The following is a 55,353-nucleotide window of genomic DNA, read 5'->3' as shown; positions in this document are numbered from 1 at the left end:
TGGAAGAGGCCCATGACAGCTGTCAGGCATGGGTCGACGAAGGTGCGCGGTTCCTGCGGCGATGTCTGGCCGCGGCCGACGATACCTCATCCCTGACTGAACGCCGCGCTGACGCCAACGCCAGCCGGCCTGGAGCCAAGCCCGCCGGCTGAGCCGCTCCAGACAACCGCCAGCCGGCTCTGTTTCGGCCAGAGCCAGGACCGCCGCAACACGCAAGCGGTCCTAAGTCCGACCATCAGTTTGGCCATGGTTCCGGTCCGCCCACGCGGACCGGCAGGCGGCGTTCGGCCATTTGCTTTTCCGGTTGAAGAAAACCCGATCCAGGAGTTTGAGAAATGCAGCAGCAGAAACGACGTACTTTGATTGCCCTCGCCATCGTCGTGGTGCTGGGCGCCGGCGTGGCCGGCTCGATCTTGCGCCCATGGCATGGCGGCGAAGCCCATGCCAACACCCCGCCGCCCGCGCCGGCGATTGAAGTGGCCGCCGTGGTCGGCCAGACCATCACCGAGTGGGATGAGTTCTCCGGACGGGTCGAGGCCGTGGAGCGCGTCGAGATCCGCCCGCGCGTCGGCGGCACCATTGACGCCGTGCACTTCCGCGAGGGCGCGCTGGTGAAGAAGGGCGACCCGCTCTTCACCATCGACCCGCGTCCTTATGCCGCGGAAGTCGCCCGTGCCGACGCCGCGCTGGGCGCGGCGCAGGTGCGCGCCGCCCATGCGCAGAGCGAACAGACGCGCGCGCAGCGGCTGCTGGATGACAACGCCATCTCGAAGCGCGAGTTCGACGAGCGCATCAACGCGGCCCGCGAAACCAGCGCCAACGTGCGTGCTGCCCAGGCGCAGCTGGAAACCGCACGCCTGAACCTGGCCTACACCCGCATCACCGCGCCGGTCGCCGGGCGCGTGTCGCGCGCCGAGATCACCGTCGGCAACCTGGTGGCTGCGGGCACGGCCTCGCCGGCCCTGACCACGGTGGTGTCGGTGTCGCCGATCTATGCCAGCTTCGAGATCGACGAGCAGAGCTACCTGCGCTACACCGCGCCGGGTGCCGGCGGTGGCCAGCCCAACCTGCCGGTCTACCTGGGCCTGGCCAACGAGGACGGCAATCCGCATGAGGGCAAGATCCAGTCGGTCGACAACCGCCTGGACCCGCGCAGCGGCACCATCCGCGTGCGCGCGGTGTTCCAGAACGAAGACGGGCGCCTGCTGCCGGGCCTGTACGCCAAGGTCAAGCTGGGCGGCGGCGCGCCGCATGCGGCGGTGCTGGTCAATGACCGCGCCATCGGCACCGACCAGGGCAAGAAGTTCGTGCTGGTGCTGGACAAGACCAACAAGCTGGTCTACCGCGAAGTGGAACTGGGGCCCAACCATGACGGCCTGCGCGTGGTGCGCAAGGGCCTGAAGCCGGGCGAGACCATCGTCGTCAACGGCCTGCAGCGCGTGCGGCCGGGCGATACGGTCCAGCCCAAGCCGGTGGCCATGGCCTTCCGCAGCGAACTGGAACCGCGCGGCAACGCGCCTGATCGCAAGCAGGCTGCGAGCGAGAAAGGCGAAGCCGACGTGAAGCCGGTGAGCTGAGTCATGCGAGCCGATGGTTTGCTCCCCTCTCCCGCTGAGGGGAGAGGGAGCCGGCCTGAGCGATGTTTGATTCCGTCGCTTATGGCAACCACGTGAACCCGCACACCCAGCGCCCCTAGTTTTTTTCGCTCCCAAAGCAGCAGATGGTGCCCGCCATGGCGGACCGCCAGGGGAGCGTTTTTGCAGAGACCAAGATGAATCTCTCTAAATTCTTTATCGACCGCCCCATCTTCGCGGGGGTGTTGTCGGTGCTGATCTTCCTGATTGGCGCCATATCGATGTTCAAGTTACCGATCTCGGAGTACCCGGAAGTGGTGCCGCCGTCGGTGGTGGTGCGCGCGCAGTTTCCGGGCGCCAACCCCAAGGTGATTGCCGAGACCGTGGCTTCGCCGCTGGAAGAGCAGATCAACGGCGTCGAGGACATGCTGTACATGTCTTCGCAGTCCAACAGCGACGGCCTGCTCACGCTGACCGTGACCTTCAAGCTGGGCACCGACCCGGACAAGGCCCAGCAGCTGGTGCAGAACCGCGTCTCGCAGGCCGAGCCGCGCCTGCCGGAAGACGTGCGCCGGCTGGGTATCACCACGGTCAAGAGCTCGCCGGACCTGACCATGGTGGTCCACCTGGTCTCGCCCAACGACCGCTATGACATGACCTACCTGCGCAACTACGCGGTGATCAACGTCAAGGACCGGCTGGCGCGCCTGCAGGGCGTGGGCCAGGTGCAGCTGTTCGGCTCGGGCGATTACGCCATGCGCGTGTGGCTGAACCCCGAGAAGATGGCCGAGCGCCAGCTTGCCACCAGCGACGTGGTCAAGGCCATCCGCGAGCAGAACGTGCAGGTGGCGGCCGGCGTGATCGGCCAGTCGCCGGCGCTGCCGGGCGCGGACCTGCAGCTGTCGGTCAATGCGCAGGGCCGCCTGAGCACGGTGGAGGAGTTCGGCGACATCGTCGTGCGCACTTCCGCAGACGGTGCCGTCACGTACCTGAAGGACGTTGCCCGCATCGAGCTGGGCGCGTCTGAGTACGCACTGCGCTCGCTGCTGGACAACAAGCCGGCGGTGGCCATCCCCATCTTCCAGGCGCCGGGCTCCAACGCCATCCAGATCTCGGATGACGTGCGCAAGACCATGGAAGAGCTCAAGCAGAACTTCCCGGACGGCATCGACTACAGCATCGTCTATGACCCCACGCAGTTCGTGCGCCACTCGATCGAGGCGGTGACGCATACGCTGTTCGAGGCCATCGCGCTGGTGGTGCTGGTGGTGATCCTGTTCCTGCAGACCTGGCGCGCGTCGATCATCCCGCTGCTGGCGGTGCCGGTGTCGATCGTCGGTACCTTCGGGCTGATGCATGCGTTCGGCTTCTCGATCAACGCGCTGTCGCTGTTCGGGCTGGTGCTGGCCATCGGTATCGTGGTCGATGATGCGATCGTGGTGGTGGAAAACGTCGAGCGCAATATCGAAGAGGGGCTGACGCCGAAGGAGGCCACCTACAAGGCCATGCGCGAAGTCAGCGGCCCCATCATCGCGATCGCGCTGACGCTGATCGCCGTGTTCGTGCCGCTGGCCTTCATGACGGGCCTGACCGGCCAGTTCTACAAGCAGTTCGCGCTGACCATCTCGATCTCGACCATCATCTCGGCGTTCAACTCGCTGACGCTGTCGCCGGCGCTGTCGGCACTGCTGCTCAAGAGCCATGACGCGCCCAAGGACTGGCTGTCGCGCTGGATGGATCGCGTGTTCGGCGGTTTCTTCAAGCGCTTCAACCGCTTCTTCGGCCGCAGCGCTGAAAGCTATGGCCGTGGCGTGAAGGGCGTGATCCGCCGCAAGGGCTCGGTATTCGGGGTCTACGCGGTGATGCTGGCGCTGACCTGGGGCGTGTTCCAGCTGGTGCCCAAGGGCTTTGTGCCGGCGCAGGACAAGCAGTACCTGGTTGGCTTTGCCAAGCTGCCGGACGGCGCCACGCTGGACCGCACCGAGGACGTGATCCGCAAGATGAGCGATATCGCGCTCAAGCATCCGGGCGTGGAATCGGCGGTGGCCTTCCCGGGCCTGTCGATCAACGGCTTCACCAACAGCCCGAGCGCCGGCATCGTCTTCGCCACGCTCAAGCCGTTCGAGGAGCGCAAGACCAAGGAGTTGTCCGGCGCGGCGATCGCGGCTGACCTGAACCAGAAGTACGCGGCCGTCCAGGATGCCTTTATCGCGGTGTTCCCGCCGCCGCCCGTGCAGGGCCTGGGCACCATCGGCGGCTTCAAGCTGATGATCGAGGACCGTGCGGCGCTGGGCTATGACGCGCTGTTCGAGGCCACCAACGCGTTTGCCGACAAGGCGCGCGCCACGCCAGAGTTGACCGGCATCTTCAGCAACTACCAGGTCAACGTGCCGCAGCTCGACGTCAAGCTGGACCGCGTCAAGGCCAAGCAGCTGGGCGTGCCGGTGACCGAGGTGTTCGACACGCTGCAGACCTACCTGGGCTCGGCCTATGTCAACGACTTCAACAAGTTCGGCCGGACCTACCAGGTCAAGGTGCAGGCGGACGCGCCGTTCCGCGCCCATGCCGAGGACATCCTGCAGCTGAAGACGCGCAACGCCGCCGGCGACATGGTGCCGCTGTCGTCGCTGGTGCAGGTCAAGCAGGGCTTTGGTCCGGACAGCGTGGTGCGCTACAACGGCTTTACCGCCGCCGACATGAACGGCGGGCCCGCGCCCGGGTTCTCGTCGGGCCAGGCCCAGGCCGCGGCCGAGCGCATTGCCGCCGAGACCCTGCCCAAGGGCATGAAGTTTGAATGGACCGAGCTGACCTACCAGGACATCCTGGCCGGCAATGCGGGGGTGTGGATCTTCCCGCTGTGCGTGCTGCTGGTGTTCCTGGTGCTGGCTGCCCAGTATGAAAGCCTGACGCTGCCGCTGGCGGTGATCCTGATCGTGCCGATGAGCCTGCTGGCGGCGATGACCGGGGTGTGGCTGACGCAGGGCGACAACAACATCTTCACGCAGATCGGCTTCATCGTGCTGGTGGGCTTGTCAGCGAAGAACGCGATCCTGATCGTGGAGTTTGCGCGCGAGCTGGAGCATCACGGCCGCACCGTGGTGCAGGCCGCGATCGAAGCCAGCCGCCTGCGCCTGCGCCCGATCCTGATGACCTCGTTCGCTTTCATCATGGGCGTGGTGCCGCTGGTGATCTCCACCGGCGCCGGCTCCGAGATGCGCCATGCCATGGGCGTGGCGGTGTTCGCGGGCATGCTCGGCGTGACCTTCTTCGGGCTGTTCCTGACGCCGGTGTTCTATGTGGCGCTGCGCCTGCTGGCCACGCGCGGCCAGCGCCGCACGGCCACGCAAGAGCAGGGCGCGCAACTGGCTGCATCGGCTGAATAATGGTGATCAACATGAATGCCCCTGCATTTTCGACAACAAATTGGCTGCCTAAGCTGGCGACCCTGGCTGCAGCGCTGATCCTTGCGGGTTGCTCGCTGGCCCCGACCTACAAGGTGCCCGAAACGGCCACCGTGCCGGCCTTCAAGGAGGCCGAGGCCGCCCAGGCCGAAGGCGCGCAATGGAAGACCGCGACGCCGGCCGAAGGCCAGCATCGCGGCGACTGGTGGAAGATCTTCGGCGATGCCGAGCTGGACCGCCTGATCGACGCGGCTGGCAGCTCCAACCAGGATCTGGCGATTGCCGCTGCCCGCCTGAAGCAGGCACGGGCCTTCACGGGTGCCACTGAGGCGGACCTGTACCCGCAGCTGAGCGTGGGGCTGGACCCGACACGCGCACAGCCGTCGGCGGCCTCGCAAGGCTTGCCTGACGGCACGCGGGTGCCGCCGCAGACGGTGCTGAAGGCGCGCGCCTTCGCCAGCTATGAGCTCGACCTGTTCGGCCGCGTCGCGTCCAGCGTCAACGCCGCCCGCGCTGAAGGCGAGGCCGCGGAGGACCTGTACCGCTCGGTGCAGCTGGCGCTGCAGGCCGACGTGGCGCAGGCGTACTTCGCGCTGCGCACGCTGGACAGCGAGCGCGACCTGCTCAACGCCACCATCAGGCTGCGCGAGGATGCGCTGTCGCTGCTGAAGAAGCGCTATGACGCCGGCGAGACCACCGACCTGGATCCCGCCCGTGCCGAAGCTGAACTCGGCACCGCGCGCGCGGACCTGGCCGGCATCGAGCGCCGCCGCGCCAACCAGGAGCATGCGCTGGCGGTGCTGACCGGCGTGCCGCCGGCGGCATTCTCGCTGCCGGCGCGCCCGTTCGACGCCGCGCCGATCGCGATTCCCGCCGGGCTGCCGTCCGAACTGCTGGAGCGCCGCCCCGACATCGCCGCGGCCGAACGCCAGATGGCCGCGGCCAACGCGCGCATCGGCGTGGCCAAGGCGGCGTTCTTCCCGCGCATCACGCTGACCGGGCTGTTCGGCTTTGAATCGGCGGACCTGTCGAACCTGTTCAAGTGGTCGTCGCGCACCTGGGCGCTGGGGCCGCTGATCGGCTCCACCATCGCACAGACCGTGTTCGATGGCGGCCGCAACAGCGCCAACCTCGCCGGTGCCCGTGCCGCGCACGAGGAATCCGTGGCCGGCTACCGGCAGACCGTGCTGGTGGCGTTCCGCGAGGTGGAAGACAGCCTGGCCGACGTGCGCTGGCTCAGCCAGCAGGCCGGCGCGCTGGACGGCGCACTTGGCGGCGCCCGGCGCGCGGCGCGGATCTCGCGCAGCCGCTATGACGCCGGCGCGGTCGATTATCTGACGGTGATCGATGCCGACCGCACCGTGCTGCAGTCGCAGCGCGAGGCCAACCAGGTGGCCGGCCTGCGCGCTGCGGCAACGGTGTCGCTGATCCGCCGGCTGGGCGGCGGCTGGGGCCCGTTGCCGGAGACGGTGGCGGCCGTGCCGGCGCCGGCGGCCGAGGGCGCGCCGGCATCCCAGGCCCGCTAAGCAGCGCGGGACTGGCGCGATGCTTCCCAGTCACTACACTGGAAGCATCGCGCCATGCGTACAGGATGCACGGGGGCGCCCCGGATGCATCCTGTCCCGCCGCCATGCTTGTTCGACACAGGAAACCGTTCTGGGGACTGATCTTCGCCGCGATCACCGTGGGCATGCTGCTGGCGCCGCTGCCATGGTCCGACCGCACCGCCATCCATGACGAGGTGGTGATTGCGCGCCCGCCAGCGCAGGTGTTCGACTACGTGTCCACGCCGCTGCACTGGCCCAAGTGGCATCCGGCCTCGCTCGGCGTGGCGGGAGCGACCGACCATCCGCTGGGGCAGGGCGAGCGCGTGACCGAGACCTTCATGGTGGCGCAGCGCGGTGGCGCGGTGGTCTGGACTGTCATCGAAAGCCAGCGGCCGCGCACATGGTCGATCGAAGGCGTGGCCGAAGGGCGCAGGGTCGGCACCATCACCTACCGGCTTACGCCCGCCATGACGCCGTCGCTGACCCCGTCGGCCGAACGCACGCGCATTGAGCGGGAATTCCGCTACCGGTCGCCTACGCTGCTCTTCGCCCTGATCAACCGCCTGACGCTGCGCGAGCGCGTCCAGGCCGAGTCCACCGAAGCCGTGCGCCGGCTCAAGGCGCTGCTGGAGACGCAGCCGCCGCCATAGCGCGCGGCGACGCCTTGCGTGGGACACCGATCCGGCCTAAGTTGGAGCCATCCCTCAGTGCGTCCAGCGAGGCCAGTATGCCGTTCCAGCTGCAATCGACCGCATTCGCCCCGGGTGGCGAGATTCCCGCAGAGCACACCTGCGAAGGCGCCGATATTTCCCCGCCGCTTGCCTGGACCGGCCTGCCGCCCGGCACGGCCAGCCTGGCGCTGATCGTCGACGACCCCGACGCACCCGACCCCGCCGCGCCGAAAATGACCTGGGTCCACTGGCTTCTCTACAACCTGCCGTCCCATGCCGAGGCGCTGCCGGCGGACATCGGCAAGGCCGGGCTGCCCGCGGGCACTCGCAACGGGCTGAACGACTGGCACCGCGCCGGTTATGGCGGCCCGTGCCCGCCGATCGGCCGGCACCGCTACTTCTTCAAGCTGTATGCGCTGGACGTGGCGTTGCCGGACCTGGGGATGCCTGACAAGGAGGCGCTGGAGCGGGCGATGCGGGGCCATATCCTGGCCAGCGCAGAGTTGATCGGCACTTACCAGAAGCTGCAGCGCTAGGCGCGGTGCGGCCGGAGGCTACGTCATGTCGCACCGAATGCTCCGCCTCGATCTCCGTGGGCCGTGGTGGCGACTGGCGGCGGCCGGGGCGCTGGCACTGCTGGCCGTGGCGGGCCCGGTGCGCGCCCAGCCACATGAATCCGGCCCGATCACCATCGGCGGTTCGGCGCAGGTGCAGGGGCCGCTGACGGTGCACGGCAAGCTGGTTGTCGCCGGCCACGTCTATGCCAGCGGCCCACTCACCGCCGCGTATTTCACCGGGCCAGCCACCGCGCGGGGGCTGCCGTACGGCGGCGGCTATCTCAAGGTCTTCAACGGCCCGGTGACGGTGCATGGCGACATGCTGGTCAGGGGCGACCTGAGCGTGGCCGGCCCGCTGACCGTGGACGGCCCCATTGCCGCCAGCGGCGGCATCGATGCCGACGGGCCCATGCGCGAGCGCGAATACGGGCGCTGACAGCGCGCACCGGGCGCAATGCCGGCATTGCCTGCCGGTGTTGCACAATACCGGCTTTGCAATTCTTGCATCGACCGGGGACACCGCATGGCAAAGCAGGGCGCACTGGGCCTGAAGGGCATCGCATTGTTCGAGGCAGGCAAGGGCTTGATCGTGATCGTTGCCGGCCTGGGCCTGGCCGCACTGCTGCACCGCGACGCCCAGGCGCTCGCGGAAGCCATCATCCAGCGCCTGCATGTCAATCCGGCCAGCCGCTATCCCACCATCTTCCTGTCCTTGCTTGCGCATCCCGACAACGCCCGCCTGTGGGCCATCGGCGGCTCTGCCACGGTCTATGCGCTGATGCGCTTTGCCGAAGCGTACGGGCTCTGGCGCGGGCTTGCATGGGGCAACTGGATCGGGGTGTGGTCCGGCGGCATCTACATTCCGCTGGAACTGTACGAGGCCCTGGTCCACCCCAGCTGGCTGCATGGCACGCTGGCGGCAGCCAACCTGCTGGTGGTGCTTTACCTGGCGCGGGGGCTGCTGGCGAAGTCGACCACCAGGGGGTCGTGATCCGATGAACGGTAGGGGCCGGGCGCGTAGTGGCCCGACACCGCAGGCGCACCCGGCGCCGGGGCGTAGGAGAAGGCCGGAGGCTCGTCGGCATTGATATGCCAGGCATGCACGGCCAGGATATGCCGGGCCGCGGCGGCATCGGCAAGCACATGATCGAGATAGCCGGCCTGGCCGTTGTAGACGTAGCTGTACGCCGGCTTCCCGGCGAATTCCGCAACCATGTCGGCATAGCCGCGGCGCGCCAGCACGCGCACGGGGTCTTCCATGGCATAGCTGTTCAGGTCGCCAATCACCAGCACGCCCGCGCCGGATACGCCCGTCGGCGTCGCGCCCAGCCATTCGGCCAGCGCCTGGGCAGCCTGCGCGCGCGCGGGATTCCAGCAACCCTGGCCATCGCCCTGGTCGGCCTGCGCGCCGGTGGCCTCGGTGCAGGTCTTGGATTTGAAATGATTGACCACGACCGTGACCGGCGTGCCGCCAGCCGCCGCGCGGAAGGTGCCGGCCAGCGGCTGGCGGCTGCGCTCGCCCAGCCAGGTGGTGGCCGCGCGCCCGGCCGGCACGGCGGTGCGGGCGTGGTACAGCAGGCCGACCGCGATGGCATCGCTGCCAAGCGCCGGCGTGCCGGGATCGAGCACGCGCCAGTCCGGCCCCAGCCGGCTGGCCAGCTGGCGGATCGCGCTGTACTGGCCGTAGCCGTCGTTTTCTACCTCCATCACGCCGATCACGTCCGCATCCAGCCCCCGCAGCGCGGCGAGCAGCCTGGCTTCCTGGCGTGCCAGCGCCTCGGTGTCCTGCGCGCCGCGGTTGCCGGGAGCATCGAAACCACCGCCCTGGCCGTCACCGTTGAAGTAGTTCTGCAGGTTGAAGGCGGCCACGCGCAGCGTGGTGGCCGGATGCCGTGGCGGGGCGCCGCGGCGCGGGTTGGTGGCATGGAATACCGGCGCGCTCGCTCCGGGCACCGGTCGCAGGCGCCACTGCCCGTGGCGTTTTTCCAGCACCCCCTGCACGCCGCTGACCGTGTCTCCGGCACGCACCGGGTGGTCGGCGGCCAGGCGCGGTGGCGGGTAGGGCACCACGGCGGGATACTGCCGCGTCGAGCCATCGTCAAGCAACAGCCGGTTGCGGGCGTTGGCGGCGGCGGCTTGCCGCGCGGCCGTTCCCGGCAGGGCCTGTTGCGTCGGCGCGATGGGCCGGCCGTCGCTCAGCGCCAGAGTGCCATAGCGACCAAGCTCATGGGTATCGGCAACCGTCAGCGTCTGGGGCAGGCGCACCAGCATGCCTTCACGCGCGGCAAGATCGGATTCGCCCGCGACCGGCAAGGTCAGCGTCTGCGGCGTCACCGCCATGCTGCGTGCGCACACCGCCAGCGCGCCGGACAGCACCAGCTGCGTCTGCCCGAATTTCTCTTCGACCCTTCCGGACACGCGCACCATGTCGCCGGCGCGTGCCGTGGTGCGTGGCGCATAGACGAACAGACCTTCCGACACGCCGGGCCGGTGCAGGCGTTGCGCGTCCGCGGCCTGCAGGAAGAAGCCGCGCAGGCCGCCATCACCGCTGAAGTCCGCGGTGACGACGGCCTCTACCTCCACCACGCTGCCCGCGAGCGGCGACGCCGCCGCGGCACCCTGGATCTCGGCGATCGGCGTCGCCGGCGTGCCGCATGGTTGCGATGCAGCATGCGCGCCCGCCAGGCAGGTCAAGGCTAGGGCGGGCAAGACGGCCCGGGCGAGGTGGCGCTTGCGCAGGGACGATCGCATGGCGTTATCGGCAGGTAGTGGCAGGGTGGACGATGCTAACCGCCGCATGTAACGGAATGCTTGCAGCAGGCATGTGGCCCCGCGATCGTGCTAAGGTAGCAGACACCCGCCGGTGCCCCGGCATCTACTCCATTGGTAAAACCGTCATGATCAAGGAAATCGCACAACTCACCATCAAGCCCGGCATGGACAAGCAACTGGAGCAGGGCGTGAGCCAGGCCACGCCGCTGTTCCTGCGCTCGCGCGGCTGCCACGGCGTGCAGCTGTTCCGCTCGATCGAGCAGCCGGAACAATACACGCTGGTGGTGGAATGGGAGACGGTGGACGACCATATGGTCCATTTCCGCGAATCGCCCGAGTTCCAGCAATGGCGCGCCCTGGTCGGTGAAACCTTTGCCGCGCCGCCTAATGTGCACCATGTGGCCAAGGTCCTGTAAGCGCACGCCATGAGCACCCGGCCGGAACGTCCCCGCCATTTCTCGATGCTGCGCGAGCTGCAGCTGGCCGATGTCTTTACGCTGGGCAATGCGGCCTGCGGCATGGGGTCGGTGTTCTTCGCCATGTTCTACGTGGCCGACCAGCAGTTGTCGCATTTCTACACGGCGGCGGCATTGGCGCCGCTGGCCTTTATCTTCGACGTGCTGGACGGCCGCATCGCGCGCTGGCGTCATGCGCATTCGGCGCTGGGCCGCGAACTGGATTCGCTGGCCGACGTGATCTCGTTCGGCGTCGGGCCGGCCACGCTGGCCTTTGCCGCCGGCATGCGCGGCGGCTGGGACCTGGCCGTGCTGATCTACTTTGTCTGCTGCGGCGTCAGCCGGCTGGCGCGCTTCAACGTCACCGCTGAATCGCTGGCAGAGGGCAGCGACAGCGGCAAGGTCGCCTACTTCGAAGGCACGCCGATCCCGACCAGCGTGCTGCTGACCGCGGTGCTGGCATGGTGCGCCTGGCAAGGCCAGCTTGGCGGCGAACTGCCGGGCGGCGCGTGGGTGCTGGGCCCGGCGGTGCTGCATCCGCTGGTGCTGCTGTTCGCGCTGTCGGGCACGCTGATGGTCAGCAAGACGCTGCGCATTCCCAAGTTCTGAGCCGCCGGCGGCTTCGCTTCCGGCGGCCCCTTGCTGCGGGCCTCAGGCAGGCGCCGCATTTCCCGCCTCAGGGCCTGCTGGCCGCGTGATGACCTGCCCGTTGCGCGCCCCGCTGTGCGCGCCGTGCTGCCAGGTAATGGCGCCGTTGACGATCACGGTGTCGATGCCTTCGGCTGGCCGGGTGGGGGTTTCGTAACTGGCGGCATCGCGCACGTTGGCCGCATCAAAAACGACGATGTCGGCATGATTGCCCACGGCGAGCGTGCCGCGCCGGTGCAGGCCGAAGTTGCGCGCCGTCAGCCCGGTCATTTTCCAGACCGCCGTCTCCAGCGGGAACAGGCCGACCTCGCGGCAGTAGTGCCCCAGTACGCGCGGGAAGGTGCCCCACAGGCGCGGATGCGGACTGGCGCCGACGGGGATGCCGTCGGAGCCGATCATGGTTTCGTCGAAGGCAAGGATGCGCTGGACGTCGTCCTCGTCCATCTGGAAGTAGATCGCGGTGCCCGGCTGCAGGCGGCGCGCGGCTTCGTCCTTGGGCACGCCCCATTCCCTGGCGATGTCGTCGAGATCGCGGCCCGCGCATTCGGGGTATGGCTCGCTGGCGGCGATCAGCACCCGGCCGTCGAGCATGCCGCTGTCGGTCCGGATCATGGTGGAGCCGGCCGTGTATGGGTAGCAGTCGAGCGACACGCACTGGTGCTTCATGGCCTCGCGGATAAAGGGCAGGGTCACCTGGCTTTTGCCGAAGTTGGCCTGCCTCTGCACCTTGTGGTGCGACACCACCACCGGTACGTCGAGCTCGCGGCCGATGCGGAAGGTCTCGTCGAGCGAGGCCATGACGTGGTCGGACTCGTCGCGCATATGCGTGACATAGAGCGCCTTGCGGGCACTGAGCGGCCGGCAGACTTCGATGATCTCCACGGTCGTCGCCATGGCGGCGGGCGGGTAGAAGGTGCCGGTCGACACGCCGATCGCGCCGGCCTGCATGGCCTCCTCGACCAGCGCCTGCATGGCGGCGATCTCCTTGGCATCGGCTGGCCGGTCCAGCGCCGCCATGGTGACCGCGCGCAAGGTCGAATGCCCGACCATGGCGGCTACATTGACCGAGCTCGGCATGGTGCGCAGCGCGTCCAGGTAAGCGGCGAAGGTGGTGAAGCGGCCTTGCGCCGGTGTGTCGATCAGGCTCAGCGGCATCGGCAGATCCATATCGGCACGCAGCGGCGCGGCGCTGATGCCGCAGTTGCCGGCGATCACGGTGGTGACGCCCTGCGAGACCTTGAACGGCATGGTGGGTTGCGACAGCACCGCCTGGTCATCATGCGTGTGCGCGTCGATGAAGCCTGGGGCGACGATCAGGTCCGTTGCATCCAGCACGCGCTCGGCCGTGTGCCCGGCGAGGTCGCCGATCGCAGCGATGCAGCCGTCGCGCACGCCGATATCGGCGCTGAAGCGGGGTGCCTTGCTGCCATCGATCACCGTGCCGCCAGTGATCAGCAGGTCATAGTGCGGGGCGTGTGCAGAGGTGGGGTCGGACATGGGATTCCTTTCCTTGGCTGGAGCGTAGCGGTCAGCGGAAATGGCAGGCCACCTGGTGGATGCCGGTGGCGGAGGGACGTTCGGTCAGCAAGGGGGCCTGCTCCTTGCAGCGGGCTTGCGCATGCGGGCAACGCGTGTGGAAGCGGCAGCCCGCTGGCGGATTGGCCGGGCTGGGCGGATCGCCCTGCAGCAGCAGGCGCCGCGCGGGCCTGCGCGGGTCGGGCACCGGCACGGCGGACAGCAGGATCTCCGTATAGGGGTGGCGCGGCGCGGAGAAGAAGGTGTCGCGGTCGGCCAGTTCGACGATCTGGCCAAGGTACATCACGGCGACCCGGTGGCTGATATGGCGCACCACGGCCAGGTCGTGCGCGACGAACAGGTAGGCGATGCCGAACTCGGCCTGGAGGTCCATCAGCAGGTTGACCACCTGCGCCTGGACGGAAACATCGAGCGCCGATACCGGCTCGTCGCAGACGATCAGCTTCGGGTTGAGTGCCAGCGCGCGCGCGATGCCCAGCCGCTGGCGCTGGCCGCCGGAGAACTCGTGCGGGAACTTGCGCACGGCTTCAGGCCGCAGGCCGACCTTGCTGAACAGCCATTGCACGCGCTCGTTGCGCTCGGCACGCGACTGCAGGCCGAAGTTGCGCAGCGGCTCGGCGACGATTTCGCCCGCCGTCAGCCGCGGGCTGAGCGAGGCATAGGGGTCCTGGAAGATGATCTGCAGGTCGCGCCGGCGCTGCCGCATGGCGCTTGCCGGCAGGCGCAGCAGTTCCACCCCGTCGAGCTGCACCGAGCCTGAAGTCGGCTCGATCAGGCGCAGCACCGACTTGGCGGTCGTGGTCTTGCCGCAGCCGGATTCGCCGACCAGCGAGAGCGTCTCGCCGCGCGCCACGGTGAAGGACACGCCGTCCACCGCCTGGATCGGCGGCCTGCCCGGTGCCAGCCAGCGCCGCGGTGCGAGGTAGTGTTTCCTCAGGCGGTCGACCTTGAGCAGAGGCGTTGGCGTGGCGGAGGTCGTGCTCATGCGATGGCTTCCTGGGCTTGTGGGTTGCATTCGATGCGGCCTTCCTCGACGGCGAAGCAGGCCACCGCATGGTCGCCGCGGTGGCGCGTGAGCTGCGGCAGCTCGCGCGCGCAGCGCGCGTTGGCATGCGCGCAGCGTGCCGCGAAGGCACAGCCGCGCCGCGCTTCCTGTGGCGATGGCACCAGGCCGGGGATTTCGGCCAGGCGCCGGCTGCTGGTGTTCATCGACGGCATCGATGCCATCAACGCGCGGGTGTAGGGGTGCAGCGGGCGGTCAAACAGCTCAGTGACGCTGGCTTCCTCGACCTTGCGCCCGGCGTACATCACGATCACGCGGTCGCAGCATTCGGCCACCACGCCGAGGTCGTGCGTGATCATCACCACGCCCATGCCCAGTTCCTGCTGCAGGCGGCGCATCAGGTCCAGGATCTGCGCCTGGATGGTCACGTCGAGCGCCGTGGTGGGTTCGTCGGCGATCAGCACCTCGGGGTTGCAGGCCAGCGCCAGCGCGATCATCACGCGCTGGCGCATGCCGCCCGAAAGCTGGTGCGGGTACTCGTTGACGCGGCGCTCGGGCTCGGGGATCTGCACCAGCCGCAGCATCTCCACCGCGCGCCTGAGCGCCTCGGCGCGGCTCGCGCCCTGGTGCAGCTGCACGGTTTCGGCAATCTGGCGGCCAATCGTCAGCACCGGGTTCAGCGAGGTCATCGGCTCCTGGAAGATCATCGAGACGCGATTGCCGCGGATGCGGCGCATCTCGCGTTCGCTGAGCTGCAACAGGTCCGTGCCGCGCAGCCGCACCGCGCCGCGGATGCGTGCCGGCGGCGTGGGCAGCAGCCGCATGATGGACAGCGCCGTCACGCTCTTGCCGCAGCCTGACTCGCCCACCACGCCCAGGGTCTGGCCGGCGCGCACGGTGTACGAGACGCCGTTGACCGAGCGGGCCGGCCCGGTGAACGTGTCGAAATGCGTGTGGAGGTCCTCCACTTCGAGCAGCGGCTCGCCCGTGGCCGGCCTGACATGGGACATCGCGCGCGACATCGTGATGGTCATGGTTGCGCTCCCGGATTCAGAGTTGCCGCGCCAGGCGCGGATCGAGCGCGTCGCGCAGGCCGTCGCCGAGCAGGTTGATGGCCAGCACCGTCGCGGCCAGCAGGATGCCCGGGTACAGGATGATGTGGAAGGCCACGGCCACGAAATTGCGCCCCTCGGCCATCATGTTGCCCCAGCTAGGCATCTGGGCGGGCACGCCGACGCCGAGGAAAGACAGCGCGGCTTCCGTGAGCACGGCGGTGGCGGCCACGAAAGTGGCCTGCACGATCAGCGGCGCCACCATATTGGGCACCACGTGGCGCACCAGGATCACCGGCAGGCGGGTGCCGACCGCATGCGCCGCCTCGACGTAGAGCTGCTCGCGCAGGGTCAGCGCCAGCGAGCGCACCAGCCGCACCACGCGCGGGACCTCGGGTATGGCGATGGCGATGATCACCGCGCCCAGGCTGGCCTGCGTAACGGCCATCAGCGCGATCGCCAGCAGGATCCCCGGGATCGCCATCAGGCCGTCCATCACGCGCATCACCAGGGAGTCCGCGCGGCGCACGAAGCCTGCGACCAGGCCCAGCAGCACCCCGGACACGGTTGCGAGCAGCCCGACCGACAGGCCCACGATCATGGAGACGCGGCCGCCCCAGACCGCGCGGCTGAATACGTCGCGGCCGAGCGCGTCGGTGCCGAACCAGTGCTCGGCCGAGGGCGGCTGCATGCGCGCCAGCGGGTCGATGTCCTGCGGGTCGACGGTGGCAATCCAGGGCGCGCCGAGGGAGAGCACGGCGATCACCGCCAGCAGCAGCGCACCCAGGATCAGCGTGGGGTGCTTGCGCGCCCAGTGCCAGCGCGGCAGCACGAAAGGCGCATGGTCGGGTGCCGGTACGGCAAGTTCGGTGGCGGGTCGGGAAGTGGTCATGTCAGCGGGTCTCGCGGCGAGCCATCAGTACTTGATGCGCGGATCGAACAGCCGGTAGCTGAGGTCGATCATCAGGTTGATCAGCACGTAGACCCCGGCGGAGACCAGCAGCACGCTCTGGATCACCGGGTAGTCGTGGCGCTGCACCGAGTCGACCACCAGGCGGCCGACCCCGGGGATCGCAAACACGGTCTCGGTCACGACCACGCCGCCGATCAGCAGCGCGATACCCATGCCGACGGTGGTGGCGATCGGGATCGCCGCGTTGCGCAGCGCGTGGCCCAGCACCGGCAGCACGCCCAGGCCCTTGGCGCGCGCAGTGCGGATGTAGTCTTCATGCAGGACTTCCAGCACGGTGGCGCGCGTCATGCGCGTCACCAGCGCGATATAGACCAGCGCCAGGTTGACGCAGGGCAGCACCAGGCTGCGCAGCCATGCGCCAGCGCCGTCGGCGAGGCGCGCATAGCCCTGCACCGGGAACCACGGCAACTGGATGGCAAAGGCGTAGACCAGCAGGTAGCCCACCAGGAACACCGGCAGCGAGAATGCCAGCACCGCGAACAGCATCACCAGCCGGTCGACCCAGGTGCCCGCGCGGTACGCGGCCAGCGTTCCCAGCGGCACCGCGACCAGCAAGGTCAGCAGCATCGTCAGCGCGGCGACAGAGACGGTCGGCTCCAGCCGCTGCGCCAGCAACTGCGCCACCGGCACCTGGGTGAAGATGGAGGTGCCGAGGTCGCCGGTGGCGAGCCGGCCGAGCCACAGCAAGAACTGCCGCCACAGCGGCTGGTCCAGCCCCAGCACGCCGCGCAGCCTGGCGATGTCGTCAACGGTCGCGAGGTCGCCTGCGATCAGCGCCGCCGGATCGCCCGGCGACAAGTGGATCAGCAGGAAGACCACCACGGCCACCACTGCCATCACGGGCAGCGTCGCGGCCAGGCGTCGGAGCAGGTAGCCCATTGTCGTGTTTCCCCCGGTGGTTCGTGCTTCGTGGCTATTTGTCGAGCATCCAGACCGTGGGCATGCCGGCCCACATCTTGTCGATGCCCTTGAGGCTGGCACGCGCCGCGAACGCCGCCGAGTACTGGCCGGCGTTCACATAGGGCACCGCCTCATAGGCGCGCTTCTGGAAGGCATCGAGCAGTTCCTTGCGTTTGGCGGGCACGGTCTCGCGGACCCAGGCCGTGCGCAGTGCGTCGAGCGGCTTGTCGCAGGGCCAGCCGGGCAGGCTGGTGCCGCAGGGGGCGCTGAGGTAGGCATTGGTGATCGGGGAATCGGCATCGAACGCGCCCGCGACGGTCACGTACATATTCCAGCCCCCGGCCTCGGGCGCATCCCGCTTGGCGCGGCGTGCGCCGATGGAGGCCCAGTCCATGTTCTGCATGTCGACGTTCATGCCCATGCTGCGCATGGTCTGTGCCGCCATCAGGGCTTCAGCGTTGAGCTGGGGAATGTCGGTCGGCACCAGCAGCACCACCTTTTCGCCCTTGTAGCCCGCCGCGCCCAGCAACTGCCTGGCGCGGGCCGGATCGGCCTTGCGGTACGGTTCGGCGCCGGCAGCGGTATCGTTGGGGCCGCCGCAGATGAAGAAGGTGGCGCAGTAGTTGATGCGCATGTCGAGCGGATAGCCCATGGCCGCGGTGAAGCGTTCCTGGCTGACCGCCAGCAGGAAGGCCTGGCGCACTTTCGGGTTGTTGAATGGCGGATGCAGCTGGTTCATCACCAGCACGCCCTGGTAGGCGCCGCCCGAGCCGATCTTGATGCCGGCGTCGCCGCGCAGCGGGGTGATGTAGTCCGGCGGTACCTGTTCGATCAGGTCGACCTCGCCGCGCTTGAGCGCCGCGATGGCGCTGTTGGCGTCCGGCAGGTAGAGCCATTCGACGCGGTCCACGCGGGGCTGCTTGCTGCCGGCGAGACCGCTCGCGGGCTCGCTGCGTGCCACGTAGTGCGGGTTGCGCACGAACACCGCCTTGTTGCCCGGCACCCATTCGTCGCGCTTGAAGATGAAGGGGCCGGAGCCCAGCACCTCGGGCAGCGGCGCGGTGGCGGGCATCCTGGCCAGGCGCTCCGGCAGGATCACCGGGGGAAAGCCCGAGGGCTTGGCCAGCGCATCGAGCACCATGCCAAAGGGCTCCTTGAGCGTCAGCGTGAACGTGCGCGTGTCGACCGCCTTCCACTCGGCGCCGGCTTCGCCCATGGCACGGCCCAGGCTGTCGCGCGCGCCCCAGCGCTGCAGCGAGGCGATCGCGTCCGCCGAGGTAACCGCGCTGCCATCCGAGAACTTCAGGCCGGGACGCAGCGTGAAGCTCCACTGCCGGCCATCCTTCGAGCTGCTGTACTTCTCGACCATTTGCGGTTGCGCCTTGCCCTTGGCGTCCTGCGCGAACAGCGTGTCGTAGACCATGTAGCCGAAGTTGCGCGTGATGTAGGCCGTGGTGAAGGTCGGATCGAGGATCTTCAGGTCGGCATGCGCCACGACCTTGAGCGTCTTGGTCTGGGCCAGCACGGGCAGGCTGGCGCCTGCCAGGACCAGGGCGCCCGCCGCGAGCGCGGCGGACAGGGATCGGTTTGGTGTCATGTGCAGTCTCCGTTTTCTTCGTTGTCGTTGTTGTCGTGATCGCAGCAAGGCGGCCGGCGCTCAGGCCGCGGCGCTGTCCAGGGGCCACTTGGGCCGCTGGATCTTGCGATAGGGCAGGGTCGTGAGGTCAAGCGTGACGGCACCCGGGGCGCCTGCGTAGATCACGTGCCTTGCCACTTTCGAGAAGGACGCGTAGAAGTGCTGCGAGGACTTGACCACGATGATCTGCTTGCGCGCCAGGTCACAGCCCAGCTGGGTGAACATGTCCGTGCCCATGGCCTGGTTGCGCAGCGTGATCAGCACGATGTCGATGCCGTTAGCTTCCACCAGCGCGCAGTCGCCCATCGGCACCGGCGCGTCGGACAGCCCGGTCATCACCATGTCGGGCAGCAGGGCCTTGACCGTGCAGTCCAGATCCAACGGGTCGCCGGATAGCGGACTGATCTTGCCGCCGATGCGCATCGACAGGCGTGCGCCCACGCCGGCATCGAAGGCGATGCGCACCGCGATCGGGTCCCACACCGGGCCGACCGCCGCATTGCCGATGCCGCGCTCGATCATGCGGCGCAGGACAAAGGTGGAGTCGCTGGCTGCGCCGCCGCCGGGATTGTCGGCGCCGTCGGCCAGCACCACCGGCCCGCCGTCGCAGGCCAGCGCCTCGTCGAGCGAGGTGTCGATGTCCGGGTAGCGCACCGTGAGCGCGTCGCGCATGGCGACCAGTTCGTCGGCCAGTTGCCGCGCCAGCGCATCGGCCCTGGCCTGGTTGCCATCGGTGTAGACCAGCACCTTGGTGCCCATCCCCGGCACATCGCCCCATGAAAACCCATGCGCCACCGAGATCGACAGCACGCCGTCGCGCCCTTCCAGCGACTGGATGCGGTCGATGAAGCCGCGCGCCGGCTCGCGCGAGGTGTGGACCGTGACGATCATGCTGCAATCGACCACCGCCGCCACCGGGCGAACCTTGCCTTCCACCGTGGCCGCGCACAGGTCGACCAGTTCCAGCGCGCGTTCCAGCACGTCGGTATGCGGGTATTCCTTGAAGGCAACCATCACGTCGGCGTACGCCGTCATCTCGGGCGTCAGGTGGCAGTGCGGGTCCAACTCCGCGCCGATCACCACGTCCGGGCCGACGATGGCGCGCACACGCTGCAGCAGGTCGCCCTCGCAGTCGTCATAGCCATCGGCCACCATCGCGCCGTGCAGACCGAGCAGCACCATGTCCACCGGCAACGCAGCGCGCAGGTCGGCCAACAGTTCCTCGCGCAGGGTTTCGTAGGCATGGCGGGTGGTGGTGCCGCTGGGCTGCGCGCCGGCCACCATGCCTTCGCACAGCTGCCAGCCGCGCTCCTTGCCGCGGATCCGCGCGGCCCACAGCGGGCCCGAAAAAAACGTCATCTGGTCAGGATGCTGGCCGGCCGGGAAGTAGCCGCGATCCCTGAACGACGACAGGCCGGTGGGCATCGGCGCAAAGGTGTTGGTTTCGGTAGCGAGGGAGGCACTGAAGACACGCACGATGGTTGGCTCCTGGTCAGTCGGGGATTGGCGGTTGGGGGAAGACGCGATTCAGGCGGGAGCGGCCAGGCGGCGCAGGCGCGCCGGCCCAAGCATCCCGGCGCTCAGGCCGAACGAAGCGGGATGCGCCGGCACCGGCAGGCCGCGCGCCAGCGCGGCACAGGTCTCGCCCATGGCCGCCGAGGTCTGGATGCCGTAGCCGCCCTGGCCCGCCACCCAGAAGAAGCCCGGCACGGCGTCGTCGAACCCGCCCACCAGGTCGCCGTCGGCGACGAAGGAGCGCAGCCCGGCCCAGGTGCGAGCGGGGCGGCGGATCTTGAGCGAGGTCGCGGTCTCGATGCGGTCGATGGCGAGCGCGATATCCATTTCCTCGGGCTGGACGTCCTGTGGCTCGACGGGGTCGGCATTGGCCGGCGAGCCCAGCAACATGCCGGCATCGGGCTTGATGTACCAGTCCTCGTCGGCGCCGAAGACCATGGGCCAGCCGCTGGTGTCCATATCCGCGGGCGGAGCAAAGACGAAGGCAGAGCGGCGGCGGGGTTCAATCCCCAGCGTCTGCACGCCGGCCAGCCGCGCGATGACGTCGGCCCAGGCGCCGGCGGCGTTGAGTACCACCGGTGCCGCATATACCGACCCGCCAGCCTCCACGCGCCAGTGGTCCCGCACGCGTGCCATGGCCGTGACTTGGGCATCGCACACCAGCTTGCCGCCGGCCTGGCGCATGCCGCGCAGGTAGCCCTGGTGGATCGCGTCCACATCCATGTCTGCGGCGCCGGGCTCATAGACGCCCCCTACCAGTTGCTCCGCGCGCAGCGCCGGTACGCGCTCGCACGCTTGCGCGGCACTCAGCAGGCGGGCGTCGGGATCGACGGCGCGCACCACGTCCCAGTGCGCGTCAAGCAAATGCTGTTGCCCGGGGCCGGCGACCATCAGCGCGCCGCGCGGCGTGAGCAGCGGGTGCGAGGCAAATCCCGGCGGCGGATCCTGCAGGAAGGCGCGGCTTGCCATCGTCAGCGCGCGGACCTGGGTGGTGCCGTAGCTTTCCATGAACAACGCCGCCGAGCGGCCGGTCGAGTGGTAGCCAGGCTGGGCTTCGCGTTCGAGCAGGATGACGCGGCCATGGGGCGCGAGCCAGTACGCGACGGAAGCACCGGCAATGCCGCCTCCGATGATGAGATAGTCGGCTGGAATCGGTGAGGCAGCGTGAGTCGGGTGCATGGATCAGGTGGCGGGAGAGCGCCTGCGGGGCGCTCATGCATCGGAATGGGAGTGAGTGTAGGCAAGAATTTGCGTATATGCAAATTGCGGATACGCAAATCTTGCGCTAAGGTGGGCGGCAGGGGATGAGCCTTGGCACGGTCTGCTCTGTTAGCATTCCGTCCAAAGGAAAAAAGGACGCAGGCTTGAAACCACACACCGCCCAGAGGCGCGGCAGCGGCATCGGCATCGATGACGACGAGTCGCGCACGCTCGACCGCGAAGCCTTTGGCAAGCGCCTGCGCTCGGCGCGCAAGGCCTTCGGCTGGACGCTGGCGCACCTCGCCGAACTGTCGGGCGTCTCGATCACCACCATCTCGCGTGCGGAGCGCGGGCAACTGGCGCTGGGCTACGAGAATTTTGCTGCGCTGGGCCAGGCGCTGCAGATGGACATGGGCTCGATGTTCGCGGGTGCCGGCACGAAGACCTCACCGTTCCAGGGGCCGGTCGTGACCCGGGCCGGCGCGGGCGTGACCTACCGGGGATCGTCGCTGACCTATGAATTTCTTGGCGCGGAGGCCGTCGGCAAGCAGATGAGCCCGGTGGTCGGCACCGTGCATGCGCGCCGCATCGAGGGCCCCGGTGACTTCTCGCGCCATCCCGGCGAGGAGTTTGTCTATGTGCTCAGTGGCGAGATCGAAATCCATTTCGACAACGGCGAGAAGCTGCACCTGGCGCGGGGCGATGCGTTGTATTTCGATGCCCGCATGGGCCACGCCTACATCAGCGTAAGCCGGCAGCTCGCCCGGATCGTGGGTGTGACCACCAGCGAAAGCAACTTCATGAAGTCGGCCCAGGCGGCGAAGCCGGCGGCGGTGCCAGAACGGACCGTCGGGCGCACGCAGGGGAAAGCCGCAGCGGCCAGGGGCAAGGGCAAAGGCTGAAGGGGGCGGAACCCACGCTTTCAGGATCCAGGGTGAAGCATTGCTTGCGGAGCCCCGTGTGGCCGTGGATGCGGCCTGCGGCATGGGGTTGGTGTTCTTCGCCATGTTCTTCGTGGCCGACCAGCAGCTGTCGCACTTCTTCACGGCGGTGGCGCGGCTTGCATGCCGTTGCGAGCAGGCTTTCCCCTGGTGAATTCAGTTTTTTTGAATTCTGGCTTTTCTCTTCTTGAAGCGCAAAATCAGAATCGCCTGATTTATTTTTCGACAGCACCATATTTACTATCCATCTTAAGTTGCAGCGCCGTCATTCCATGACCGCCGCAGCGATAGCGTGCCGCGAGACGCAGCGTATCCAGTCACTTTTTTTTCGGCACGAAAGCGTTCAACTCCACGGAGTGCTTCGCATGGGTAGCCGATTACCGATTTCCTCCCGTACCGTTACCGTATCCGGTGATGGGTTGCCGGAACTATTGGGACAGCCGCTGCTAGTATTTTCCAGGCTGTCCGGCACCGAGGGTATCAATTCGCTGTTCGAGTATGAGCTGGAACTCAAGACGCCGGACGACCGCAATGTCCTGTACGGCCCGGCGGGCGATGTCGACCTGGAAGCCATGCAAGGCAAGGAGCTGACAGTCAGTATCGAACTGGACGGCTCCGGCAGCGGCTTGGACGGCGGCCTCGGCAGGGGCAAGCGCGAGATTACCGGGATCGTCACCGACGTGCGCGGCCCTTACCACGAAAACGAGCGCATTCGCTATCGCCTGACCTTGCGCCCCTGGTTTTGGCTCGGCACGCTCACCTCCACCTTCAAGCGGTTCCAGAACATGAGTGTCCTGGAAATCGTGGAAGCGGTGCTGAGCAGATATACCTTTCCGGTCGAGCGCCGGCTTTCACTCATCGAGTATCCCAAGCGCGAGTATCAATTGCAGGCCGGCGAGACCGACTACCAGTTCGTGCGCCGGCTGCTCGCAGAGTGGGGCCTGAATTTCCATTGGGAGCACACGAACGGCCATCACCGCATGGTGCTGACGGATGGCAATGGCGCCTTCCAGAACATCCCCAGCCCCGCGTATCACACCATCAACTGGCATCCATCCTCGGACCGGGTGGACGAAGAACACCTCCACCAATTCGAGGTACGCGATCGCCTGATTACTGGCTCGTGGGCGCACGGGGATTACGATTACAACCAGCCCCGCGCCGACCTGAACGTCTCCGTCGAAGACCCCCGCGAGACCAGCCATGCCACCTACGAACTGTACAACTGGCCAGGCGATTACGTTCAGCCCAAGACCGGCAATGACGCCCGCAAGGAAGGCGACATGCTGGCGCGCATCAACATGGAACGCCTGCGGCAACACGGCGTGCGCGGGCGCGGCCAGGGCAACGTGCGCGCAATGGCGCCGGGCCACACCTTTACGCTGAAGCGCTTCCTGCGCGCAAAGGCCAACCGCGAGTACCTGATTTTCGCCACGCGCCTGCTAATCGAGGACGTGGGCGAGTTCGCGGGCAGCGACCAGCAATGGCGCTGCGAGGTGGAGTTCGAAGCCCAGCCCACCAGCGAAATCTTCCGGCCCGAGCCGGTCAAGAAGCCATACATCGGCGGGCATCACATCGGCAGGGTCGTCGGACCGGCCAATCAGGAAATCTGGAGTGATGATCTGGGACGGGTGCGCTGCCAGTTTGTCTGGGACCGCTACGGTAGTTTTGACGAGAATAGCTCCTGCTGGATTCGCGTAACCGGCTTCTCATCGGGCGGTCGCTTCGGCAACACGCACCTGCCGCGCATCGGCCAGGAAGTCATTGTCATATACGAGGGCGGTGACCCGGATCGGCCAATCATCATCGGGCCTGTCAATAACCGGCTGAACCTGCCGCCGTGGCAGTTGCCCAGCCAGCATGCATTGTCCGGCTACCAGAGCAAGGAACTGTTCGGGGAAGGCCGCAACCAGACCCTCTACGACGACACGAAGGGCCAGCAGCAAGTGCAAGTCGGGTCGGACTACCAGAACAGCCTGCTGGCCCTGGGCCACAATGTCCGGGTGAAGGGTTGGGAGGGGCGCAAGGACAAGCGGGGAGAAGGGTTCGAACTGCGCACCGACGCGCATGGGACGCTGCGCGCCGCACTTGGCCTGCTCATCACCACCTTTTCGCGCCTGAACGCTGAAGGCAACGCGATGAATGTGCGGGATGTCGTCCAGTTGCTCGAACAGGCACAGGGCATTGCCGCCACCATGGGAGAGAAGGCGACTGAAGCCCAGGCCCAGGATGGCGAACAGACCGACATTGCAAAACTGCTGGAGAAGCAGCTCGAGCAAATCCAGGGCGGAGGCGAACTGGAGGAATTTACCGCCCCCCATCTGGTATCGGCCAGCCCCGCCGGCATCGTCTCCACGGCAGCGGGTTCGACCCACATCGCCAGCGGTGGCGACACCGCACTGACCACGGGGGAGCACCTGTCCGTCACCGCCGGTGGCGGCTTCTTTGCCAGCGTGCGCAAGGCGCTGCGCATGTTCGCCTATGAGGCTGGCATGAAGCTGGTTGCAAACATGGGCGATATCGACCTGCAAGCCCTGAAGAACAATATCAACCTGCTGGCGAAGCTCAAGATCACCCTGACCGCCGACGAGATCACCATCCAGGCCAGGCAGAGCAGGTTCACCGTCCACGCCGCCAGCAAGCTGCTGACCGGGCCGAACAGCATCCCGACGGAACTGAGCACAAAGCAGGTCTGCCTGGAATGCCTGCTCAAGGCAGCCAGGCGCAACACGGGCCTGCTGCTGCGCTGACCCGAGGACGGCGATGACAACCGAACCAAACCCCGTCTGCATCTACGCGCTCGCCGACGGCGCCCAGCACCCGCTGCTGATTGGCGACCTGATGCGCGAGGCCACCGAGCACCGCAATGTGTATGCCGGCCTCCCCGAGGAAGACGCGGGCGACGCCTCGCTGTTCCTGGCGCGCATTGCAGATGCAGGCGAACCGTGGCTTGCCAAGCTCGACGAACTGGACTTGCTCGCCCCCTGCATGACCCTGATCTGGAGCCGCGTCGGCATCGACGCGCTCGCCACGCACCTGCGGCAGTTCCTGATCGCCGACCTCGGCGACGGGCTGAACGCCATGGTGCGATATTTCGATCCGCGCAACCTGCGCATGGTCATGACGCTGTGGGGCGAAGAGACGACGAACAAGCTGATGGCACCCATTCTCCAGTGGAAGTACCGCGGCCATGATCCCGAGTGGAAGCGACTGGATGGGCCGCTGAACGGCAATCAGTTCGAGACGACACCAGTTGCCATTGCATTCGATGAGCAGCAGGTTGATGACTTCATGGCGCACTGCGAGCCGGATCAGATGCTGGCGGGCCTCGTTGAAGACGGCACCGTACCGGGCGATGGTCCCTACCTGCCGCGCTTCCTGGATTTCGTTGCGCGTTACAAGCGCGTGGCTGCCTGGCGGCTCATCGAGCCCGCCGACCGCCTTGGGTACTGCCAATACTCGTACCGCTATGGCGCCGACTTTGATCAAGATCCAGAGGTGTACCGCGCGTTGGAACAACGGACGCACGAGGGCGGCAGCTTCAACGCCTGCATGGCCCATGTTCCTGACTACGTGTGGAAGCGCGTGATTGCCAGGCAGGCCGATCAAGAAGCGGAGAAGAATGATGACAAAAAATAGCTTGAATCGGAAGCGCGCACATCGATGGCAAGGCGCACTGGTGTTGCTGGGCGCGCTTGGTGCCCTTTCTGCATGCTCGGGGGAATCGCGGACTGACTTGGCGGCAAAAACCACCGTTGGAGTTGAGAAGGAGCACGTAAGTCCCGGCAGCGCTCGCGGTCTGAACTACTCGTCCGATGCAATCTATAGCTATTACGTCACGGGTCCACGTGGAATGACTGGAGGCGGTGGCAAGATGAGTCCGGCTTATGAGGAAGGGCCTGCTGAGCCTGGCGAGATGTGTTGCGTCGGCATCCCTCAGCCATGGAAGCCCGGCACGCAGCTACGCATCGAATGGGAGCGCGACCGCAAGCCCTTTGACTACAAGGACCGAAGTGGGCTGGCGGTGCTGACTGCAACGGTCACCGTGCCGGAATATGCGGCAAGAACATCAGGCTTTTGGGCGATTTTCCTGCCAGGGGACCGCGTGAAAGTCATGGTGGCAGACGGCAACGCCAATGGGCATAACGATCTCAACGTCAGACCTGCCGATGACGATCCTTTCATTGTCAAGGGAGTGCGTGACGAGGCCCTGACCCAGCAAGCACTGAAGAGATTTCAATAATGAGCGAGGGCGCACCTTCAACGCCTGCATAGCGGATGTCCCGGACTACGTGGGGATTCGAAGCTGCTCGTTATGGTCGACGACGATATCTTGACCAGAAGCGCTGCCGTTCGCGGTTATTGGCCTATCGATGACGTATTGGTGGAACCTGCGCCGGAGATGATTCTCTACCTGAGGGCCACGACCGCTGCCAAAGCCGTGGACGACTTTGCCTTGCGCGAGAAGGCAGCCATTGAGTTGTTCGATAACTACATCCACGACAGCCGTGCCTGGTTCCGTGTGCCGAATTTCCACGAATACGCACCAGGCGGCTACGGGTGGGCCAGGACATTCTTTGTCGGCGACAACAAGGCAGTGCGGCACCTCGGCATGAGCGCAAAGGGCGTGTTGGACACGGTGCAAGATACCGCTCTGGCCGTCGAGCGCGAAATCGATGCCGCCAGGGACAGGGCGATGCGGGCCTTGGGCGACGCAGCAGGGCGCGCAGCGGATGCCGCCCGGGATACAGTCATCGATCAAGGCAGGAAGGCCATGGAAAGAGTCATCCCCTCGGGATTCCCGATGCCAAGACTGTGACGGGCGCATGATGGCAAATGCACCGCTCATGCCGCATCCGTCAATCCTTGAAGGAACGCCAACATGACAGCATGGCTAGACCAAGATGATCCCGCGCCGCAACGGACACGGCCGCCGAAACCAGGCTCCTCTGCCAGGCAGGCCGTAACCGGCCAGGAGGCCCAGGAGCCCGCCACGAAGCTTCTCCCTTCAGCCAAGACCATCGAGGCCCGCATCGCCGAGATCAACGGTGCGCGCAATCCCCTGCTGAAGGCCGCCAGGCCGCTGCTGCGCGCACTGGCAGACATCCCGCCCAAGCTGGACAAGCGCGGTGAGGTGGAACGTCTGCGCACCCTGCTGGAGCAGGAATTGCGCACCTTCCAGGCGGTGTGCGACCGACTGAACATCGACCGCAAACACACCACCGCCGCGCACTACGCACTCTGCACCGCGCTGGATGAGGCCGTGAGCCATACCGAGTGGGGCGGCGGCAGTGCGGCTTCGCTGGGCGCATGGCCTGGCAGCGCCCTGGCCTCGACCTTCCACCAGGACCGCGAGGGCGGCACCAAGGTGTTCCTCATCCTGGGCCGGTTGGTGGAATCGGTGGCCGAGAACATCGGCACCATCGAGGTCTACTACCACATCCTCTCGCTGGGGTTTCAGGGGCGGTATCGCGGCATGGCGGACGGTGACCAGCAACTGCACGCGATCCGGGGACGCTTGCTCGATGCGATCAGCAAGCACAACGGACCGCTGCCCAAGGAACTGTCTTCCCACTCGCAGCCCGCCCCGCCTGGCCGCTTCCGTCACCTGAGCGGCATCCCGGTCTGGATGACCTGCGCAGCGGGCCTTCTGGCCGTCGCTGGCCTGGCCGGATACTACAAGTACCAGCTGATGCTCCAGGAGCGTGACGTAGTGCAACAGATCGGGGCCATTGGCAACCTGACTCCGCCCCCGGCACCGAAGGCGTTGCGCCTGGCCGAGCTGCTCAAGGACGAGATCGCGCGCGGCGTGGTAGCTGTCAGGGACGACAACCAACGCAGCACCGTAGTGTTCCGCGGCGACGACATGTTTGGCGCGGGCCGGGCCGAGGTCAATGCGAAGCTGACGCCGGCGCTGAACAAGGTGGCGGGCGAAATCAATAAGTTGCAGGGCAAGGTGCAGGTGATCGGCCACAGCGACAACCAGCCCATCAAGAGCGCCCGCTACCCGTCCAACCAGGCCCTGTCCGAGGAGCGTGCCGCCATGGTCAGCGAATACCTCGCCAGCCAGGGCGTCGCCAAGGGACGCCTCGAAGCCGTCGGCAAAGGCGACACCGAGCCGTTGACGGACAACAAGACCCCCGCCGGCCGCGCGGCGAACCGGCGGGTGGAAGTGGTCGTCACACAGTAGGCGCGGGATCTGCACTTCCCCCTCCTCAGGCCAGCAGCACGTGCCCTGAGCCGGTATCGATCAGGCTGACGCGCGCCCCCTGCCGGATTGAAAGTCCCCACGTGCCCGGTCCGGGCACCTGCGCCACGGATCAGCACGTTGCCTGTCCAAGCGCACGCTGCTCTATGCCAGCGTCGGCACCGTGCAGAACAGCGCCACGACGAACTTGCCACGCGTCGTTGCTCGTCGTTGCCATAGCTACGGCTATGGCGCCTCCTCGCGCCTAGCCTGACGACCGACCGGGCGATTTCATTTTGGCAAGCTATCTACGGAACAGGACACTAGACCCGCGCCGCCTCGGTTGCCGCCGCCGCGCGTGTCCGGCTGACCATCAGCGCCAGCAACGCCGCGACCATGCAGGCCGCACCGGCCGCGTACAGCGCCGGCGTATAGGTCAGCAGCAGCGTACGGCTCAGCCCCGCGCCGAACGCCGCCACGGCCGCGCCGATCTGGTGGGCCGCGAAGATCCAGCCGAACACCATCGGCGCGCGTTCGCGCCCGAAGGCGGTGGCCGCCAGCTTGATCGTGGGCGGCACGGTGGCGATCCAGTCCAGGCCGTAGAACATCGCAAAGATCGACAGGCCGTACAGCGTGAAGGTTGAATGCGGCAGCCAGAACAGCGACAGGCCGCGCAGCGCGTAGTACCAGAACAGCAGCTTGCGGCTGTCATAGCGGTCCGACAGCCAGCCCGACAGGATGGTGCCGACAAAATCGAACGCACCCATCATCGCCAGCGCCGAGGCGGCCGGCACCGGGCCCATGCCGAAATCGCCGCACAGTGCAATGAAGTGGGTCTGGATCAGCCCGTTGGTGCTCAGGCCGCAGATGAAGAAGGTGCCGGCCAATAGCCAGAAGGTCTGGGTACGGGCGGCATCGCGCAGCACCAGGAAAGGCCCGCGCAGCGTGAACGGCATGACGGGTTGCGCGGCGGGCGGCGTGGCCGGATGGGCCGGATGGGCCGGGACCTCGCCGAACGCGGCCAGGCCGACATCGGCGGGGCGGTTGCGCATCAGCGCGAACACCAGCAGCGCCAGCGCCGCGCAGGCAGCCAGCACCGGCAGCACGGCCACGCGCCAGCCCATATGCTCGATCAGCCAGGCGGCCACCGGCAGGAAAGCCAACTGCCCCGTCGCCGCGCTGGCTGTCAGGATGCCGATCACCAGCCCGCGCCGCGCGCTGAACCAGCGGTTGGCGACCACGGCCGCCAGCACCAGCGCGGTCAGCCCGGAGCCAACGCCCAGCATCAGGCCCCAGGCGACAAAGAGCTGCCACAACTCGGTCGACACGGTGGCCAGCGCCATGCCGCCGGCAATCAGCGCCAGCGCGGCGCAGACCACGTTGCGCACCCCGAAGCGATCCATCAGCAGGGCGGAGAAAGGCGCCATCAGCCCGAACAATGCAAAGCGAAACGCCAGGATCGATGAGATCTGGTCGGTGTTCCAACCCATCTCCTTGGTCAGCGGCTTCAGGAAGGCGCCAGGCAGGCCAAGCGCGGCCGAGGTGGTGAGCATCACCAGGAAGGTCAGGGCGGCGACCAGCCACGCGTAGTGGATGCCGCGCCGGTCGAGCCGGCTGGAAAGGGCTTGCGCGAACATGGGGGTCTCGTTGTCAGGGTCCGGGAGGCGTTGGCAAAGGGCAAAGCGAAGCCATCCCCGCCGTGTCTGACGGCGGCGAGGGTGTTTCAGCCTTGGGGAAAACGGGGTCTAGGCGGTGCTGCCCAGCAGGCGGGTCCGCACCGCGTTCAGCATTTCGTCGGAGAGCGGATCGCCGTCGGTGGCACGCGCCAGCGTGAGGGCGCCGACCAGCAGCGCCATGCGCACCAGCGCTTCATCGTGGCGCGCTTGCGGGTCATCGGTTTCAACGGTCTGCGCCATGTCGTCCACCAACACGCGCAAGCCTTCCACGTAGGCCTGGCGCACGGGCTTGCCGGCGGGCTCGCGGGCCACGTCCACGGCCAGCGCCGCGGCGGCACAGCCCACGCCCCGGTTGGCGCAATGCGCGGCGGTCAGGTAGGGCTCAACCAGGTTGGCCAGCATGGCCTTGCGGTCGCCGCCGGCGCGGGCCAGGCGGCGTTCCCAGCGGGCGGTCGATTCTTCAAACGCGCGCTTGCAGGCCTGCGCGGCCAGCGCGTCCTTGGAGGCGAAGTGGCCATAGAAGCCGCCATGGGTCAGGCCCGCGTCGGCCATCAACTCGGCCACGCTGACGCCATTCAGGCCACGTTCGCGGAACAGGCGCGACGACGCCTGTTCGATCGCCTCGCGGTTCTTGTCGGTTTGTTCGCGTGATGCGCGTGCCATCTGAAGACCTCTTCGGGATTTCTGCCTTGACCGGAGTTTAGATGATGACCATACTTTATTCAATAGATGACAGTTATCATCTATGTGCAGTCTCCCTTTCGCCGCATTTGTGCAGATGTGCTGTCCAGGTGCCGGCTCCCAATCCTCACAGGAGTGATCAGTCATGCAGAACCTTTTCGACCTTGGCGGCCGCGTCGCCGTCATCACCGGCTCCACCCGTGGCATGGGCCTGGAAATGGCGCGCGCGCTTGGCGCGGCCGGCGCCGCCGTGGTGGTGTCCGGGCGCGATGCAGGCGCGGCGCGCGACGCCGCCAGTCAGCTGGAGGCCGAGGGCATCCGCGCCACCGGCATCGCCTGCGATATCGCCGATGTCGAAAGCGTGCGCGCCTTCGCGGAGCAGGCGCTGGCCGCGTATGGGCGCGTCGATGTACTGGTGCTCAATGCCGCCGCGAGCGGCCAGCCCGGATCGATGCTGAGCCAGGGACCCGAGGTGTTCGATGCGGCGATGGCGGGCAATGTGCGCGGCAACCTGGTGCTGGTGAACGCCCTGGCGCCGCAGATGATTGATCGCCATGACGGATCCATCATCTTCATGTCGAGCATTGCCGCCAGGCGTGGCTCTGCCTTCCTGGGGATGTACAGCGTGACCAAGGCCGCCATCGACCAGGCGGTACGCAGCCTGGCGCTTGAACTGGGGCCGTCCGGCATCAACGTCAACGCGATCAATCCCGGCCCGGTGCGCACCGAGTTCTCCCGCGACGCGCTGTGGGGCGATCCGGAGCGCGAGGCGCGGCTGGCTGCGGGCGTGCCGATGCGGCGCATCGGCGAGGCCAGCGATGTCGCGGGTCTTGCCGTCCTGCTGGCGGCACCGGCCGGGCGCTTTATCCACGGGCAGAGCATCGGCGTGGATGGCGGGCTGTCGGCGCAGTAACCGCGTGCCGTGGCGGGCGGCCAATGCTCAGTGTCATTGGCCGGGCGGGGGGGCGAAATGTGCATACATATGAACGCGCCTTCAGCACGTTGAAGGGTTTTCCCGTATCGTCTTGACCTGATGATCACCATGCCTTGTGTGCAGCCCTTGCACCACTAGTCCCGTCATGGCGGCAACCGGTAAAGACAGTGTCCAGCACAGCACCCCTCCAATCCGCTTCCACCGCGGACGCCGCCATGACTTCGCGCGAGCGCCGCGGCATGGCCGCCATCCTCATCGCCGTCGCCCTTGCCACCCTGGATACCGCGATCGCCAACACGGCGCTGCCGTCGATCGCGGCAGACCTGCGCGCCACGCCGGCCGCGTCGGTGTGGGTGATCAATGCCTACCAGCTGGCCATGGTGTCGACGCTGCTGCCGTTCGCGGCGCTGGGCGGCGTGGTGGGCCACCGGCGCATCTACCTTGGCGGCGTGGTGCTGTTCACGGCCGCCTCCGTGGTGTGCGCGCTGGCGTGGTCGCTGCCGACGCTGGCGGCGGCGCGGGTGCTGCAAGGCATCGGCGCGGCGGCCATCATGAGCGTCAACACGGCGCTGATCAGCGCGATCTTCCCCACGCACCGGCTCGGGCGTGGGCTGGGGCTCAATGCGCTGGTGGTGGGCGTGTCGTTCGCGGTGGGCCCCACCGTGGCCTCGGTGATCCTGTCGTTCGGCACGTGGCCGTGGCTGTTCGCCGTCAACCTGCCGATCGGCCTGCTGGCGCTGGCGATCGGGCGCGGCTCCTTGCCGCAGACGCCGCGCAGTGCGCATGGTTTCGACCGCGTCGCGGCGGGGCTCAGCGTGGTTGCCTTTGCCGCACTGGTCCTTGCGCTGGGCGAAGGCGCGCAGCGCGCGCCGCTGCACCTGTCACTGGCCGCGGCGGGCATCTTCGTGGTGACGTTCGGCCTGCTGCTGTGGCGCGAGCGTGGCCATCCGGCACCGATGCTGCCGGTGGACCTGTTCCGGCGGCCCATGTTCGCGTTGTCGACGCTGACCGCGGTGTGCTCCTTCGCCGCGCAGGGCCTGGCCTTCGTCTCGCTGCCGTTCTACTTCCAGCACGTGCTCGGGCGCGGGCAGGTCGAGACCGGTTTCCTGCTGACCCCGTGGTCCGTCGTGGTGGCGCTGATCGGGCCGCTTGCCGGGCGCCTGTCTGACCGCTACCCGCCGGCCGTGCTCGGCGGCGTGGGGCTGGCGGTGCTCAGCGCCGGCATGCTGTCGTTGGCCATGCTGCCGGCCGACCCTAGCGCGCTCGATATCTGCATCCGCATGTGCATCTGCGGCGCGGGTTTCGGCTTCTTCCAGTCGCCCAACCTCAAGGCGTTGATGACGAGCGCCCCGCGCGAGCGCAGCGGCGGCGCCAGCGGCGTGGTGGCCACGGCGCGACTGCTGGGGCAGGCCACCGGTGCGGCGCTGGTGGCGCTGTGCTTTGGCATTGCCGGGGACCACGGGCCGGGGTTGGCCCTGGCGCTGGGCGCGGGCTTCGCCGGGCTGGCCGCGATCGCGAGCTGGCTGCGGCTGGCAGCGCGCGATCCGCTGGCGGCGTAGCGGCGTGGCCGGGCCGGCAGCAATCCCGGCGCCGTCCTAAAATCGATACTTCCTGTCCGATCCCTGCATGGAGCAGCACGCATGAGCCTTCTGTTCGAACCGCTCGTCATCGGCGACCTCACCCTCGCCAACCGCATCATCATCGCCCCGATGTGCCAGTATTCCGCGCAGGACGGCAACGCCGGCGACTGGCACATGATCCACCTCGGTTCGCTGGCGCTGTCCGGCGCCGGCATGCTGATCGTGGAAGCCACGGCCGTCTCGCCCGAAGGGCGCATCACGCCGCAGGACCTGGGCCTGTATTCCGACGAAAACGAGGCGGCTCTTGGCCGCGTGGTCAAGGCGATGCGCGCGCATTCGCCGATCGCCATTGCGATCCAGCTGGGGCATGCCGGCCGCAAGGCGTCGAGCCAGGCGCCGTGGGATGGGGGGCAGCAGATCGCGCCGGATGCGCCTGGTGGCTGGCATGCGGTGGCGCCTTCGTCGGTACCGCATGGCGCGGAAGAAGTCGCGCCTGTCGCGCTGGACCGTGCCGGCGTGGACAAGGTGCGCGATGACTTTGTCACGGCGGCAAGGCGTGCGGCGCGGCTTGGGCTGGACGGAATCGAGATCCATGCTGCGCACGGCTACTTGCTGCACCAGTTCCTGTCGCCGCTGGCCAACCATCGTGACGACGAATACGGCGGCAGCCTGGAAAACCGCATGCGTTTCCCGATCGAGGTGTTCGACGCGGTGCGTGAGGTGTTCCCGGCTGAGCGTCCGGTGTGGATGCGTATTTCCGCAACCGACTGGGTGCCGGGCGGATGGGATATCGAAGGAACGGTAGCGTTGTCGAAGGCGCTGAAGGCGCGCGGCTGCGCGGCGATCCATGTGACCACCGGCGGCGTGTCGCCGCAGCAGGCGATCAAGCTCGGGCCCGGCTACCAGGTGCCGTACGCGCAGCGCGTAAAGGCCGAGGTTGGCCTGCCGACGATTGCGGTGGGCCTGATCACTGAGCCGGAGCAGGCCGAAGCCATCATCGCCAATCATGAGTCCGACGCGGTGTCGCTGGCCCGTGCCATGCTGTATGACCCGCGCTGGCCCTGGCATGCGGCCGCGCGGCTGGGCGCAAGCGTGCACGCGCCGAAGCAATACTGGCGGTCGCAGCCGCGCGAACTGAAGGACCTGTTTGCCGATGCGGCTTTCGGGCAGCGCTAGGCTGCCGGTCTACACAGGAGGAACCCGCCATGAAACCTCGGATTACGCTGATCACGCTGGGTGTCGGTGACCTGCAGCGTGCGGTGCGCTTCTATCGCGACGGCCTGGGACTGCCCACCGGCGGCATTGTCGGCGAGCAGTTCGAGCACGGCGCCGTGGCCTTCTTCGACCTGCAGGCCGGATTGAAGCTGGCGGTCTGGCCGCGCACCAGTCTTGCGCATGACACCGGACTGCAGGTGACACCGCGCGCGCAGACGGATTTCTCGCTGGCGCATAACGTCGGCGACAAGGCGGAAGTGGATGCGGTGATGGCCCAGGCGCTGGCCGCGGGCGCCAGCGTGGTCAAGCCGGCGCAGGACACGTTCTGGGGCGGGTACGCCGGCTATTTCCAGGATCCCGACGGGCATCTGTGGGAAATCGCCTGGAATCCTGAGATGCTGCCCGCGGATTGAGGACCGGCGCGATGCGCGCCTTGCGCACGCCCGGTTCCTTCGATCAAGACCTTGCCTTGCGGCGCTGCATCATGACTGGTGCGGTGCCGCAAAGGGATTTCCATGATTGCCACGCTCCGTCGAAGTGGTGACTATCATTTCAACAGACAGCCATAGCATGCTGGCGACGGAGCGCCCCCACGCATTCCCGCAAGACCCCCGCATCACGCTCCGTCGGCAGCCCACCGAAGTAAAGCAATAAGAACAATGGCAAGGGAGACATCCATGCAAGTCTATGACAGCCTGCTGTATGTGACTGCGATGGTGCTGGTGTGTTTGTATGTGTATCTGGGCGTGCTGTCCCGCAGCACGGCGATCCGGCTGGGTTCCCCGGCGATCGTTGCGGGGCTGGTGCTCGCCTATTCGCTGTCCCCGCTGCACTCGGGCGGCTGACGCCGCCGGTCCCCGGCTGAGCGGGGGTTCTGCTAACTCTACCGCGGCCGCCGCCTGACGGTCGGGGTTGCCTTCGCCCTGCGTGATCGAGTCGCGCGGCAGCATATCGATCGCGCCTGCAATTCCTGCGGTAGCACCGGCTTGTGCAGCCCAACAAAAAAAAGCCGGCGCCGCAAGGCGACACCGGCTTGAATCGTTGTCCGGACGCAGCAGTCCGGCCTGACGACTTGCAGCGGAGTTACAGACGGTTGACCGAGATACTGAAGAACCGGCGAGCCGTATTCACGCCGATCGCCACATTCAGGCCCGTGTTGCCAATCGACATGCTGATGGCCTCACTACCGCCGCTGTTGTTGGGAGTCGGGGCGCGGTAGCGCAGCCCGTCGAGCGGGGTATTCACCTTCCAGGTGTCCACCCGTCCGTCGTCGCGCTCGCGCGTGTACGTGTTTGCCTGGGTACCCACCGCGGTGAACTTGACTGTGGAGGCTGTCGTCGTGCTGATGCCATCGGGCGTGGCGGAGTTGCTGTCCACCGGAAGAATGCTCGTGTCCCAGAACGCATTGGTCGCGCCCACGGCAGGCAGCGCACGGGCGATCCGCCTGGTGGCCATCATGAATCCGTCACCGTGGGTGAAGACGATGACCAGTTGCCCGTCGGTGCCCTTGAACGCGTAGGCCCGCTCAGCACCACCGTCCTGGTCGGTGACGTTCAGGCCGCCATCGGGGTTGAGCGTGATGGTGGGAAATTCATCCGGCAGCCATGCCGAGCACGAATCCAGGCCCGAGCAATCTGCGCCGGCGGTCACCTTGCCCGCGGCATCCAGGCTGAAGTTCACGCGCGACGCCGCGTACGGCGACGGGCTATCGCGCTCATAGCCAAGACCATTCCAGTCGCCGGCCAGGTCGGCCAGGGTCAGTGCCTGGGAAGGAATCAGCAGGGCGGGCAGGCGGTTGACCGTGCCAGCCGGAGGCAGCACCACGCTCAGGCCCGACTTGGAGACCAGCACGGTGTCGGTGCCTGCGGTGAAGCGGCAGGCTTCCGATGCGTCGGCGGTGAAGGTGGTCACGTCGGTGCCCAGCTTGAACTGCAACGTGGCGGCGTCCATTTCGCCGGTTTCACCAATCGGCGTGCCCAGTTCTACGACGTGGTACTTGCCGGTCTTCAACCCGGCGCAGGTGGCCGCTGCCGGTTGGAGTGCGGTCTGGACTGCCGCTGCGCCGGCATTGGACGCGACTGCCGAAGAGAGTTCGGCCAGCGTGGTCTTGGACGCTTCCAGGCGATCGCCCAGCTGGTCCAGCAGCTTGTCCTGTGCATTGCCGGCGTTGGCGCCGTTGGCTGCCACCAGCGGATCCTTGACCGGGTCGATGCCGGAAAGGTCGACCACGCCCGTCAGCACCAGGCGCACGGCGCCGATGGCACTGGTTACGTTGTCGGACGTGAGCCTGGCTTGCGCGTTCGCATCGAACTGCTCGAAGAAGGCATCGGTATTGCCCTGTGCCAGCGAAGCGGTGACCAGTTCGGTCAGCGGCGTGATGTTGGCCGTCGCGGTGGTGCCGGTGCCGGCTTCGACCACGGAATGCAGCGTGGTGCCGTCAGGCGCCGTGACGCTGAGCACGCAGGGGCGCGTCGCGCCTTCGATGCTGATGGTGAAGCTGCCGTCCGCCGCGGTGGTGGCGGTGCCGCTGCCCGATGCGCACTTGGCTTGCACGGCGGCATTGCCCAGTGCGGCGCCAACTGCGGCGGTGCCGCTGATCTTGGTCGCGGCAGGTGCCGCCGTGGTGGTGGTCGGCGCGGTCGAACCGCCATCGCCGCCTCCGCATGCAGACAGGACCGCCGTCGCCAGACCCGTCAAGAACAGTTGTTTTGTTTTCATCCCGTTTTCGCCCTGTATGGTTTTTGTTCTGGTGGAGTCCTGCGGTGGTCGATATCCAGCTCATGCAGGCCCCGCCCACGGGGTGGTTGACCCGCCCCGCGAGGCGAGTCTGCGTGATAGGGGGGATGGGGCCAACCCGAGTTCAGGCGATTGACAAAGTGTCGGGAGTGTGTGGCAGAGGCTGCTGCGGCAATGCTGCGGGATGGCTGTCACGTGCCTGGCTGCCGTGGCTGCATTGGTCTCGCTGGAAAAAGAAAAGCCGGTGCCGCAAGGCGGCACCGGCTTGGTTCGTGTCCGGGCACGGGGTGCCCGGATTCACCGTTGGCGGCGAGGTTACGGGCGGCCGACCGAGATATCGTAGAACGATCCGTTCACGGCGATGCCGAGGGTCAGGCCGGTATTGCCCGGGATCAGCGAAATCATTGCCGATGCATTGCTGGTTGCGGCGCGATGGCGCAGGCCAATGGCCGGGCTGTTCACCTTCCAGACGTCCAGACGGTTGTCTTCCAGGCGCTTGCGGGTGTAGCTGCCGCTCTGGGCGTCGACCGCCTCGATCGTGGTCGACCACACCGTCGGGCCGTTCAATACGGGGGCCATGCCGGAGTACAGGACCGAATCCCAGTACGAGCCGCCCGAGCCCACCACTGGCAGCGTGCGTGCGATCTGCTTGGCGGCGATCATGAAGCCGTCGTCGTGCGTGATGATGACGGTCACCTGGCCATCGGTGCCCTTGAAGGCATAGGCAAACTGGGCGCCGAAGCTGTCGGTGATCTTGAAGCTGCCGCCGGCGTTGGTGCTGACCGTCGGCAGTTCATTCGGCAGCCAGGCTTCACAGGTGTCGAAGCCAGAGCAGTCCGCCCCCTTGGTCACCTTGCCTGCCGTATCGATGCTGAAAGTCACGCGACGCGGTGCATACGGCGTCGTGTTGTTGTCACGCTCCATGCCGAGGCCGTTCCAGTCGCCGGCCAGGTCGGTCAGCGCAATGGACTGGGCCGGCACCAGCAGGGTGGGCAGGTCCGACAGGGTGCCTGCCGGCGGCAGCACTACGCCCAGGCCCGACTTGGAGACCAGCGCCGTGTTGGTTGTGCTGTTCTCGCCCGGCACCGTGAAGCGGCAGGCTTCCGCCGTGACGGCGGTGAAGGGGACCGCCTCGGCGCCGATCTGGAGCTTCAGCGCGGCAGCATCGATCTCTCCGGCTTCAGCGGCCGCGGTGCCCAGCCCGATCACATGGTACTTGCCGGTCTTCAACCCGGCGCAGGTTGGCGCTGCCGGTTGCAATGCGGTCTGGACTGCCGCTGCGCCGGCATTGGACGCGACTGCTGAAGAGAGTTCGGCCAGCGTGGTCTTGGACGCTTCCAGGCGATCGCCCAGCTGGTCCAGCAGCTTGTCCTGCGCATTGCCCGCGTTGGCGCCGTTGGCTGCCACCAGCGGGTCCTTGACCGGGTCGATGCCGGAAAGGTCGACCACGCCCGTCAGCACCAGGCGCACCGCGCCGATGGCACTGGTTACGTTGTCGGACGTGAGCCTGGCTTGCGCGTTCGCATCAAACTGCTCGAAGAAGGCGTTGGTGCTGCCCTGTGCCAGCGAAGCGGTGACCAGCTCGGTCAGCGGCGAAGGGCGCAAATGTCGCCAACCTTCGTTGCGGTGGTTGACAAATTCCGCGCCGTGTGACGCACAGGCCGCTGCGTCAGGCAGCCGTCGGCACAAGTCCGGGCCAGGTGGCAGTTGGCACTGTGGTGCGGCTGCCTGCCCGGCAATCTTCCACCAGGCGCGCCGCATCGATGCCGAACCAGTTCTGCCAGCTGCGCGCCAGCGCGCTGCCGGAACGCAGGCCGGCATGCGCCGCCACCACGTCCAGCGAAGGCACCGGGCCGGCGGCGGCCAGCGCGTGCAGGGCATGGGCGGCGCGTTGCTCGCGCAGCAGCGGGTGCAGGGCCTCGCCTTCGGCGAAGAGCCGGGCGCGCACCTGGCGGGCCGGCACCTGCCATTGCGCGGCCAGGCGCTCGACATTCCAGTCGGTATCGGGGCGGGAAAAGACCAGGCCGGCAAAGCGGCGCGACCAGGGCCTGTCGCCGGGCTTGCCGGCCAGGCGCGGGCATTCACTGTCCGGGACGGCAGTCAGGACGATGGCGCAAGGGTGCTGCCACGTGCCGGGCAAGTCGCAGTCGAAGTGGGCAAAGGCGTGAACCACGAACGGGTCGCCGGGCCGCACCTCGCGCCGCGCATTGGCATCGCGCAGGCTGGCCGTGCCGTGCAGGGCTTGTACCTGCACGGCAAAGGGGAAGCGCAGGCGGGCAAAGCGGACGTGGTGACGGCTGACAAGCGGCATGCGGAAGACAACCCGGAAGCTGAGCGGGGGGGCGGCCGGTAACTGTCGCAGGATTCCACCGGCGGCGCAAGGCCGCGGGCATCGTCCGCTTGATCGTTCACGGCGCCCGGTGGCGGCGGCGTTACAGCTCGGATAGCCCGAAGTGGCGCAGCCGGGGCAGGTCGGTCACGCGGATGCTCTGGTAGGACAGGTGGACCATGCCGGCATCGGCCAGCCGGCGCAGCGCCTGGTTGACGCGTTGGCGCGACAGCCCGGTCAGCAGGCCGATCTCTTCCTGCGACAGTTCCAGCACGGGGCTGGTGCGCGGATACAGGTCCGGGTGGAACAGCTGCGCGATGGCCTGCGCCACGCGCGCATCGGCGCCCAGCAGGCGGTCGTTCTGCACGGTGGCGATGAATTGGCCCATGCGCTCGTTGAGCTGGCGCACGACAAAGCTGGCGAACGGCAGGCTCTGCGCCAGCAGCGTGTTGAACACCGGCCCCGGCACCAGCAGCACCTGCGAGTCACGGATCGCGATCACGTCGTAGCGGCGGTCTTCGCGCTTGATCACGCTGCCTTCGCCGCACCAGCCGCCGGCGGGCACGCCGGAGAAGGTGCAGCCGCGCCCGTCGGGGGTGTACACCGCCAGCTTGATCAGGCCGCTGTCCACCCCGATCCAGTGGCGCGAGGGCTCGCCGCGCCGGGCGATGAAGGCGCCCGCGGCAAAGGACTGGAGCAGCGTTTCGCGCGCGGCCAGCGCCTGGTGTTCCGGCGCCAGTGCGCCGAACCAGGCATGGCCGGCAAGGACTGCGGCAGGGGCGGAAATCGGGTCTGCAGGTTCGCTCATGGCATGGACGCGCGGCTCGGGCCGGGTCCCTGTAAGAATCGTGTAAGCCTTGCCTGGCGCGGGTTTGCGGCAGGTTTGTCGTCTGGGCGACAGTGCGCCAGCGTGTGCGATGATAGCCTTGTGCCAGAAAAAGTGACAGCGCCGGATGGCGCGGACAATGGTCACCTCGCCCCGGACATCGCTGCACCCATGCAGCGCATCGACAGCATCACGCGGCCTGTTGCGCGGCCCTGCCGCCAACGCCGCCAGATACGCGGAGACACAAGCAATGCCCACCGATTTCGACAGCGGCCTGGCCCGCAACGCGGCCAACTTCGTGCCGCTTACGCCCATCGACTTCCTGGTCCGCGCCGCCGAGGTGTACGGCCAGCGCCTGGCCATCGTGCACGGCCCGCTGCGCCAGAACTGGCGCGACACCTATGCGCGCGCACGGCGCCTGGCCAGCGCGCTGGCGCGTGCCGGCATCGGCAAGGGCGATACCGTGGCCGCGCTGCTGCCCAATACGCCGGCCATGGTGGAGGCGCATTTCGGCGTGCCGATGGCGGGCGCCGTGCTCAATGCGCTCAATATCCGCCTCGACGCCGCCAACCTGGTCTTCATGCTGCGCCATGGCGAGGCGCGCGTGCTGCTGGCCGATACCGAGTTTGCCGACCTGGCGCGCCAGATGGCGCTGGAAATTCCCGGCCTGAAAGTCATTGCCGTGCATGACGTGCTGGGCCCGCAAGAGGCTCCGTTCGGCGACGCCGACTACGAAGCGTTTCTCGCCTCGGGCGACCCGGACTACGCGTGGCACATGCCGGCCGACGAGTGGGAAGCCATCGCGCTGAACTACACCTCGGGCACCACCGGCGACCCCAAGGGCGTGGTCTACCACCACCGCGGCGCGGCCATCAATGCCGTGTCCAATATCCTTGAGTGGGATTTGCCCAAGCACCCGGTCTACCTGTGGACGCTGCCGATGTTCCACTGCAACGGCTGGTGCTTCCCGTGGACCGTTGCGGCGCGCGCGGGCGTCAATGTGTGCCTGCGCAAGTTCGAGCCCAGGCTGGTGTTCGACCTGATGCGCGAAGAGGGCGTGACCCACTACTGCGCCGCGCCGATCGTGCATACCGCGCTGGTCAATGCACCCGCCGCGTGGCGCGAGGGCGTGCGCGGCCCGGTGCGCGGCATGGTGGCCGGCGCTCCGCCGCCGGCCGCGGTGCTGGCGCAGATGGAGGCGATGGGGTTCGAGCTGACCCATGTCTATGGCCTGACCGAGGTCTACGGCCCGGCCGCGGTCTGCGCCGAGCAGGATGACTGGAGCGCGCTGTCCGAGCAGGAGCGCGCGGTCAGGAAGGCGCGCCAGGGCGTGCGCTATCACCTGCAGTCGCAGGTGGCGGTGCTCGATCCCGATTCCATGCAGCCGGTGCCGGCCGATGGCGAGACCATCGGCGAGATCATGTTCCGCGGCAATATCTGCATGAAGGGCTACCTCAAGAACGAGAAGGCCACGCGCGAGGCCTTTGCCGGCGGCTGGTTCCATACCGGCGACCTGGGCGTATGCATGCCCGATGGCTATATCAAGATCAAGGACCGCAGCAAGGACATCATTATTTCCGGCGGCGAGAACATCTCCAGCGTTGAAGTGGAAGACGCGCTCTACCGGCATCCCGCGGTGCTGGCCGCCGCGGTGGTGGCGCAGCCCGATGCCAAATGGGGCGAGACCCCATGCGCGTTTGTCGAACTGAAAGACGGCGCCAGCGTCAGCGCGGAAGAACTGATCGCGCATTGCCGCACGCTGCTGGCGGGCTTCAAGGCGCCCAAGGCGGTCTACTTCGGGCCGCTGCCCAAGACCTCGACCGGCAAGATCCAGAAGTTCGAGCTGCGCCGCAAGGTGAAGTCGGATTCCGCGATCGATGTTTGATGGGCCGAAGCGGCGCTAGTGTAGCGCCGCGTCCTCGGCATCGTGCAGGCCGGCGATGTGCGTGTCGATGGCCTCGCGCCCCCAGGCAATGCCTGCGCACGTGGCGTCGGTGGCGCAGCCAAAGCGCGTCTGCGCGGCCGGGCAGGGCAGCGCCAGCTTGTTGCCGTGATGCCAGATCTCCGCGCGCAGCGTCCACCACCCGTCATGCTGGCCGCCATAGCGCAGCGCCGCGACATGGATGCGGTGGCCGCGGTAGGTCACGTTCTGGTCATGCCATCCGCTGGGCATAGGCGTCGGGCGCGCCGGGGCAACTCAGCGCACCCGCAACTCGGCGGGGGTGCCGGGTTTTGGCGGGCGGTGCCAGTCCTGATCGATGTCGGGGAACACCTCACATTCACCCCGCACGATGTTTTCGATGGTGGCGCACACGCATTCGGTGCCGCGCGGCCCCACGCAGACCAGGCTGCGCGGATGGTCGGTGTGCTGCGGGATGGCATAGACGCGCATGCCCTCGCGGAAGAGGGGATGCTTGGTGAGGCGCTCGTTCATCAGTTCAACGAAGCGCTGGGGCGTGACGACCGGCTTATCCATTGCATGCTCCTGCGGCCTTGCCCACCGTGCCCGTTTCTAGGGGCGGCATGGCGACCAGGTCAGTTAAGGCCAGGAATATGACAGGCAGGTGGCAGGAAGCGCCCCGGGCAGCATACGTTGCCCGGGCGTGGCCGGAACGGAAAACCGCAGGTAAATGCATACCCCGCGTTGCCACTGCCACGCTTCCAGACTAGGACACGCGGCACGTAGTGCAAGTGTTGCGCGATGCCGTGGGGGCTTCAGGTGGCGTGCAGTTCGCCTGCGGCGCGCGGACCGTTCAGTATGCCGTTGCCGGCGGCCCAGCAGGCGGCCTCGGCCTCTGCGCGGGAACCGTAGGTGGATGGCGCCGCGACGGTGCAATCCTCGTCGGCGGCGCCACAGCGTTCTTCCATGACGATGCGCCAGGTGAACTGGCCGGGTGCATCTTCAAGGACGTGAAGCACCAATGTGCGGTGCTCGTCAGTCAGCGTGAGGGGCAAAGTCGACATGGGTGTCTCCCGTTCGCGGGTGGGCGCCATTGATGCTAGCAAGAGCTCGCCGCAAATGCCATGACTGTCTTGCGGCCGCGGCATGGCAAGATACTGCCTTTGCGGCCTTCGCCGCGCCTGTACTTTCCGCCAGACCATGCCCATCTCGCCTGAGCTCAACCAAGGGGTCGCCGCCCTGACGGCACATTACGATGCCACCGTGCTGCCGCTGTGGACCGCCAGCGGCTGGAACGGCGACCTGCTGCTGCCCTACGAGGCACTCGACGGCGCCAGTGCCGCGCCGTTGCCGCCGGCCCGCTATCGCGCCATGGCATGCGCCCGCCAGCTCTATGTGTTCTCAATGGCCGGCAACCATGCGCATGCCGACACGCTCTTCGGCTCGCTGCAGGCCTACTTCGGCAATGGCGAGGGCGCGTGGCTCTACAGCGTCGACCCGGCCGGAACGCCGCTCGATGCCACGCGCGACCTCTATACGCATGCCTTCGTGATCTTCGCCTGCGCCAACTATCATGCGCGGCGCGGCAATCCTGACGCGCTCGACGTGCTCGATGAAACCGTCGATGTCGTCGAGGACCTCTTCAGCGACGAACAGGGCCTGTACCACGCCGCGCTTACCGAGCATTTCCGGCCCAAGGGTGCCGGCGTGCTGCAGAACCCCATCATGCACCTGACCGAGGCCTACCTGGCCGCGCTGGATGCGACCGGGGACGAATGGTATGCCGAACGCCTGCGCGAGATCGCGATGGCGGTGCATGAGCGCTTTGTCGATCCGGCCAGCGGCTGCATTGCCGAGCTCCCGCAAGGCAGCCCCGGCAACCGCATCGAGCCGGGCCATCAGTTCGAGTGGTTCTCGCTGGTGGCCGGCACGCCGGCGCTGTTCGGGGACTTGCCGCTGGCCGATACGCTGCGCCAGGCCTTTGCCTTCGCGCAGCGGCACGGCGTGGTGCCGTCGACGCAGGGCGTCAGCGCGGCACTGAACGCCGACGGCACCATGCTGGACGATACCCAGCGCATCTGGGCGCAGACCGAATACGCGCGCGCGCTCGCCGTGCATGGCGCGCCGGAGTCGCTGGCGGCGCTGGAAGCCTGGACGCAGCAGTTCCGCAGCCGCTTCCTGCACGATCACGGCTGGCATGAATGCCTGGCGCGCTCGGGCAGCGTGATGCGCGCCGACATGCCATCGACCTCCCCGTATCACCTGGCGACGTCCTACTCGGCGCTCGCCGCGCTGACCGGCGCGGCGTGGCCGGCATGGCCAGGGGCTTAGGCCACCCTGCGCACTTCGTGCGCGTCCGCGCGCGGCTCCCCCCGTTTATCTGTGGCGCAGCCTGCCGAGCAGGCTGCGCGCAGCGTTCCATGCTGCCAGCCCTGCCATCCAATGCTGGCGATGGCATGCAACTGACCGGTTATACACCTGCATCGGCCGATTGACAGGCATCCCCTGCTGCGCGTGTCCTGGTCAGCGGTCATGATTTCGAATACCTTATATCGGCGTGAAGATTATCCGGTCTGGCTCTGCTTCGGCCGAGGGGTAGTCGGCTACCGCGCTCTTATCAATTCTTTGCAGTCGTCGGTGGGCACCGCGCCTACACTCAAGCCCGCGCTCCGGCACGTGCTGTTGTTCTTCTTAACCACTGGTCGTCGTTCTGAAGTTACGGGCCGGGGCGCACCCGATGCGGCTCAGCGCCGCGCGCCGAGGGCCTGCGACAGCCGCTCCGGCTGTTGAGCGGCCGGGGACGCAGCGTGGGTCTGGATCAGGCCTGCGCCCGCGGGCTTCACCCGGACGGCCATTTGCTCGACCCTTTTGGCGGCCTGGGTCTCGGCGTGGTCATTCAGGATCAGGCACAGCAGTGTCAGCAAGGCTGCTGCGATCATGCTCAGCGCGATCCAGGCCAGGCAGTGCTTGCGTTCCATGGTAGGCGGGAAGGGGGGCGTCATCAGTGCGCGAAGTTTACGCGCCCGCGCGCAATGCAACTGTCAATCTTTGCAAACGCCGCCCGCCGTCCGGCCCGCTATTCCGTCACGCCGTTTTCATGCAGCAGCCGCTCGCATTCTTCCAGCATGTCGTAGGCAAACGCAGACTGGTAGTTGGGATCGAGGGCTTCCATCATCTCGTGCGCGGCGTACAGGCCGGCCTCGCGTGACAGGGTCTCAGCCAGCTGGCGTGCAAACTGGTCGCTCAGTTCGGACAACAGGCGCCGCTCGGACAGCGGCAACTGCAGCTTCGAGCGCGACAGCCATTCGCCGGCCAGCGTCGCACCCTGGGCGTCGGTCATCCATTGGCGGTGTTCGTAGTAGGCCGACAGCCGTTCGGCGGCGAGTGCGAACAGCAGCGCCTTGCGGGTATTGAAATCGATCCTGGGCAGTGGGGCGAGGGTCATGCTTGCAGGGTAATGCGATGCGCGGCGCAGCGGCCGGCAATCATCTTGTCAGGGAGCGGATCAGGACTGCGCGGTGGCTGCCTGCGCAAAGCGCGCTGCCAGCCAGGCGCCGATGGCGGCGATCTCTTCCAGGCAGACCGAATGGCCCATCGGATAGGTGTTCCAGGTCACCGGGTGCTGCCGCGCCTGCACGAAATCGCGGGCGGCGACGCCCAGTTGCAGCGGCACCACGTCGTCCTGCGTGCCATGGGCGGCAAACACGGGCGTGGTGGCGTTGGCGGCGCTGGCCTCGGCCGCCAGCGCTGCCGGCGCAGGGATGTAGGTGGACAGCGCGACGATGCCGGCCAGCGTCTCGGCATGGCTCAGCCCGGCGGTGTAGGCAATCGCGCCGCCCTGCGAGAAGCCTGCCAGCACGATGCGGTGCGTGGGGATGCCACGGGCGTTCTCGCGCGCAATCAGTGCGCGAATGGCTTCGCAAGAGGCACGGATGCCGGCTTCATCGGCGCGTCGCCCGGATTCATCGAGGGAATAAATGTCATACCAGGCCGGCATGACATAACCGCCGTTGCAGGTCACGGGGATAGCCGGCGCGTGCGGGAAGATAAAGCGCACGCCGGGCGCTGCGGGCAGGCGCAGCTCAGGCACGACCGGGGCGAAATCGCTGCCGTCGGCGCCCAGCCCATGCATCCAGATGACGGCGCAGGCGGGATTGGGCGCGGTTTCGAATTCGATCGCGGGCAGCAGTTCGCTCATGGGGCTGGTTCCTGTGGATATGCGCCTGCGCGCCGCACGGGCGCCAGGCAGCGCGAGTATCGCACAGGTCGGGGCCTGCCCCGGCTGCGTCAGGCCGCGGACGGAACGATAGGGACCGTGGTGAGGCCAGGCGTGCGTGCCGGCAGCTCCGGCATCACAGGCGGCGTCGCGCGGCGCTTGTCGACCACGTCCTCCACGCCCTTGGCCGCGACGTCTTCCAGGAAGGCCACCATGTCGCGGTAGTAGGCCACCTGCATTTGCGCTTCGAGCAAGCGCCTTTCGGCCTGGAACAGCGTCAGCCTCATGTCTTGCAGTTCCCTCTCGGCGATTTTCTCCGGGGTCGGCGGACTGAACAGGTTTGCAAGCCAACGCATGGCAGTACCTCCAGTGCTGTCAACGGCGAAATAGCGATGCTCGTGCCATGGGGACCAATATAGACAAGAATTCGGCAAAAAGTCTCTCGGGCATCTCGCCGTGGCGCCTCGCCCACAAGGATGATTGCCGGTGGCGGACGTCTGCGGTAGATTGTTCGGCCATGGTCCGGCCGTCCCGCGACCCTACTGCCTGCGCTCGCCGCTTGCTGTCGCCAATGTGCCTGTGCGACTGGTCGATGTGCCTGCCTGATCCGCGTTGCCAGGCGGATCGCCTTCATATTTCGCGTCGTTTCCTGCCAACAGCGCCTGCATGGCATCGCCGTCCTGCGCGCGCACAAAGCGCAGGATCGGCGGCCAGAATGCCTCGATATGTTCCGGCAGGATGGCTGCGTCATGCGGCATGGCGTCCAGCATCACCAGCGCATGCAGATGCCTGGCCGCACGGGCCACGCGTTCGGCATGGGGTGGGACGATCACGGCATCGTCACGGCTGTGCACCACCAGCAGAGGCCGCTCCAGCCGGCTGGCACGCGCAGCGTTGTTCCACGGATCCGGCAGCAACCACGCGGCCCATGCGGGTATGCGCCCGGTCTGCACCGCGGCCAGGCGCGCCGAACTGAAGCCCGCCGCAATGACATAGCCGTCGGGCTGCGGGTCGAAGCGCTGTGCCACCTCCAGCAGGATGCCCGATCCCAGCGAATGCCCCAGCACCACGCGCCGTTTTGCCTGCGGCGTGGCCGCCAGGAATTGCCGGTAGGCGGCCAGCGCATCCTCGCGCAGCCGGCGCACGCTTGGCCGCCCGCTGCTGCGGCCGTAGCCGCTGTAGTCGAAGACGTAGGAGGCGATGCCCGCGCCGGCCAGCATGGCCTGGACCGGGGCCCAGTCGGGCAGGCTCTCATTGTCGCCGTGGCACACCATCAGCGCCGGCGCTTCGGGGTCCGCTGCGGGCATGAAGGCGGCGTGAAGGATGCGATCGCCGCTGGCGAACGTGGCATGGCGCACCGTCAGGGCTGAAATGTCGGATGCTGCCGCATCCTTTGTTTCATCCGTCGGGGTGACAAAGGCTTTGCGTTCCACCGCACGAAACAGTAGGTGCCGCGCAACACCCGCGGCCACGGCGAGTGCCGCGGCGGTGGCGAGCCAGCGATGGCGGGATGCCGGCTGAGCGGGGCGGGGGCCTTCAGGCATGGTGACGTTTCGGGATGGCGTTCCCTTCAGGCTAGCAGGCCATCGGCGTCCGGGTGAAGAAAAGTTCATTCGCACGCATGCCCCAAGTGGATTTCAGTCCATATCTGCACTGTCGGCAGGGGCTATCTGCTCGATATAAAACTTTTGCCTTGACTATCTACCTAGTAGTAGATAAGATTGAGTCCATGGCACCGCTGCACCGCCGGAAGCAAGCAAGAACGGGCGGAAAAGTGGCGATCCCATTGCATGACCGGCGCGGTCATTTTTTCAGCACCTGGAATCTATCTACTGATAGATGCGGTATGAACAAGCGACCTGCCACAGCCACTGATACCGAATTGACGCGATCCCGAAACATCGCACCCAGGAGCCCATCATGAATGCCAAGTTCGCCAAGACCCTGATCACCGCCGCCACCCTTGCCGCCGCACTCGCAGGCGGCGTGGCGCAAGCCGCCAGCGTGCAGGACAACACCTCGGCTGGCGACAAGTACGGGTACAGCTACCGCGCCGGCAAGTTCGATACCTTCACGGAAGGGGCCCGCACCGGCAAGTTCGACCCGTTCACGGAAGGCGCTCGCGCTGGCAAGTTTGACCCGTACACCGACGGTGCACGCGTCGGCAAGACCGACCCCTACACGGACGGCTACCGCACCGTGGCTGGCCTGGACCGTAGCGGCGTGTCGGCCGAGCCGGCCCGCAGCTTCGACCCGTACACGGACGGCGCACGCGTCGGCAAGGCTGACCCCTACACCGACGGCGCCCTGGCCTGATTGCTGCCGGCTGTGGGGCCGGCGGCCAACAACGTTACGGCGGCGGTCACGCTGACTGCCGTCCGATGGAGTCCATCATGAGTTTGCGTAACAGCGTCCTGCTGCTTGGCGGATGGCTGGTCCTTTGCGTGACGAGTGGCTCGATGATCACCTTCGCCGCGCAGGTCCTGCCAGGCTAAAGCATCCTGAGAACATGCCCCGAGGCTAGGGAATTACCCCAGCCCCGGGGCATTTCAACTTGAGCGTCTATCTTCGCATAGATAAACTGCTTTCATGAAAACGCAATCGGTACGCGAGCAACTGCTCGAGCACACCCTCGTCCTGATCCGCCGCCGCGGCTTCAACGGCTTCAGCTACCGCGACTTGGCGGAGCTGGTGGGGGTCAAGACCTCCAGCATCCACTATTACTTCCCGACCAAAGAAGACCTGGTCCAGGAGGCGGTGAAGGAATACAGCGCCCGCCTGGCCGAACGCATCCGCTCCATCGACACCAGCTTGCCGGTGACCGAGCAGGCGGCCATCTACCTGGCGCCGTTCCGCGCCAGCTGCGGCTCGGACCAGATCTGCCTGTGCGGCATGTTGTCGACCGAGACGCTATGCCTGCCGGAGCCCGTGCACAAGATGCTGCAGGGCTTCTACCTGATGAACGAACAATGGTTGGCGGGCCTGCTGGAACGCGCGCAGCCGCAGCGCAGCACGCCGTTCCCGGTGCCGCCGGCGCGGCTGGCGCAGGTGGTGTTCGGCTCGCTGCAGAGCGGGCTGATTGCGGCGCGCCTGTTCGGGACCTCCGACCGGGTGGAAGCCGCCGCCGATACGCTGATGGCCGCCGTCGCCGGCTAAGGTTTTCGCGCAATTATCAGTGGCGCGTCTGAGGCCGTCATGTGGCGCAAGCTGCATGGCGGCTTTTTATTGACACCCAGCCGGTTCGCCACCGACGCCTTGGGGTCGGTCATAAGCGCTTTTAAAACAATGAGATAGAGCCAGGAAAGGCATAGGCTATCGGGCCGATAGAAATGTTTTTTCTTGACTATCTACCTAGTAGTAGATAGTATTTGACTCATGGAAGCGCTGCACCGCCAGCAACAAGCAAGACAAGGCGAGAACGTGGCGGTCCCATTGCATGACCGGAGGCGGTCATTTTTTCAGGACCAGTTATCTATCTACCAGTAGATGTGGAAGCGAAAGACCGACCTGCAAAGCCACTGACACCTAATTACGCGATCCCGAAACATCGCACCCTGGAGCCCATCATGACCAAGATCACCAAGACCCTGATTACCGCCGCCACCCTTGCCGCCGCGCTCGCGGGCGGTGTTGCGCAAGCCGCCAGCGTGCAGGACAGCACCTCGGCCGGCGACAAGTACGGCTACGCCTTCCGCGTCGGCAAGGCCGATGCCTTCACCGACGGCGCCCGCACCGGCAAGTTCGATCCGTTCACGGAAGGCGCCCGCGCCGGCAAGTTCGATCCGTTCACCGAAGGCGCACGCGTTGGCAAGCCCGACCCGTACACCGACGGCGCGCGCACGGTAGCGGCCAACGTGCCGGCTGACAGCTACGGCTACAACTACCGCAGCGGCAAGTTCGACCCGTTCAGCGAAGGCGCGCGCGTGGGCAAGTTCGATCCGTACACCGACGGCGCGCGCACGGTAGCCGGCCTGGACCGCAGTGGTGTGTCGGCCCAACCGTCGCGCAGCTTCGATCCGTACACCGACGGTGCGCGCGTGGGCAAGGCTGACCCCTATACCGACGGCGCCATCGCCTGAGAGCCGGCCGGCGTGCTGCCGGCCATTGAAACCCGCCGGGCCGCCTGGGTGCGGCCCGTCTTCAGGAGTTGATCATGCGTTGGCGTGACACTGCGCTGATCCTTGGCGGATGGGTAGGGCTTTGCTTCGCAAGCGGGTCCCTCATCACGCTGATCGCACAATCGCTGCCGGCCTGAACGGCGCGGCAGCAAGACCAGGAGTTGATGCCATGAACACCCGATCCGTACGCGAGCAACTGGTCGAACATGCGCTGGCGCTGATCCGCCGCAGGGGGTTCAACGGCTTCAGCTACCGCGACCTGGCCGACCTGGTCGGGGTCAAGACCTCGAGCATCCACTATTACTTCCCGTCCAAGGACGACCTGGTGCGGGAAGCGGTGCGCGAATACGGCACCCGCAGGCGGGCGCGCCTGGATGCGATCGACGCCAGCCTGCCGCCCGCGGAGCAGGCGCGGCAATACCTTGCGCCTTTGCGCGCGGGTGCCGGCACCGACCAGGCTTGCCTGGTGGGCATGCTGTCGGCCGACGTGCTGATGCTGCCGGACGCGGTGCGCGCCGCGATGCAGGACTTTATCCGGCTCAATGAGCAATGGCTGGCCAGCTTGTTCGAGCGCGCCGCGGCGCAACGCAAGTCGCCCTATCCGATTCCGCCGCAGCAGCTGGCGCAGGTGGTGTTCGGGGCGTTGCAGAACGGCTTGATCAGTGCGCGGCTGTTTGGCACGCCGGACCGGCTCGATGCCGCGGCGGCGCTGCTGACCAGCGCCATGCCGGCGGAGCAGGCCTTAGCCGCCGCTTAGTGTCAGTATCACCGAGCCGGCGACGGCATTGCACAGCCACTGCGGGTCATCGTGGGGCAGGTCATGCCCGGCCCAGTGGTGCGTCAGCAACTGCGCGTCCCAGGCTTGCGCGATGCGCGCCGAGCACACCGGGTTGACCAGGCGGTCTGCCGCCGAGGCAAGCAGCAGCGCCGGGCAGCGCGGCGCACTGGCGGGGGCGTGATAGCGGGCCGCGGCCAGCAACTGTGCCAGCGCGGATTGGCGGCTCACCGGCGCGTCGGCGGCAATGGCCTGCCAGGTCTCGAGATCGCGTGCCAGCGTATCGGTGCGGGCACAGGTGATGGCATGGATGGTCCGCTCGCAGTACGCGCGGTCCTGCCAGCGCTGCGCCACGCGCAGCAGCTTGCCCCAGTTGCGCGGCCGCAGGCGCTGTGCGGGCGTGCAGAACGGCCGCATGCTGGTATTGACCAGCACCAGGCCGCCGACTTCCTCCGGATAGGCGCTGGCCCACTCGGTCGCGGCCATCGCACCCAGCGACATCGCCAGCACGCGGTAGGGGCCGTGCGCGCCGGTGGCCGACAACTGGCGCCGCACCGCGGTGACCATCTCAGGCACGCTCCACGGCGCCGGCTGCGCGGACAGCGCGCCGTTGCCGGGCAGGTCGGGCAGCAGCGGACGGCCCAGCCCGGCCGCTTCCCAACGCGCCGGCAGGCTTCCCCAGTGGCGCGATTCCCGCGTCAGTCCCCGCAAGAATACCCATCGGCTCATGGCGGCGGCTCCGTCTGCCAGTGTGCGCGTGCCTGCAGCAGCAGGTCGTCACGCTGCACGCCGCGCGGCCGCCAGCGATCCGGCGCAAAGGCCACGCGGCCCAGGAAGTCGAACAGGCTCACGTGCCGGCGCAGCACGCGCGCGGTGCGGTGCGCCTTGATCGGGTTGAAGATGCCCTCGCGCGAGAACAGCTGGCGCGGGTTCTTCTTGATCCACAGCCACGAGCCCAGTTCCAGCGTCATCGGCAGGAACAGGTTGCCGTGCGGCGTCAGGTCATAGGCATGGTCCCACAGGTCGCCGTGCAGCAGGTACTGGTGGCTTTGCGGCTCGAAGGTGTAGCCGTGGTGCGGGTGGGCCTGCTCGAACAGCGTCTTGAGCAGGTACATCTCGGGCAGGTGCGCCATCGGCCGGCGCGTTCCCGCGTACGGAAACCAGATGCTGTCGCGCCAGCCGTAGCCCGAATGGCAGTCCACCGCAAAGCTGAGCGGGCGCGGCAGCAGTTCTTCCTGCACCACGCGCAGCAGCGCGCGGCTTTCCGCTTCCATCGGCGCGCCCGCCGGGCCGCGGTACCAGGGCAGCCAGGCGCCGATGCGCTGGCCGCCGGCGAGGAAGGGCACGCGCGCATCGGCGTCCTGCGGGCCATTGCGCATCAGGTCGACGCCGTTGGGGTTGGCGCGGGTGCCGGCCCACATGCCGCCGGGGTTGACGATCGGCATGAACACCAGCCGCACCGACTGCAGTTCGCGGTGCAGCAGCTCGTCCCACGCCAGCCGGCTCAGCACCGAGCGCAGGTAGTCCAGCACCAGCTGCGTGCCGATGCGTTCCAGCCCGTGGATGCCGCCGAAGATGCCGATCGCCGGCGCGCCCGGATCGCGGCTGCCGAGCGTGGCGACATGGACGCCGAAGCGATGGCCCTGCACCATGGTTTCGCAGACCACCCGCGTATCCAGCACGTGGCTGCCCGTATCCAGCAAGGCCAGCAGCTGGTCGTACTCGGGGAAGCCGGCGTGCGGGTGCATGGGCTCAGGCGGCCGGCACGCCGGCCGTGCCGAACAGGCGCAAGACCGGCCACCCGCGCGCCTCGGCCGCGTCTCGCAGCGCCGAATCGGGATTGACGGCGACCGGGTGGCCAACGCTTTCGAGCAGCGGCAGGTCGTTGCGGGAGTCGCTATAGAAGGTGGCCTGTGCCAGCGCCGTGTGCGCAATGCCCAGCGTGTCGAGCCATGCCAGCACCCGCAGCACCTTGCCGGGGCCGAAGGCCGGCACGCCGGCCAGCGCGCCGGTGAATTCGCCGTGCGCGTCATGTTCGGCCTCTACCGCCAGCAGGTGCGGCACGCCCAGCTGGCGCGCGATCGGCTCGGTGACAAAGCGGCAGGTCGCGGTGACGATGCAGCACAGGTCGCCGGCGGTGAGGTGGCGCGCCAGCAGGTCGAGCGCATCGGGCCGGATCGCGGGCACGATCACCTCGCGCATGAAGTCCGCGCGCCATTGCGTCAGGCGTTGGCGCGGGTGGCGTGCCAGCAGGCCCAGCGCAAAGCGGGCATGGGCGGCAAAGTCCAGGCGCCCGGCCTGGTAGGCGGCCAGCCAGCGTGCATTGTGCGCATCGATCTCGGCGGCCTCGGCGCCGCCCACGGCGACGAGGTAGCGGGCCCATTCATACTCGCTGTCGAGCGGCAGCAGGGTGTGGTCGAGGTCAAACAGGGCGAGGCGGGGGGCAGCGGGCATGCGGGATAGCTCAGTTGGCGAAACCGGCAAGCTTGGCGCGGCGTGGTGACCGCGCGGTGATGAAGGACCCAAGTTTTCCGATACCGGCATTGGCGCTTTATCTGGCGCGGCAGGCATGCGGGTGTCAGGCGGCGTGGGTGGCGGCGGTCGGCTCGTCCAGCGCCACGCAGTCCAGGAAGGCGCCGACCAGCCGGGTCTCGCGCCGGCTCTGCAGGCAGTATAGGTATTCATGCAGCACCGGCGCGCCTTGTGCGAACGGCACCACGCGCAGCAGCGGGTCGCGCGGCACCTCGCCAAGCGGCACCACGCTGGCGCCCAGGCCCTGGCGGATGGCCTCGTAGATGGCCTCGCGGCTGCCGATCACGGTGTGCGGCGGCAACTCCAGCCCGCACGCGGCCAGCGCCGTCTCGGTGGCCTTGCGCGTCATCGAGCCGTGCTCGCGCACCAGCAGGTGGCAGCCGCGCAGTTGCGGCAGCTCGACCTGCGCCAGCCGCGCCAGCGCATGGTCCGGATGGGCCACCAGCACCATCGGGTCCGTCGCCAGCCGGATGCAGGCAAGCCGGTCGTCGTCCACCGGGTGCGACGATACCGCGGCGTCGATGCGGTACTCGAACAGCGCCTCCAGCATCTGCTGCGAATTGCCGATGTCCAGGCTCACGTCGATCGCCGGGTAGCGCTGCCGGAACGCCGCCACCGCGCGCAGGATGTAGTAGGGGCCGGTGGCGCCGATGCGCAGGTTGCCGAAGCGCAGGTTGCCGGCGTTGCGCAGCAGGTAGTCGGCATTGCCTTCCTGCTGCATCAGCTGCTCGACCACCGGCATCAGCGCCACGCCCACGTCGCTCAGGTCGACGCGGCTGGCGCGGCGGTGGAACAGCTCCACGCCGTAGGTCTCTTCCAGCTGGCGGATGCGGCCGGTGACGGTGGGCTGGCTGATGCGCAGCTGCCTGGCCGCCATGGTGATGCTGCCCTGGCGCGCCACTTCGAAAAAGGTCATCAGCAGGTCGCCGAGCATGGTCATCCGCAGGAAAGTTGGGGGACAGCCCGGACAGGTCCCGGACGACCGCGCAGTCTAGCGGGCCAATGTGACAAAACGGCTACGCCCGCCCGCGGCCGGAGCGGCCGGGGGGCGGGCGCAGCGCTGCCCGTCAGGCGACTTGCGCGTCAGCCGTTGAGGCCCATCGCCGGATCGGACACGCTGTCCTTGCCGGTTTCGATGCGCCCGGCGAAGCGGCGCGTGAAGCCGCCTTGCGCGGTGGTGACGGTGAAGTCGTACCAGTTGCCCTGGCGGGCCACGGGCCAGTGCTGCTGCAGCTGCATGCCGGCCGGCACCTCGTAGGTCCAGGGA

At 67.4% G+C, this 55,353-nt stretch carries 56 protein-coding genes and 1 pseudogene (2 of these 57 only partly in view); 28 read left to right on the top strand and 29 right to left on the bottom strand.

Annotated elements, in window-relative coordinates; genetic code table 11:
• The 8 genes from AC3WVS_RS10335 to AC3WVS_RS10300 form a co-directional block, all read left to right on the top strand.
• A protein-coding gene (locus AC3WVS_RS10335) for an alpha/beta hydrolase (RefSeq protein WP_492318551.1) crosses the window boundary here: on the top strand, positions 1-152 show its end. It extends 814 nt beyond the left edge of the window; 152 of the gene's 966 nt are visible here — the last part of the coding sequence; its start codon lies off the left edge, out of view; its stop codon occupies positions 150-152.
• Between the two features lie 183 nt (positions 153-335).
• Positions 336-1,577: an efflux RND transporter periplasmic adaptor subunit gene (locus AC3WVS_RS10330; protein WP_492318550.1), complete on the top strand. Its 1,242-nt coding sequence runs from the start codon at positions 336-338 to the stop codon at positions 1,575-1,577.
• A gap of 194 nt (positions 1,578-1,771) precedes the next feature.
• Positions 1,772-4,957 carry an efflux RND transporter permease subunit gene (locus AC3WVS_RS10325; RefSeq protein ID WP_492318549.1) on the top strand — a complete coding sequence of 1,062 codons (3,186 nt, stop codon included), beginning with the start codon at positions 1,772-1,774 and terminating at the stop codon, positions 4,955-4,957.
• A gap of 11 nt (positions 4,958-4,968) precedes the next feature.
• Positions 4,969-6,501 (top strand): efflux transporter outer membrane subunit, encoded by a 1,533-nt coding sequence (locus tag AC3WVS_RS10320; RefSeq protein ID WP_492318548.1) that lies wholly within the window; start codon positions 4,969-4,971, stop codon positions 6,499-6,501.
• A gap of 104 nt (positions 6,502-6,605) precedes the next feature.
• Positions 6,606-7,172, top strand: coding sequence for an SRPBCC family protein (locus tag AC3WVS_RS10315; protein WP_492318547.1), 567 nt, complete (start codon positions 6,606-6,608; stop codon positions 7,170-7,172).
• A 77-nt stretch (positions 7,173-7,249) separates the two neighbouring features.
• A complete protein-coding gene (locus tag AC3WVS_RS10310; protein ID WP_492318546.1) occupies positions 7,250-7,729 on the top strand; it encodes a YbhB/YbcL family Raf kinase inhibitor-like protein in 480 nt (159 codons plus the stop codon).
• A 25-nt stretch (positions 7,730-7,754) separates the two neighbouring features.
• Positions 7,755-8,186 carry a hypothetical protein gene (locus AC3WVS_RS10305; protein ID WP_492318545.1) on the top strand — a complete coding sequence of 144 codons (432 nt, stop codon included), beginning with the start codon at positions 7,755-7,757 and terminating at the stop codon, positions 8,184-8,186.
• 87 nt (positions 8,187-8,273) lie between these two features.
• On the top strand, positions 8,274-8,741 hold the full coding sequence (locus AC3WVS_RS10300; protein ID WP_492318544.1) for a DUF2127 domain-containing protein: 468 nt from the start codon (positions 8,274-8,276) through the stop codon (positions 8,739-8,741).
• On the opposite strand, the gene AC3WVS_RS10295 is transcribed toward AC3WVS_RS10300, so the two are convergent.
• Entirely contained in the window at positions 8,693-10,501 is a 1,809-nt protein-coding gene (locus AC3WVS_RS10295; RefSeq protein ID WP_492318543.1) for an ExeM/NucH family extracellular endonuclease, read from the bottom strand. The genes AC3WVS_RS10300 and AC3WVS_RS10295 overlap by 49 nt on opposite strands.
• Before the next feature lie 146 nt (positions 10,502-10,647).
• On the opposite strand from AC3WVS_RS10295, the gene AC3WVS_RS10290 reads away from it, so the two are divergent.
• Positions 10,648-10,938: an antibiotic biosynthesis monooxygenase family protein gene (locus AC3WVS_RS10290; RefSeq protein WP_492318542.1), complete on the top strand. Its 291-nt coding sequence runs from the start codon at positions 10,648-10,650 to the stop codon at positions 10,936-10,938.
• Positions 10,939-10,947: 9 nt separating this feature from the next.
• Complete coding sequence (locus AC3WVS_RS10285) at positions 10,948-11,586, top strand: CDP-alcohol phosphatidyltransferase family protein (RefSeq protein ID WP_011617023.1); 639 nt, start codon at positions 10,948-10,950, stop codon at positions 11,584-11,586.
• Between the two features lie 42 nt (positions 11,587-11,628).
• On the opposite strand, the gene AC3WVS_RS10280 is transcribed toward AC3WVS_RS10285, so the two are convergent.
• The 8 genes from AC3WVS_RS10280 to AC3WVS_RS10245 are packed head-to-tail and all read right to left on the bottom strand — an operon-like array spanning position 11,629 to position 21,419.
• Positions 11,629-13,122 carry an N-acyl-D-amino-acid deacylase family protein gene (locus AC3WVS_RS10280; RefSeq protein WP_492318541.1) on the bottom strand — a complete coding sequence of 498 codons (1,494 nt, stop codon included), beginning with the start codon at positions 13,120-13,122 and terminating at the stop codon, positions 11,629-11,631.
• Between the two features lie 31 nt (positions 13,123-13,153).
• Positions 13,154-14,146, bottom strand: a complete 993-nt coding sequence (locus tag AC3WVS_RS10275) for an ABC transporter ATP-binding protein (protein WP_492318540.1) — start codon at positions 14,144-14,146, stop codon at positions 13,154-13,156.
• Positions 14,143-15,198: an ABC transporter ATP-binding protein gene (locus AC3WVS_RS10270; protein ID WP_492318539.1), complete on the bottom strand. Its 1,056-nt coding sequence runs from the start codon at positions 15,196-15,198 to the stop codon at positions 14,143-14,145. Before AC3WVS_RS10270 ends, AC3WVS_RS10275 begins: the two co-directional genes overlap by 4 nt.
• Positions 15,199-15,214: 16 nt before the next feature.
• Complete coding sequence (locus AC3WVS_RS10265) at positions 15,215-16,108, bottom strand: ABC transporter permease (protein WP_492318538.1); 894 nt, start codon at positions 16,106-16,108, stop codon at positions 15,215-15,217.
• Positions 16,109-16,132: 24 nt separating this feature from the next.
• Positions 16,133-17,068 carry an ABC transporter permease gene (locus AC3WVS_RS10260; RefSeq protein WP_492318537.1) on the bottom strand — a complete coding sequence of 312 codons (936 nt, stop codon included), beginning with the start codon at positions 17,066-17,068 and terminating at the stop codon, positions 16,133-16,135.
• Between the two features lie 34 nt (positions 17,069-17,102).
• The gene (locus AC3WVS_RS10255; protein ID WP_492318536.1) at positions 17,103-18,686 is read right to left on the bottom strand and encodes an ABC transporter substrate-binding protein; all 1,584 of its coding nucleotides are present in this window, start codon (positions 18,684-18,686) and stop codon (positions 17,103-17,105) included.
• A gap of 60 nt (positions 18,687-18,746) precedes the next feature.
• Positions 18,747-20,201, bottom strand: a complete 1,455-nt coding sequence (locus tag AC3WVS_RS10250) for a M81 family metallopeptidase (protein WP_492318535.1) — start codon at positions 20,199-20,201, stop codon at positions 18,747-18,749.
• Positions 20,202-20,252: 51 nt separating this feature from the next.
• Positions 20,253-21,419, bottom strand: coding sequence for an NAD(P)/FAD-dependent oxidoreductase (locus tag AC3WVS_RS10245; protein WP_492318534.1), 1,167 nt, complete (start codon positions 21,417-21,419; stop codon positions 20,253-20,255).
• A 185-nt stretch (positions 21,420-21,604) separates the two neighbouring features.
• Between AC3WVS_RS10245 and AC3WVS_RS10240 the strand changes: the two genes are divergently transcribed.
• From AC3WVS_RS10240 to tssL, 7 genes are all read left to right on the top strand, one after another.
• Positions 21,605-22,342, top strand: a complete 738-nt coding sequence (locus tag AC3WVS_RS10240; RefSeq protein WP_492318533.1) for a helix-turn-helix domain-containing protein — start codon at positions 21,605-21,607, stop codon at positions 22,340-22,342.
• Positions 22,343-22,400: 58 nt separating this feature from the next.
• On the top strand, positions 22,401-22,535 hold the full coding sequence (locus AC3WVS_RS10235) for a hypothetical protein (protein WP_492318532.1): 135 nt from the start codon (positions 22,401-22,403) through the stop codon (positions 22,533-22,535).
• 211 nt (positions 22,536-22,746) lie between these two features.
• Positions 22,747-25,131: a type VI secretion system Vgr family protein gene (locus AC3WVS_RS10230; RefSeq protein WP_492318531.1), complete on the top strand. Its 2,385-nt coding sequence runs from the start codon at positions 22,747-22,749 to the stop codon at positions 25,129-25,131.
• Between the two features lie 13 nt (positions 25,132-25,144).
• Positions 25,145-26,020 carry a DUF4123 domain-containing protein gene (locus AC3WVS_RS10225; RefSeq protein WP_492318530.1) on the top strand — a complete coding sequence of 292 codons (876 nt, stop codon included), beginning with the start codon at positions 25,145-25,147 and terminating at the stop codon, positions 26,018-26,020.
• Entirely contained in the window at positions 26,004-26,624 is a 621-nt protein-coding gene (locus AC3WVS_RS10220) for a DUF3304 domain-containing protein (RefSeq protein WP_492318529.1), read from the top strand. The genes AC3WVS_RS10225 and AC3WVS_RS10220 overlap by 17 nt, the downstream gene beginning before the upstream one ends.
• A 72-nt stretch (positions 26,625-26,696) precedes the next feature.
• Complete coding sequence (locus AC3WVS_RS10215; protein ID WP_492318528.1) at positions 26,697-27,200, top strand: hypothetical protein; 504 nt, start codon at positions 26,697-26,699, stop codon at positions 27,198-27,200.
• Positions 27,201-27,263: 63 nt separating this feature from the next.
• Entirely contained in the window at positions 27,264-28,571 is a 1,308-nt protein-coding gene (tssL, locus tag AC3WVS_RS10210; RefSeq protein ID WP_492318527.1) for a type VI secretion system protein TssL, long form, read from the top strand.
• A gap of 28 nt (positions 28,572-28,599) precedes the next feature.
• On the opposite strand, the pseudogene AC3WVS_RS10205 reads toward tssL, so the two are convergent.
• From AC3WVS_RS10205 to AC3WVS_RS10195, 3 genes and pseudogenes are all read right to left on the bottom strand, one after another.
• Positions 28,600-28,698: pseudogene (locus AC3WVS_RS10205) on the bottom strand (IclR family transcriptional regulator); the annotation flags it as partial.
• A 193-nt stretch (positions 28,699-28,891) separates the two neighbouring features.
• The gene (locus AC3WVS_RS10200) at positions 28,892-30,205 is read right to left on the bottom strand and encodes an MFS transporter (protein ID WP_492318526.1); all 1,314 of its coding nucleotides are present in this window, start codon (positions 30,203-30,205) and stop codon (positions 28,892-28,894) included.
• A gap of 108 nt (positions 30,206-30,313) precedes the next feature.
• On the bottom strand, positions 30,314-30,907 hold the full coding sequence (locus AC3WVS_RS10195; RefSeq protein WP_492318525.1) for a TetR/AcrR family transcriptional regulator: 594 nt from the start codon (positions 30,905-30,907) through the stop codon (positions 30,314-30,316).
• 163 nt (positions 30,908-31,070) lie between these two features.
• Between AC3WVS_RS10195 and AC3WVS_RS10190 the strand changes: the two genes are divergently transcribed.
• From AC3WVS_RS10190 to AC3WVS_RS10170, 5 genes are all read left to right on the top strand, one after another.
• The gene (locus AC3WVS_RS10190) at positions 31,071-31,838 is read left to right on the top strand and encodes an SDR family NAD(P)-dependent oxidoreductase (RefSeq protein ID WP_492318524.1); all 768 of its coding nucleotides are present in this window, start codon (positions 31,071-31,073) and stop codon (positions 31,836-31,838) included.
• A gap of 236 nt (positions 31,839-32,074) precedes the next feature.
• Positions 32,075-33,418 carry an MFS transporter gene (locus AC3WVS_RS10185; RefSeq protein ID WP_492318523.1) on the top strand — a complete coding sequence of 448 codons (1,344 nt, stop codon included), beginning with the start codon at positions 32,075-32,077 and terminating at the stop codon, positions 33,416-33,418.
• An 81-nt stretch (positions 33,419-33,499) separates the two neighbouring features.
• Positions 33,500-34,615, top strand: coding sequence for an NADH:flavin oxidoreductase/NADH oxidase (locus AC3WVS_RS10180; RefSeq protein WP_492318522.1), 1,116 nt, complete (start codon positions 33,500-33,502; stop codon positions 34,613-34,615).
• 29 nt (positions 34,616-34,644) lie between these two features.
• On the top strand, positions 34,645-35,067 hold the full coding sequence (locus AC3WVS_RS10175) for a VOC family protein (protein ID WP_492318521.1): 423 nt from the start codon (positions 34,645-34,647) through the stop codon (positions 35,065-35,067).
• A 264-nt stretch (positions 35,068-35,331) separates the two neighbouring features.
• A complete protein-coding gene (locus tag AC3WVS_RS10170; RefSeq protein WP_010812488.1) occupies positions 35,332-35,499 on the top strand; it encodes a hypothetical protein in 168 nt (55 codons plus the stop codon).
• Positions 35,500-35,737: 238 nt separating this feature from the next.
• Here AC3WVS_RS10170 and AC3WVS_RS10165 read toward each other — a convergent pair whose 3' ends face one another.
• From AC3WVS_RS10165 to AC3WVS_RS10150, 4 genes are all read right to left on the bottom strand, one after another.
• Positions 35,738-37,372, bottom strand: coding sequence for a hypothetical protein (locus AC3WVS_RS10165; RefSeq protein WP_492318520.1), 1,635 nt, complete (start codon positions 37,370-37,372; stop codon positions 35,738-35,740).
• Positions 37,373-37,705: 333 nt separating this feature from the next.
• Complete coding sequence (locus AC3WVS_RS10160) at positions 37,706-38,995, bottom strand: hypothetical protein (RefSeq protein WP_492318519.1); 1,290 nt, start codon at positions 38,993-38,995, stop codon at positions 37,706-37,708.
• Between the two features lie 64 nt (positions 38,996-39,059).
• A complete protein-coding gene (locus AC3WVS_RS10155; RefSeq protein ID WP_492318518.1) occupies positions 39,060-39,701 on the bottom strand; it encodes an AraC family transcriptional regulator in 642 nt (213 codons plus the stop codon).
• Between the two features lie 121 nt (positions 39,702-39,822).
• Positions 39,823-40,527: a Crp/Fnr family transcriptional regulator gene (locus AC3WVS_RS10150; RefSeq protein WP_492318517.1), complete on the bottom strand. Its 705-nt coding sequence runs from the start codon at positions 40,525-40,527 to the stop codon at positions 39,823-39,825.
• A 268-nt stretch (positions 40,528-40,795) separates the two neighbouring features.
• On the opposite strand from AC3WVS_RS10150, the gene AC3WVS_RS10145 reads away from it, so the two are divergent.
• Positions 40,796-42,430 (top strand): acyl-CoA synthetase, encoded by a 1,635-nt coding sequence (locus AC3WVS_RS10145; RefSeq protein WP_492318516.1) that lies wholly within the window; start codon positions 40,796-40,798, stop codon positions 42,428-42,430.
• Between the two features lie 15 nt (positions 42,431-42,445).
• Here the strand turns inward: AC3WVS_RS10145 and AC3WVS_RS10140 are convergent, their stop codons facing one another.
• The 3 genes from AC3WVS_RS10140 to AC3WVS_RS10130 form a co-directional block, all read right to left on the bottom strand.
• Entirely contained in the window at positions 42,446-42,718 is a 273-nt protein-coding gene (locus AC3WVS_RS10140) for a DUF6566 family protein (RefSeq protein ID WP_492318515.1), read from the bottom strand.
• Between the two features lie 24 nt (positions 42,719-42,742).
• Positions 42,743-43,021: a hypothetical protein gene (locus tag AC3WVS_RS10135; RefSeq protein WP_492318514.1), complete on the bottom strand. Its 279-nt coding sequence runs from the start codon at positions 43,019-43,021 to the stop codon at positions 42,743-42,745.
• Positions 43,022-43,260: 239 nt separating this feature from the next.
• Positions 43,261-43,509, bottom strand: a complete 249-nt coding sequence (locus AC3WVS_RS10130; protein ID WP_492318513.1) for a hypothetical protein — start codon at positions 43,507-43,509, stop codon at positions 43,261-43,263.
• Positions 43,510-43,645: 136 nt separating this feature from the next.
• Between AC3WVS_RS10130 and AC3WVS_RS10125 the strand changes: the two genes are divergently transcribed.
• Positions 43,646-44,776 (top strand): AGE family epimerase/isomerase, encoded by a 1,131-nt coding sequence (locus AC3WVS_RS10125; RefSeq protein WP_492318512.1) that lies wholly within the window; start codon positions 43,646-43,648, stop codon positions 44,774-44,776.
• Between the two features lie 413 nt (positions 44,777-45,189).
• On the opposite strand, the gene AC3WVS_RS10120 is transcribed toward AC3WVS_RS10125, so the two are convergent.
• The 5 genes from AC3WVS_RS10120 to AC3WVS_RS10100 all read right to left on the bottom strand — a co-directional run bounded on the left by AC3WVS_RS10120 (position 45,190) and on the right by AC3WVS_RS10100 (position 48,205).
• Positions 45,190-45,423: a hypothetical protein gene (locus tag AC3WVS_RS10120; RefSeq protein ID WP_010812497.1), complete on the bottom strand. Its 234-nt coding sequence runs from the start codon at positions 45,421-45,423 to the stop codon at positions 45,190-45,192.
• Between the two features lie 98 nt (positions 45,424-45,521).
• Positions 45,522-45,890 carry a hypothetical protein gene (locus AC3WVS_RS10115; protein WP_010812498.1) on the bottom strand — a complete coding sequence of 123 codons (369 nt, stop codon included), beginning with the start codon at positions 45,888-45,890 and terminating at the stop codon, positions 45,522-45,524.
• Between the two features lie 60 nt (positions 45,891-45,950).
• A complete protein-coding gene (locus AC3WVS_RS10110; protein WP_492318511.1) occupies positions 45,951-46,643 on the bottom strand; it encodes an alpha/beta hydrolase in 693 nt (230 codons plus the stop codon).
• An 89-nt stretch (positions 46,644-46,732) separates the two neighbouring features.
• Positions 46,733-47,017, bottom strand: coding sequence for a hypothetical protein (locus tag AC3WVS_RS10105; protein WP_492318510.1), 285 nt, complete (start codon positions 47,015-47,017; stop codon positions 46,733-46,735).
• 183 nt (positions 47,018-47,200) lie between these two features.
• Complete coding sequence (locus AC3WVS_RS10100) at positions 47,201-48,205, bottom strand: alpha/beta hydrolase (RefSeq protein WP_492318509.1); 1,005 nt, start codon at positions 48,203-48,205, stop codon at positions 47,201-47,203.
• Between the two features lie 376 nt (positions 48,206-48,581).
• Here AC3WVS_RS10100 and AC3WVS_RS10095 point away from each other — a divergent pair, with 376 nt between their 5' ends.
• The 4 genes from AC3WVS_RS10095 to AC3WVS_RS10080 all read left to right on the top strand — a co-directional run bounded on the left by AC3WVS_RS10095 (position 48,582) and on the right by AC3WVS_RS10080 (position 51,536).
• Positions 48,582-48,977 carry a hypothetical protein gene (locus AC3WVS_RS10095; RefSeq protein ID WP_492318508.1) on the top strand — a complete coding sequence of 132 codons (396 nt, stop codon included), beginning with the start codon at positions 48,582-48,584 and terminating at the stop codon, positions 48,975-48,977.
• A gap of 273 nt (positions 48,978-49,250) precedes the next feature.
• Positions 49,251-49,817, top strand: a complete 567-nt coding sequence (locus AC3WVS_RS10090; protein ID WP_035816210.1) for a TetR/AcrR family transcriptional regulator — start codon at positions 49,251-49,253, stop codon at positions 49,815-49,817.
• Positions 49,818-50,227: 410 nt separating this feature from the next.
• Positions 50,228-50,740 carry a copper resistance protein CopQ gene (locus AC3WVS_RS10085; RefSeq protein WP_492318507.1) on the top strand — a complete coding sequence of 171 codons (513 nt, stop codon included), beginning with the start codon at positions 50,228-50,230 and terminating at the stop codon, positions 50,738-50,740.
• 208 nt (positions 50,741-50,948) lie between these two features.
• A complete protein-coding gene (locus AC3WVS_RS10080) occupies positions 50,949-51,536 on the top strand; it encodes a TetR/AcrR family transcriptional regulator (RefSeq protein WP_492318506.1) in 588 nt (195 codons plus the stop codon).
• Here AC3WVS_RS10080 and AC3WVS_RS10075 read toward each other — a convergent pair.
• The 5 genes from AC3WVS_RS10075 to AC3WVS_RS10055 form a co-directional block, all read right to left on the bottom strand.
• Positions 51,522-52,283, bottom strand: a complete 762-nt coding sequence (locus AC3WVS_RS10075; RefSeq protein ID WP_492318505.1) for an alpha/beta fold hydrolase — start codon at positions 52,281-52,283, stop codon at positions 51,522-51,524. The two genes, AC3WVS_RS10080 and AC3WVS_RS10075, sit on opposite strands and share 15 nt — an antisense overlap.
• Positions 52,280-53,302, bottom strand: coding sequence for a M14 family zinc carboxypeptidase (locus tag AC3WVS_RS10070; protein ID WP_492318504.1), 1,023 nt, complete (start codon positions 53,300-53,302; stop codon positions 52,280-52,282). The genes AC3WVS_RS10075 and AC3WVS_RS10070 overlap by 4 nt, the downstream gene beginning before the upstream one ends.
• 4 nt (positions 53,303-53,306) lie before the next feature.
• Positions 53,307-54,008, bottom strand: a complete 702-nt coding sequence (locus AC3WVS_RS10065; protein WP_492318503.1) for an HAD family hydrolase — start codon at positions 54,006-54,008, stop codon at positions 53,307-53,309.
• Between the two features lie 124 nt (positions 54,009-54,132).
• Entirely contained in the window at positions 54,133-55,020 is an 888-nt protein-coding gene (locus AC3WVS_RS10060) for a LysR substrate-binding domain-containing protein (RefSeq protein ID WP_492318502.1), read from the bottom strand.
• 149 nt (positions 55,021-55,169) lie between these two features.
• Positions 55,170-55,353 carry the 3' end of a phosphocholine-specific phospholipase C gene (locus tag AC3WVS_RS10055; protein ID WP_492318501.1) on the bottom strand. Its footprint extends 1,973 nt past the window's final position, so the window shows 184 of its 2,157 coding nt (coding positions 1,974-2,157); its start codon lies beyond the right edge, outside the window; its stop codon occupies positions 55,170-55,172.

Source organism: Cupriavidus sp. CPT47-8839-RL05A (genome assembly GCF_058792255.1).
Note: the sequence above shows the minus strand (reverse complement) of the source record. Positions and strands in the feature narration are given on the sequence as shown.

Coding starts and splice junctions, on each gene's coding strand:
- AC3WVS_RS10330 (WP_492318550.1), top strand. CDS start 336: ATGCAGCAGCAGAAACGACGTACTTTGATTGCCCTCGCCATCGTCGTG.
- AC3WVS_RS10325 (WP_492318549.1), top strand. CDS start 1,772: ATGAATCTCTCTAAATTCTTTATCGACCGCCCCATCTTCGCGGGGGTG.
- AC3WVS_RS10320 (WP_492318548.1), top strand. CDS start 4,969: ATGAATGCCCCTGCATTTTCGACAACAAATTGGCTGCCTAAGCTGGCG.
- AC3WVS_RS10315 (WP_492318547.1), top strand. CDS start 6,606: ATGCTTGTTCGACACAGGAAACCGTTCTGGGGACTGATCTTCGCCGCG.
- AC3WVS_RS10310 (WP_492318546.1), top strand. CDS start 7,250: ATGCCGTTCCAGCTGCAATCGACCGCATTCGCCCCGGGTGGCGAGATT.
- AC3WVS_RS10305 (WP_492318545.1), top strand. CDS start 7,755: ATGTCGCACCGAATGCTCCGCCTCGATCTCCGTGGGCCGTGGTGGCGA.
- AC3WVS_RS10300 (WP_492318544.1), top strand. CDS start 8,274: ATGGCAAAGCAGGGCGCACTGGGCCTGAAGGGCATCGCATTGTTCGAG.
- AC3WVS_RS10295 (WP_492318543.1), bottom strand. CDS start 10,501: ATGCGATCGTCCCTGCGCAAGCGCCACCTCGCCCGGGCCGTCTTGCCC.
- AC3WVS_RS10290 (WP_492318542.1), top strand. CDS start 10,648: ATGATCAAGGAAATCGCACAACTCACCATCAAGCCCGGCATGGACAAG.
- AC3WVS_RS10285 (WP_011617023.1), top strand. CDS start 10,948: ATGAGCACCCGGCCGGAACGTCCCCGCCATTTCTCGATGCTGCGCGAG.
- AC3WVS_RS10280 (WP_492318541.1), bottom strand. CDS start 13,122: ATGTCCGACCCCACCTCTGCACACGCCCCGCACTATGACCTGCTGATC.
- AC3WVS_RS10275 (WP_492318540.1), bottom strand. CDS start 14,146: ATGAGCACGACCTCCGCCACGCCAACGCCTCTGCTCAAGGTCGACCGC.
- AC3WVS_RS10270 (WP_492318539.1), bottom strand. CDS start 15,198: ATGACCATCACGATGTCGCGCGCGATGTCCCATGTCAGGCCGGCCACG.
- AC3WVS_RS10265 (WP_492318538.1), bottom strand. CDS start 16,108: ATGACCACTTCCCGACCCGCCACCGAACTTGCCGTACCGGCACCCGAC.
- AC3WVS_RS10260 (WP_492318537.1), bottom strand. CDS start 17,068: ATGGGCTACCTGCTCCGACGCCTGGCCGCGACGCTGCCCGTGATGGCA.
- AC3WVS_RS10255 (WP_492318536.1), bottom strand. CDS start 18,686: ATGACACCAAACCGATCCCTGTCCGCCGCGCTCGCGGCGGGCGCCCTG.
- AC3WVS_RS10245 (WP_492318534.1), bottom strand. CDS start 21,419: ATGCACCCGACTCACGCTGCCTCACCGATTCCAGCCGACTATCTCATC.
- AC3WVS_RS10230 (WP_492318531.1), top strand. CDS start 22,747: ATGGGTAGCCGATTACCGATTTCCTCCCGTACCGTTACCGTATCCGGT.
- AC3WVS_RS10225 (WP_492318530.1), top strand. CDS start 25,145: ATGACAACCGAACCAAACCCCGTCTGCATCTACGCGCTCGCCGACGGC.
- AC3WVS_RS10220 (WP_492318529.1), top strand. CDS start 26,004: ATGATGACAAAAAATAGCTTGAATCGGAAGCGCGCACATCGATGGCAA.
- AC3WVS_RS10215 (WP_492318528.1), top strand. CDS start 26,697: ATGGTCGACGACGATATCTTGACCAGAAGCGCTGCCGTTCGCGGTTAT.
- tssL (WP_492318527.1), top strand. CDS start 27,264: ATGACAGCATGGCTAGACCAAGATGATCCCGCGCCGCAACGGACACGG.
- AC3WVS_RS10200 (WP_492318526.1), bottom strand. CDS start 30,205: ATGTTCGCGCAAGCCCTTTCCAGCCGGCTCGACCGGCGCGGCATCCAC.
- AC3WVS_RS10195 (WP_492318525.1), bottom strand. CDS start 30,907: ATGGCACGCGCATCACGCGAACAAACCGACAAGAACCGCGAGGCGATC.
- AC3WVS_RS10190 (WP_492318524.1), top strand. CDS start 31,071: ATGCAGAACCTTTTCGACCTTGGCGGCCGCGTCGCCGTCATCACCGGC.
- AC3WVS_RS10185 (WP_492318523.1), top strand. CDS start 32,075: ATGACTTCGCGCGAGCGCCGCGGCATGGCCGCCATCCTCATCGCCGTC.
- AC3WVS_RS10180 (WP_492318522.1), top strand. CDS start 33,500: ATGAGCCTTCTGTTCGAACCGCTCGTCATCGGCGACCTCACCCTCGCC.
- AC3WVS_RS10175 (WP_492318521.1), top strand. CDS start 34,645: ATGAAACCTCGGATTACGCTGATCACGCTGGGTGTCGGTGACCTGCAG.
- AC3WVS_RS10170 (WP_010812488.1), top strand. CDS start 35,332: ATGCAAGTCTATGACAGCCTGCTGTATGTGACTGCGATGGTGCTGGTG.
- AC3WVS_RS10165 (WP_492318520.1), bottom strand. CDS start 37,372: ATGAAAACAAAACAACTGTTCTTGACGGGTCTGGCGACGGCGGTCCTG.
- AC3WVS_RS10155 (WP_492318518.1), bottom strand. CDS start 39,701: ATGCCGCTTGTCAGCCGTCACCACGTCCGCTTTGCCCGCCTGCGCTTC.
- AC3WVS_RS10150 (WP_492318517.1), bottom strand. CDS start 40,527: ATGAGCGAACCTGCAGACCCGATTTCCGCCCCTGCCGCAGTCCTTGCC.
- AC3WVS_RS10145 (WP_492318516.1), top strand. CDS start 40,796: ATGCCCACCGATTTCGACAGCGGCCTGGCCCGCAACGCGGCCAACTTC.
- AC3WVS_RS10140 (WP_492318515.1), bottom strand. CDS start 42,718: ATGCCCAGCGGATGGCATGACCAGAACGTGACCTACCGCGGCCACCGC.
- AC3WVS_RS10135 (WP_492318514.1), bottom strand. CDS start 43,021: ATGGATAAGCCGGTCGTCACGCCCCAGCGCTTCGTTGAACTGATGAAC.
- AC3WVS_RS10130 (WP_492318513.1), bottom strand. CDS start 43,509: ATGTCGACTTTGCCCCTCACGCTGACTGACGAGCACCGCACATTGGTG.
- AC3WVS_RS10125 (WP_492318512.1), top strand. CDS start 43,646: ATGCCCATCTCGCCTGAGCTCAACCAAGGGGTCGCCGCCCTGACGGCA.
- AC3WVS_RS10120 (WP_010812497.1), bottom strand. CDS start 45,423: ATGGAACGCAAGCACTGCCTGGCCTGGATCGCGCTGAGCATGATCGCA.
- AC3WVS_RS10115 (WP_010812498.1), bottom strand. CDS start 45,890: ATGACCCTCGCCCCACTGCCCAGGATCGATTTCAATACCCGCAAGGCG.
- AC3WVS_RS10110 (WP_492318511.1), bottom strand. CDS start 46,643: ATGAGCGAACTGCTGCCCGCGATCGAATTCGAAACCGCGCCCAATCCC.
- AC3WVS_RS10105 (WP_492318510.1), bottom strand. CDS start 47,017: ATGCGTTGGCTTGCAAACCTGTTCAGTCCGCCGACCCCGGAGAAAATC.
- AC3WVS_RS10100 (WP_492318509.1), bottom strand. CDS start 48,205: ATGCCTGAAGGCCCCCGCCCCGCTCAGCCGGCATCCCGCCATCGCTGG.
- AC3WVS_RS10095 (WP_492318508.1), top strand. CDS start 48,582: ATGAATGCCAAGTTCGCCAAGACCCTGATCACCGCCGCCACCCTTGCC.
- AC3WVS_RS10090 (WP_035816210.1), top strand. CDS start 49,251: ATGAAAACGCAATCGGTACGCGAGCAACTGCTCGAGCACACCCTCGTC.
- AC3WVS_RS10085 (WP_492318507.1), top strand. CDS start 50,228: ATGACCAAGATCACCAAGACCCTGATTACCGCCGCCACCCTTGCCGCC.
- AC3WVS_RS10080 (WP_492318506.1), top strand. CDS start 50,949: ATGAACACCCGATCCGTACGCGAGCAACTGGTCGAACATGCGCTGGCG.
- AC3WVS_RS10075 (WP_492318505.1), bottom strand. CDS start 52,283: ATGAGCCGATGGGTATTCTTGCGGGGACTGACGCGGGAATCGCGCCAC.
- AC3WVS_RS10070 (WP_492318504.1), bottom strand. CDS start 53,302: ATGCACCCGCACGCCGGCTTCCCCGAGTACGACCAGCTGCTGGCCTTG.
- AC3WVS_RS10065 (WP_492318503.1), bottom strand. CDS start 54,008: ATGCCCGCTGCCCCCCGCCTCGCCCTGTTTGACCTCGACCACACCCTG.
- AC3WVS_RS10060 (WP_492318502.1), bottom strand. CDS start 55,020: ATGCTCGGCGACCTGCTGATGACCTTTTTCGAAGTGGCGCGCCAGGGC.